The organism is Paenibacillus sp. PL91, assembly GCF_012935325.2.
GTDB lineage: Bacteria > Bacillota > Bacilli > Paenibacillales > Paenibacillaceae > Pristimantibacillus.
Map to the genome: position 1 here is coordinate 1 of NZ_JABBYG020000009.1, position 57,671 is coordinate 57,671.

Annotated in this window: 48 protein-coding genes and 1 pseudogene; 38 read left to right on the top strand and 11 right to left on the bottom strand. The window is 49.9% G+C overall.

The genetic code is table 11. The annotated features are described in order from the left end of the window. Positions 1-525: hypothetical protein (locus HI950_RS20175; RefSeq protein WP_187768134.1), on the top strand; the 525-nt coding region annotated here is incomplete at its 5' end. Here HI950_RS20175 and HI950_RS20180 read toward each other — a convergent pair. Continuing rightward, positions 479-1,357, bottom strand: coding sequence for an AraC family transcriptional regulator (locus tag HI950_RS20180; RefSeq protein ID WP_169086606.1), 879 nt, complete (start codon positions 1,355-1,357; stop codon positions 479-481). The genes HI950_RS20175 and HI950_RS20180 overlap by 47 nt on opposite strands. 118 nt (positions 1,358-1,475) lie before the next feature. Here HI950_RS20180 and HI950_RS20185 point away from each other — a divergent pair, with 118 nt between their 5' ends. The 10 genes from HI950_RS20185 (at position 1,476) to HI950_RS20230 (ending at position 17,824) form a co-directional block, all read left to right on the top strand. Beyond that, positions 1,476-3,362, top strand: a complete 1,887-nt coding sequence (locus HI950_RS20185; protein ID WP_169086604.1) for an ADP-ribosylglycohydrolase family protein — start codon at positions 1,476-1,478, stop codon at positions 3,360-3,362. 3 nt (positions 3,363-3,365) lie between these two features. Continuing rightward, positions 3,366-4,202 (top strand): amidohydrolase family protein, encoded by an 837-nt coding sequence (locus tag HI950_RS20190; RefSeq protein ID WP_169086602.1) that lies wholly within the window; start codon positions 3,366-3,368, stop codon positions 4,200-4,202. 277 nt (positions 4,203-4,479) lie between these two features. Then, positions 4,480-6,288: a cache domain-containing sensor histidine kinase gene (locus HI950_RS20195; protein WP_169086600.1), complete on the top strand. Its 1,809-nt coding sequence runs from the start codon at positions 4,480-4,482 to the stop codon at positions 6,286-6,288. Then, on the top strand, positions 6,263-7,684 hold the full coding sequence (locus HI950_RS20200) for a response regulator transcription factor (protein WP_169086598.1): 1,422 nt from the start codon (positions 6,263-6,265) through the stop codon (positions 7,682-7,684). Before HI950_RS20195 ends, HI950_RS20200 begins: the two co-directional genes overlap by 26 nt. 183 nt (positions 7,685-7,867) lie before the next feature. Then, positions 7,868-8,776: an ABC transporter permease gene (locus tag HI950_RS20205; protein WP_169086596.1), complete on the top strand. Its 909-nt coding sequence runs from the start codon at positions 7,868-7,870 to the stop codon at positions 8,774-8,776. Beyond that, positions 8,776-9,699, top strand: a complete 924-nt coding sequence (locus tag HI950_RS20210) for a carbohydrate ABC transporter permease (RefSeq protein ID WP_169086594.1) — start codon at positions 8,776-8,778, stop codon at positions 9,697-9,699. Before HI950_RS20205 ends, HI950_RS20210 begins: the two co-directional genes overlap by 1 nt. A 52-nt stretch (positions 9,700-9,751) precedes the next feature. Beyond that, positions 9,752-11,392 carry a type 2 periplasmic-binding domain-containing protein gene (locus HI950_RS20215; protein WP_169086592.1) on the top strand — a complete coding sequence of 547 codons (1,641 nt, stop codon included), beginning with the start codon at positions 9,752-9,754 and terminating at the stop codon, positions 11,390-11,392. A gap of 88 nt (positions 11,393-11,480) precedes the next feature. Then, the gene (locus tag HI950_RS20220) at positions 11,481-13,175 is read left to right on the top strand and encodes an alpha-1,3-galactosidase-related protein (RefSeq protein ID WP_169086590.1); all 1,695 of its coding nucleotides are present in this window, start codon (positions 11,481-11,483) and stop codon (positions 13,173-13,175) included. 50 nt (positions 13,176-13,225) lie between these two features. Beyond that, a complete protein-coding gene (locus HI950_RS20225; RefSeq protein WP_169086588.1) occupies positions 13,226-15,601 on the top strand; it encodes a glycoside hydrolase family 95 protein in 2,376 nt (791 codons plus the stop codon). A gap of 108 nt (positions 15,602-15,709) precedes the next feature. Further along, positions 15,710-17,824 (top strand): DUF5054 domain-containing protein, encoded by a 2,115-nt coding sequence (locus tag HI950_RS20230; protein WP_169086586.1) that lies wholly within the window; start codon positions 15,710-15,712, stop codon positions 17,822-17,824. Between the two features lie 178 nt (positions 17,825-18,002). Here HI950_RS20230 and HI950_RS20235 read toward each other — a convergent pair whose 3' ends face one another. Continuing rightward, positions 18,003-18,671, bottom strand: a complete 669-nt coding sequence (locus HI950_RS20235; protein WP_169086584.1) for a hypothetical protein — start codon at positions 18,669-18,671, stop codon at positions 18,003-18,005. Positions 18,672-18,825: 154 nt separating this feature from the next. Between HI950_RS20235 and iolD the strand changes: the two genes are divergently transcribed. From iolD to HI950_RS20280, 9 genes are all read left to right on the top strand, one after another. After that, positions 18,826-20,691: a 3D-(3,5/4)-trihydroxycyclohexane-1,2-dione acylhydrolase (decyclizing) gene (gene iolD / locus HI950_RS20240; RefSeq protein WP_169086582.1), complete on the top strand. Its 1,866-nt coding sequence runs from the start codon at positions 18,826-18,828 to the stop codon at positions 20,689-20,691. Positions 20,692-20,703: 12 nt separating this feature from the next. Beyond that, on the top strand, positions 20,704-21,615 hold the full coding sequence (iolE, locus tag HI950_RS20245; RefSeq protein ID WP_169086579.1) for a myo-inosose-2 dehydratase: 912 nt from the start codon (positions 20,704-20,706) through the stop codon (positions 21,613-21,615). 1 nt (position 21,616) lies between these two features. Continuing rightward, positions 21,617-22,627 (top strand): 5-dehydro-2-deoxygluconokinase, encoded by a 1,011-nt coding sequence (iolC, locus tag HI950_RS20250; RefSeq protein WP_169086577.1) that lies wholly within the window; start codon positions 21,617-21,619, stop codon positions 22,625-22,627. A gap of 54 nt (positions 22,628-22,681) precedes the next feature. Beyond that, positions 22,682-24,127, top strand: a complete 1,446-nt coding sequence (locus HI950_RS20255) for a CoA-acylating methylmalonate-semialdehyde dehydrogenase (protein WP_169086575.1) — start codon at positions 22,682-22,684, stop codon at positions 24,125-24,127. Between the two features lie 30 nt (positions 24,128-24,157). Further along, a complete protein-coding gene (fba, locus tag HI950_RS20260; protein ID WP_169086573.1) occupies positions 24,158-25,036 on the top strand; it encodes a class II fructose-1,6-bisphosphate aldolase in 879 nt (292 codons plus the stop codon). Beyond that, positions 25,033-26,064, top strand: coding sequence for an inositol 2-dehydrogenase (gene iolG / locus HI950_RS20265; protein WP_169086571.1), 1,032 nt, complete (start codon positions 25,033-25,035; stop codon positions 26,062-26,064). The genes fba and iolG overlap by 4 nt, the downstream gene beginning before the upstream one ends. Before the next feature lie 10 nt (positions 26,065-26,074). Next, the gene (iolB, locus tag HI950_RS20270) at positions 26,075-26,890 is read left to right on the top strand and encodes a 5-deoxy-glucuronate isomerase (protein WP_169086659.1); all 816 of its coding nucleotides are present in this window, start codon (positions 26,075-26,077) and stop codon (positions 26,888-26,890) included. 109 nt (positions 26,891-26,999) lie between these two features. Beyond that, complete coding sequence (locus tag HI950_RS20275) at positions 27,000-28,010, top strand: LacI family DNA-binding transcriptional regulator (RefSeq protein WP_169086569.1); 1,011 nt, start codon at positions 27,000-27,002, stop codon at positions 28,008-28,010. A 22-nt stretch (positions 28,011-28,032) separates the two neighbouring features. After that, complete coding sequence (locus HI950_RS20280; protein WP_169086567.1) at positions 28,033-28,560, top strand: HAD family hydrolase; 528 nt, start codon at positions 28,033-28,035, stop codon at positions 28,558-28,560. A gap of 111 nt (positions 28,561-28,671) precedes the next feature. On the opposite strand, the gene HI950_RS20285 is transcribed toward HI950_RS20280, so the two are convergent. Beyond that, on the bottom strand, positions 28,672-30,105 hold the full coding sequence (locus tag HI950_RS20285; protein WP_169086565.1) for a hypothetical protein: 1,434 nt from the start codon (positions 30,103-30,105) through the stop codon (positions 28,672-28,674). Between the two features lie 151 nt (positions 30,106-30,256). Between HI950_RS20285 and HI950_RS20290 the strand changes: the two genes are divergently transcribed. The 8 genes from HI950_RS20290 to HI950_RS20325 all read left to right on the top strand — a co-directional run bounded on the left by HI950_RS20290 (position 30,257) and on the right by HI950_RS20325 (position 40,364). Further along, positions 30,257-30,400, top strand: coding sequence for an RAxF-45 family protein (locus HI950_RS20290; protein WP_169086563.1), 144 nt, complete (start codon positions 30,257-30,259; stop codon positions 30,398-30,400). Positions 30,401-30,502: 102 nt separating this feature from the next. Further along, positions 30,503-32,425: a ribosomal protection-like ABC-F family protein gene (gene abc-f / locus HI950_RS20295; protein WP_169086561.1), complete on the top strand. Its 1,923-nt coding sequence runs from the start codon at positions 30,503-30,505 to the stop codon at positions 32,423-32,425. 106 nt (positions 32,426-32,531) lie between these two features. Continuing rightward, positions 32,532-33,551: an HD-GYP domain-containing protein gene (locus HI950_RS20300; protein WP_169086559.1), complete on the top strand. Its 1,020-nt coding sequence runs from the start codon at positions 32,532-32,534 to the stop codon at positions 33,549-33,551. 173 nt (positions 33,552-33,724) lie between these two features. Then, positions 33,725-35,527 (top strand): sensor histidine kinase, encoded by a 1,803-nt coding sequence (locus tag HI950_RS20305; RefSeq protein WP_169086557.1) that lies wholly within the window; start codon positions 33,725-33,727, stop codon positions 35,525-35,527. Between the two features lie 32 nt (positions 35,528-35,559). Continuing rightward, complete coding sequence (locus HI950_RS20310) at positions 35,560-36,897, top strand: response regulator (RefSeq protein WP_169086555.1); 1,338 nt, start codon at positions 35,560-35,562, stop codon at positions 36,895-36,897. A 105-nt stretch (positions 36,898-37,002) separates the two neighbouring features. Continuing rightward, the gene (locus tag HI950_RS20315) at positions 37,003-37,923 is read left to right on the top strand and encodes a carbohydrate ABC transporter permease (protein WP_169086553.1); all 921 of its coding nucleotides are present in this window, start codon (positions 37,003-37,005) and stop codon (positions 37,921-37,923) included. After that, positions 37,923-38,795, top strand: a complete 873-nt coding sequence (locus HI950_RS20320) for a carbohydrate ABC transporter permease (RefSeq protein WP_169086657.1) — start codon at positions 37,923-37,925, stop codon at positions 38,793-38,795. The genes HI950_RS20315 and HI950_RS20320 overlap by 1 nt, the downstream gene beginning before the upstream one ends. A 111-nt stretch (positions 38,796-38,906) precedes the next feature. Next, positions 38,907-40,364, top strand: coding sequence for an ABC transporter substrate-binding protein (locus HI950_RS20325; RefSeq protein ID WP_169086551.1), 1,458 nt, complete (start codon positions 38,907-38,909; stop codon positions 40,362-40,364). Between the two features lie 54 nt (positions 40,365-40,418). On the opposite strand, the gene HI950_RS35970 is transcribed toward HI950_RS20325, so the two are convergent. Together HI950_RS35970 and HI950_RS36785 are read right to left on the bottom strand one after the other, a co-directional pair. Further along, positions 40,419-40,619: a YiaA/YiaB family inner membrane protein gene (locus HI950_RS35970; RefSeq protein WP_223285410.1), complete on the bottom strand. Its 201-nt coding sequence runs from the start codon at positions 40,617-40,619 to the stop codon at positions 40,419-40,421. Between the two features lie 84 nt (positions 40,620-40,703). Beyond that, a pseudogene (locus tag HI950_RS36785) lies at positions 40,704-40,919 on the bottom strand (YiaA/YiaB family inner membrane protein); the annotation flags it as partial. Positions 40,920-41,322: 403 nt separating this feature from the next. On the opposite strand from HI950_RS36785, the gene HI950_RS20335 reads away from it, so the two are divergent. After that, entirely contained in the window at positions 41,323-42,366 is a 1,044-nt protein-coding gene (locus tag HI950_RS20335; RefSeq protein WP_169086549.1) for an NAD(P)/FAD-dependent oxidoreductase, read from the top strand. 681 nt (positions 42,367-43,047) lie between these two features. Here the strand turns inward: HI950_RS20335 and HI950_RS20340 are convergent. Beyond that, positions 43,048-43,263 (bottom strand): hypothetical protein, encoded by a 216-nt coding sequence (locus HI950_RS20340; RefSeq protein WP_169086547.1) that lies wholly within the window; start codon positions 43,261-43,263, stop codon positions 43,048-43,050. A gap of 139 nt (positions 43,264-43,402) precedes the next feature. Here HI950_RS20340 and HI950_RS20345 point away from each other — a divergent pair, with 139 nt between their 5' ends. The 4 genes from HI950_RS20345 (at position 43,403) to yunB (ending at position 48,554) form a co-directional block, all read left to right on the top strand. Beyond that, the gene (locus tag HI950_RS20345; protein WP_169086545.1) at positions 43,403-44,878 is read left to right on the top strand and encodes a sensor histidine kinase; all 1,476 of its coding nucleotides are present in this window, start codon (positions 43,403-43,405) and stop codon (positions 44,876-44,878) included. Beyond that, complete coding sequence (locus HI950_RS20350) at positions 44,875-45,567, top strand: response regulator transcription factor (protein ID WP_169086543.1); 693 nt, start codon at positions 44,875-44,877, stop codon at positions 45,565-45,567. The genes HI950_RS20345 and HI950_RS20350 overlap by 4 nt, the downstream gene beginning before the upstream one ends. Before the next feature lie 136 nt (positions 45,568-45,703). Continuing rightward, positions 45,704-47,221: an S-layer homology domain-containing protein gene (locus HI950_RS20355; protein WP_169086541.1), complete on the top strand. Its 1,518-nt coding sequence runs from the start codon at positions 45,704-45,706 to the stop codon at positions 47,219-47,221. Between the two features lie 169 nt (positions 47,222-47,390). Then, positions 47,391-48,554 (top strand): sporulation protein YunB, encoded by a 1,164-nt coding sequence (gene yunB / locus HI950_RS20360; RefSeq protein ID WP_223285404.1) that lies wholly within the window; start codon positions 47,391-47,393, stop codon positions 48,552-48,554. A gap of 79 nt (positions 48,555-48,633) precedes the next feature. Here the strand turns inward: yunB and HI950_RS20365 are convergent, their stop codons facing one another. Continuing rightward, complete coding sequence (locus tag HI950_RS20365; protein ID WP_223285405.1) at positions 48,634-49,689, bottom strand: M23 family metallopeptidase; 1,056 nt, start codon at positions 49,687-49,689, stop codon at positions 48,634-48,636. A gap of 306 nt (positions 49,690-49,995) precedes the next feature. On the opposite strand from HI950_RS20365, the gene lipA reads away from it, so the two are divergent. Both lipA and HI950_RS20375 read left to right on the top strand, forming a co-directional pair. After that, positions 49,996-50,940, top strand: coding sequence for a lipoyl synthase (gene lipA, locus HI950_RS20370; protein ID WP_169086539.1), 945 nt, complete (start codon positions 49,996-49,998; stop codon positions 50,938-50,940). A 26-nt stretch (positions 50,941-50,966) separates the two neighbouring features. After that, entirely contained in the window at positions 50,967-51,704 is a 738-nt protein-coding gene (locus HI950_RS20375; RefSeq protein ID WP_169086537.1) for a YutD family protein, read from the top strand. A gap of 59 nt (positions 51,705-51,763) precedes the next feature. On the opposite strand, the gene HI950_RS20380 is transcribed toward HI950_RS20375, so the two are convergent. Then, positions 51,764-52,561, bottom strand: coding sequence for an NAD kinase (locus HI950_RS20380; protein ID WP_169086535.1), 798 nt, complete (start codon positions 52,559-52,561; stop codon positions 51,764-51,766). Positions 52,562-52,660: 99 nt separating this feature from the next. Then, complete coding sequence (gene ylbJ / locus HI950_RS20385; RefSeq protein ID WP_169086533.1) at positions 52,661-53,737, bottom strand: sporulation integral membrane protein YlbJ; 1,077 nt, start codon at positions 53,735-53,737, stop codon at positions 52,661-52,663. A 431-nt stretch (positions 53,738-54,168) separates the two neighbouring features. Between ylbJ and HI950_RS20390 the strand changes: the two genes are divergently transcribed. Next, positions 54,169-54,558, top strand: coding sequence for a globin domain-containing protein (locus tag HI950_RS20390; RefSeq protein WP_169086531.1), 390 nt, complete (start codon positions 54,169-54,171; stop codon positions 54,556-54,558). Positions 54,559-54,564: 6 nt separating this feature from the next. Continuing rightward, a complete protein-coding gene (locus HI950_RS20395; RefSeq protein ID WP_169086529.1) occupies positions 54,565-55,305 on the top strand; it encodes a DUF2225 domain-containing protein in 741 nt (246 codons plus the stop codon). Here HI950_RS20395 and HI950_RS20400 read toward each other — a convergent pair. Together HI950_RS20400 and HI950_RS20405 are read right to left on the bottom strand one after the other, a co-directional pair. Next, positions 55,302-55,544 (bottom strand): hypothetical protein, encoded by a 243-nt coding sequence (locus HI950_RS20400; RefSeq protein WP_169086527.1) that lies wholly within the window; start codon positions 55,542-55,544, stop codon positions 55,302-55,304. The genes HI950_RS20395 and HI950_RS20400 overlap by 4 nt on opposite strands. Then, entirely contained in the window at positions 55,541-55,711 is a 171-nt protein-coding gene (locus HI950_RS20405; RefSeq protein WP_169086525.1) for a YycC family protein, read from the bottom strand. The genes HI950_RS20400 and HI950_RS20405 overlap by 4 nt, the downstream gene beginning before the upstream one ends. 111 nt (positions 55,712-55,822) lie before the next feature. Between HI950_RS20405 and HI950_RS20410 the strand changes: the two genes are divergently transcribed. Further along, the gene (locus tag HI950_RS20410; protein ID WP_169086523.1) at positions 55,823-57,607 is read left to right on the top strand and encodes a M3 family oligoendopeptidase; all 1,785 of its coding nucleotides are present in this window, start codon (positions 55,823-55,825) and stop codon (positions 57,605-57,607) included. Positions 57,608-57,671: the final 64 nt, after the last annotated feature.

Genomic DNA, 57,671 nt, shown 5'->3' on the forward strand with positions numbered 1-57,671 from the left:
ACGGTACAGCTGAAGGACAGCTCGGGGAACCCGCTCGACGGAGGAACGGTGAAATATTACGCCGGAGGGTGGAAGGACCTGGGGACTACGGTTGACGGAACGGCAAGCAAGGAGTTATTGCCTGGCAACTATACTTATAGCATGTCTTACTTAGGCACTTATCAGGAGAAAACGCAGAACACGGGTTTGCCTGAGAAGGTTGTATTCCAGACGGTGAACACGACGGTACAGCTGAAGGACAGCTCGGGGAACCCGCTCGACGGAGGAACGGTGAAATATTACGCCGGAGGGTGGAAGGATCTGGGGACTACGGTTGACGGAACGGCAAGCAAGGAATTATTGCCTGGCAACTATACCTTTAGCATGTCTTATTTGGGTACCTATCAGGAGAAGACGCAGAACACGGGTTTGAATACAACGATTGTATTTCAGCTTTTGGGAGGTTGTTTCTGTCGGCGTGACACTTCTACCCCATCGGTTACTTATTCCGATAATGCTGAGGTGCGATGCCTGCGATCTTTTTAAACATCCTGCTGAAGTAAAAAGGATCTGGATATCCGACTTCATTGGCAATTTCCTGAACACTTTTAGCTGTATTGTTCAGCAGGTGTTTGGCACGTTGGGTTCTAAGCTGGTGGATGTAGTTGTGGATGTTCGTTCCAGTATATCTTTTAAACACTTGACAAAGATATTCGTATTTTCGATCCAGCATCCGCTCTAGCGTTTCTTTGGAAATATCCGTTTCATAAAAGTTGTTCAAATGGTTGACTAGCTCGCGAAATGTGAGGTAAGAAGTGGGGAAAGCCGTGTCTAAATGACTTTTCTTCAAAAAATCATTCGCCATAAGCCGGAGTATTTCGCCAAGTAATAGGGTGGCATGAAATCGAAAATAGCCCTTCGGTTGATTCATTGTCATCACTAGCTTTTCAAATAAGCCGAGAAGTTTATACCGCTCTAAGGAATGAAACTGACGTGGCACGACGAGCAAATCCTCATGATGAATTTCCGTGGTTCTAAGCTCCGTCCGTTCGGCATGGACAATATTAAGCTCGGATGCCCTGTCCAGCACGAATTCACTGAGGCAGGGATCACAGGAAAATTGCACCCAAAAAAATTGGCCCTGTCGTTCATGGGAATTCCATCCGGAATGTGACTCCCAAGGCATCATAAGCAGTGACTCGCCAGCTTGCAAGGTCATACGCGTTTCGTCAGTCTGCAAATGTACCGTTCCGTCGGCAATGACGATTAGCTCGTAATATGGATTGTGATGCTGGCCCGAGAAATGGAGGTTATTCGCATCGAAAAGGCCCGCCCATTTGACGTCCAGCGTGGATAATCGAGAAAGAGAGTAGTACATGGCATGACTTCCTCCGATGTTTTTTCTTTTGAAAACAAAACGATGTACATGGCACTGTAAAGGAGCCGCTCCTATACTAAAATCAACACCATTATATCAAACAAAGGAGGTTTTCACATTGAATACAACTATTTTGAATGAACAAGATTACTATCGCATCGTATACGGGGGCTGGCTGGGGAAAAATATCGGGGGAACGCTTGGGGCACCAGTCGAAGGTAAAAAAGAGCTGCTTGAACTAACCTTCTATCCGGAGCTTCCGGACGGTCCGCTTGAGAACGATGACTTGGATCTGCAATTGGTATGGCTGCATGCCTTGGAGCAGTATGGTCCGGGATTGACCGCCCGCGAGCTTGGGCAAGAATGGCTGGAGCATATCTTTTTCCCGTTTGATGAATATGGTTATGCCTTGACGAATTTGCGAAGAGGCCTTATTCCGCCGGTTGCAGGTTGGTTCAATAATCCATTCAATAACTGTATGGGCTCGCCTATCCGTTCCGAAATTTGGGCAATGGTGGCACCTGGAACACCGGAAACTGCGGCTCGCTATGCGTATCAGGATGCGATTGTAGATCATGCTGGAGGAGAAGGGGTATATGGTGAAATGTTTTTTGCCGCTTTGGAAAGCGCCATTTTCTTTGAGAAAGACCGAAATCGGTTGATCGAGATTGGAATGAACTATATTCCTGAGGATTGCCGCACCGCCAAAGCTCTGAAAGACTTGCTCCGTTGGCATCAGGAAGGGAAGAGCTGGACCGAAACGCGCAGGCTCATTCTGGAGCACCATGGTAGTGACAACTTCACTGATGCTCCGCAAAATATTGCATTTACGATCCTCGGATGGTTGTATGGTGAAGATTTTGAAGACGCTATATTGAAAGCCGTCAACTGTGGTTACGATACGGATTGTACCGCAGCAACACTGGGTGCGATACTAGGAATGCTGCTTGGACCGGAAGGCTTGCCTGACAAATGGGTGAAGCCGGTTGGTGACCGAATCGTTGTCAGTCCTCCAATCAAAGGATTCCCTGCACCTAAGAATTTGGACGAGTTGACCCGCCGCACCATCCGTATGGGCAAACAGATTCTTGCCGCTTGGGATACGGGGATTTTGGTGCATCCCGACCTTCCTACTTCCTGGAACCGATTGGTGACTGCAGGAGAAGGGAATGAAACGATAAGGGAGCTCTGGGAGAGAAAGATAACGTCCAATCTGTACTTGCTGCCGCAGGGAACGCAAAGCTGCCAGGACGCCAAGTTATTAATCGACTTCGGACCTGATGGCCCAGCCATCGGAGCGGGGCAAAGGAAGGCACTGCAGTTCACGCTGACGAACTGTTCACTTACCCCAATCTATGGAAACATCGGATTGGAGCTGCCTTTAGGATGGGAGGGGCCGAAATCACTTGAGATCAGCCTGCAGCCAGAAGAATCCTTCCAGTGGGACACGGAAATTGTGGCTGGAGCGGTTTCAAACGCATCCCATGAGCTTGTTTTTCGCTGGACGCGAAGTCATGACCACGCGGTATGGGCCGCTCAGAAAGTGCCTTTTTCATTGGTCACCTCGTCCAGATGGATCGTATGGGGACCAGTAGGCGTTGGAACGGAAATTTATGTCCCTGGGAATCGAGTGGAATGGGAGAAGGCTCTTGGGTTAGATTCTGTTGGTTTGGCGGCAGACGGTTGGCACCGGGCGCAAACGACACTCACCAACCCGATTGAACGAAAGATTCGACTCATTGCCGCTTCTAATAGTCCCGTTACGCTGAAGTTGAACGGACAGATTGTGATTGAGTGCAAAGAAACGTTGGAATTCATGCCAGCGTATCATCGTGCGCCTGATCAACAATGGGTAGAGTTAACTTTAGCAGCCGGAAACCATTTGCTGGAAGTGGAAGCTTTCAGAGATGGCATCCCTCTGGAGGTGTATATCTTGCCGGTTGCACTTAGCAACACAACCTCACCCGGTCCTAACTATTATTATACGGATATTCTCTTGGGGTGAAATATGAGAATCGATGCGCATCAGCATTATTGGAATATAGCTCGTGGAGACTACGGTTGGCTGACTCCGGAGCAGGGAATTTTATATGCGGACTATTTGCCGGAGCAGCTGCATGAAGCATTGGCAAGTTACGGCTTCGAACGTACGATTCTAATACAAGCAGCGCCCACGTTTGAGGAAACGGAATTCATGCTATCCTTATATGAAAAGTATGACAGCATTGCCGGGGTGGTCGGCTGGCTGGATCTGGATTCGCCGGAGTTTGGAGAGCAATATGCCAAATTCCGCAAGCATGAAGGCTTTGTTGGGTTTCGACCGATGCTGCAGGATTTACATGACCAATGGATCCTTCAGACGCAGGTCATGAAAAATTTGGAGATGGTAGTCCGGGATGAATTTCCGATTGACTTACAGCTTAGGCCACGCCATCTTCCTTATATATTGGAGGTATTGCGCGTCTTTCCAGCCCTCAGGGCGGTGATCGACCATGCTGCCAAGCCTTTTATCTCAGAGAAATCCTTAGACCCTTGGAAGATGCAAATGACCGAAATAGCTGCCTATCCTAACGTTATGTGCAAGCTGTCCGGTCTGGTCACTGAAGCGAACCAACAAACTTGGGGCTGGGAGGACTTGGCCCCTTATGTGCACCATGTCGTCGAAGTGTTTGAACCAGATCGGATCATGTTCGGGAGCGATTGGCCAGTTTGTTTAACGACCTGCAGTTACAGAGAGGTTTATGACGCTTTGTTGAAGGCTCTCCCCTCTTACTTGACCCAGCACGATCGTGACGCCATCTTTGGATGCAATGCAAAACGATTTTATGATTTGCATTGCACTTAGTAAAAAAACGAGCTGACCTCATAATGAGACAACCAAATGGCAGAAAAACCCTTGATTTATAAAGGTTTTTCTGTCTTTTTGTTTTTATATCTAATTTAGCCGCATTGAAGGTAATGCAAAATAGAGATCAATTGCTCCTTCGCTGGTTTAGGCGCTCAAATTCCATATACTCATGTCCATAGGACGGTAATATGGCAGACTACGCTTCTTGACTTGCTTTTGATTCAGCTTGATAATAAGCGGTATGTTTACACTACTTCCTTGAGGATGGGTTCCAATGGCGTTTCTTAGAAGATTATCCATTCGATCGCAGCTGCTGATTTTAGCCGTCTCGACCGTACTTGTCATTCTGGTTATCGTGTATCATACCTATTCGACGATGTCCGCGATGGTCACCCGCAACCATGAGGAATATGTGCAGCAGACGGTGTCGGAGATTAAGAAGAACGTTACGTCGAACAAGGACGTGCTCTTTCGACTTATGCAAACGATTTCTTACAATGCGGACGTACAAAGCTATCTCATTGAGCAGAACGCAATTACCCGTTTTGAAATGTTCAAAAAGCTCAATGTGATGATTTCCAGTCAACGGGAGCTGAAGGATGGCATTTTGGATATCGTCATTTCCGGCGACAACGGATTTTCGGTCGATATTAACGGGGGAAGTCCTTACGGCGAGGAGCTGAAACGTATGCTTCCCGGAAAGGTAAACGCTTACTATGCCGGCATGCAGCAATTCGGAACGCTTTACGGCTCTGCGACGGGGCTCGTTTTCGCGACAACCATATCTTATGCGCAGCAAGGCGAATCCTTTAATAAAAAGCTGGGAACGCTGTTTTTCATCGTGGATCCGAAGGCTTTAGTCGGAGAGAAGGATTACAACTCCAAGCAAACGAATACACAGATTTATTTGTTGGACCGCACCAATAAGATCATCACGAGCAATGCGTCGTCCGAGACAGGTGCTCAAGGACCTAAGCTTGAGAGGGAAGGAGCGGAAGGCGGCAATCAAAATGTTATCTGGCAAGGGAAAAAATATGTTTCCCAAACGACCCGCATTCCCGATATGGACGCCAGCATCGTCAGTGTCGCTCCCAAAGATGAGCTGCTGCGGGACTTGCTTGTCCTGCGGAGGCAGGAGCTGATCATTCTGGCCGTCGGTTTATTGCTCTTAGCGATCCCGTTCACGGTTATCATGAACAATATTTTAAGGCCGTTGAAAAAGATGATATTTTTCATGACCTCGGTGAGCCGAGAAGACAATTTGAAATTCAGCAAGCGCATCTCGCTGAAAGGCTATATGGAAATTAGCACGATGGCAGATGAATTCAATAGCATGCTGGATGAGATCGAAAGATTATCCCAAAAGCTGCTGGAGACGAATACGCGGCTTTACGGCACCGAGCTCGAGAAGCAGAAGTCGGAGCTGGCTTTTTTGCGAAGCCAGATCAACCCGCATTTCCTTTACAATACGCTTGAGGTAATTACCGGCATAGCCGCAGTAGAAGGACAAGATAAAATCAAAAAAATGACGCGGTCGCTGTCCAGTATTTTCCGCTATAGCGTCAAAGGCGCGGAGGCTATCGAACTCGGACAGGAAATTGAAATGATTAAATCCTACATTCAGATCCAACAGGTCCGGTTTGCCGACCGCTTCACCGTCCACTATAGCTTCACTGATGAAGCACTGCGGCATATCGTTCCGAAAATGATTTTGCAGCCGTTAGTGGAAAACGCCGTATATCACGGCATCGAAACGACGCTGAGGCCATGCCGTTTGGAGATTGCAGGCTTCATTGACGGAAGCGGAGCACTAATGGTGGACGTCAGAGATGACGGGGTCGGCATCGACGCCGAGCGGCTGGAAGAAATCAGGCTCATGCTTAGCGAGCAGCGCTCCGGCTTCGACGATCCCGAGGGCTGGCAAAGCATCGGTCTTGTCAATGTCAACAATCGCATCCGCTTGATGTTTGGCGAGGAATACGGGATGCTGATCGACAGCACTGACGGAAAAGGAACACATATCCGGTTGAGGATTGGACAACGGAGGGAATACACAAATGTACAAAGTATTGATCGTGGATGATGAAAGCTGGGTAATAGAAAGCTTGAAGGACTTGGTCAGCTGGGGGCAATACGGCTTCGAAGTCGTCGGTCAGGCCGCGAGCGGCAGTGAAGCGCTGGATGCGATTCGCGAGCTGAATCCCGATGTGGTGTTCACCGACATTCGGATGCCTGAGATGAATGGACTGGAGCTGATCCGCCTTGGAAAAACGATGGGATTGGCTATACGATTCGTCGTCGTGAGCGGCTATGCGGAGTTTGCTTACGCCCAGAAGGCGCTGTCCTACGGCGCTGCCGCCTATTGCTTGAAGCCCTTCGATGAAATCGAAATAGGGGGCGTACTCGTAAAGCTTAAGGAAACGCTGGAAAGCACTCGTCCGATCCGGGAGGATATGATGCAGCTTCTTCTTGACGATTCGGGAGGACGCAATCAGGAGAAGCTGCTCGGCATGCTGGAGGATCAAGGCATTCTGAATTGGATCGAGCAGGGAATCGTTCCAGTCGTAGCAATCGGCCTGTCCGAGCTGCACCTGCCCGCCGGACGTGTCATCAAGCTCATTACTGGCACCTCGAAAACAGCTTATCTCATGAGCGAAGAGCAAGCGAAGGGGCTGCTCAGCAAAGAAGCGGAAAATAATACTGAAGATATACTCGGAATTGGATTTGGAAAGCTGCTAACGGATTGGAGGGAAATTAGGAGCGCGATTGAAGAAGCGGACCTTGCAGCCTATCAATGCTTCATTGTGGGCAAGCCGGGCGTGTACACGCTTCCGATCACGAGAGATACGGAGTTGAAAGGCTTGCTGGCGGAAATTCATACGGCGATCGGGAGCAAAGACAGCGAGATCGTCCTGCGCAATCTGGACCGGATCGACGGTTTGTTCAGAGAAGGTGCATTGACGATCCGGCACGCATTCGAGGTCTATAACCTGACGATCTCGTTTTTATTCGATTTGGGAAGGAAAGAGACGATTCTCTACAGCTACGAGCAGCTTGTGCGCTTGTTTGTGAACGTTAATGAGATGATTGCGGAGCTAAAATCGCTAGCATCCCAATATGTGCTGCAAATGTCGGCACAAGCGCCTGAATCTAAAAATCAGACCTTTAAGCCGATTTTGCAGTATGTCACTGAAAACTTTAGGCGCGATCTATCCTTACAGGACCTTGCCAATCAGTTCTTTATGAATCCAAGCTATATTAGCCAGCTGTTCAAAAAAGAGGTGGGAGAGACGTTCACCGCCTATGTTGCTAGGCTGCGTGTCGAACAAGCCTGCGAGCTGCTGGAGCGCGGCAGCGGTACGGTTTCGGACATTGCGGAGAAAATCGGGTATCGCGATTATTTCTATTTTACGCGCTTATTCAAGAAGCTGACGGGTCAGACGCCGACGCAGTACCGTGAAACGCATTCCCGCGATTGAAGCCATGCATTTATTTTAGATGTTTATGGACTTATTTTAGAAAATCTCCTTTGGAGGTTTTCTTTTTTTTTGTTAGCGCTTTATTTTCTATGAATTTCAATAAATTCTGTGTATACAAGAGCGGGCAAATGGAGCGGATAATAAAGCCTATCAAGAGAAGTTAACGCTCACAGGAGGGGAATTATGAGAACTGCGCTAGGGAAGGAAATTTACAAAAGCAAATATTTATACATTCTACTCCTTCCAACGTTGCTCTATTTCGTTATTTTTCAGTATTTGCCGATGTATGGTGTTCTGCTTGCCTTTAAGGAGTACCACATTCGCGACGGCATACTGAACAGTCCATGGAACGGTTTGCAAAACTTTCAAGAGGTCATCGGACAGAGCGATTTTTGGAGGGCCTTCTGGAACACGATCATCATCAGCGTAGGCCGAATCGCGCTGGAGTTCCCGGCGGCGATCATTTTGGCCCTGCTGATCAACGAGGTATCGAGGCAAAAGCTTAAGAAACTGTATCAAACGGTATATACGTTTCCCCATTTTATTTCATGGGTAATTGTAAGCGGCATCATGTTTAACTTTCTTAGCAATGACGGGGTGCTTAACCAAATTTTCGCCTCTCTAGGCTATGAGAAAATGTCATTTCTAACGAATCCGGAATTGTTCAGACCGATTATATTTCTTTCGAACATATGGAAAGAAGTAGGGTGGAGCGCCATTATTTATTTGGCGGCGATTGCTGGCATTAACCCGGAGCTTTATGAAGCCGCTCGCGTCGATGGAGCCAACCGGTTCCAGCAGCTTCGGGCCATTACGTGGCCGTCTATTCGCGGTACGGCGGGAATCCTGCTCATTTTGGCGGTCGGAAGCACGATGAACGGCGGCTTTGAGCAAATTTTCAACCTATATAATGCGGCTGTTTACAGTACAGGCGATATTATCGACACGTATGTGTACCGCTCAACCTTTGCGGATGGAAGCAGCTTTGGCGTATCGACGGCAGTCGGCCTGTTTAAAGCGGTTCTGAACTTCGCTTTGCTGTACGCCGCGAACTTCTTCGTCAAAAAATTAGGGGAGGATGGGCTCGTTTAATGGACATGATCAAACAAACAAAGATGGAACCGCTGACGCCCTCCGTCAAACAAAAGAAGAAATTCAATATCGCGGATTTGATTATTCATTTGATTCTTATTTCTCTAACGGTATGCACAATCTTTCCTTTCTACAACGTGCTGCTAATGTCGTTCAGCAACTCGGTGGCGATTTCCAAGCAAGTCGTGTACTTGATTCCGACCACTTTCGATATATCGGCTTACAGCTATATTTTCAACGAACCGCGATTTTTGAAGGCGTTTCTCGTTACGCTGTTTGTCACGGTCGTCGGAACAAGCGTGAATCTGATCGTGACGCTAACCGGCTCCTATGCGCTTTCCAGAGGCAGCTTTCCTGGCCGCAAAATCGTGATGTCGGGTATCATTTTCACGATGTTTTTCAATGGCGGACTCATTCCTTTTTACCTGACGATGAAAAATCTGCACTTGATTAACAATTTGCTCGTCATGGTGCTTCCTGTTGCGGTCAACACGTTCTATTTGATCATATGTATCTCCTTTTTCCGCACGCTGCCGGCCGGGCTCGAAGAGTCGGCCAAAATCGACGGCGCCAACGATATTCAGATTTTGTACAAAATCGTACTTCCCATTTCTATGCCGATGGTCGCGACCATTACGCTGTTTTATGCGGTAGATAGATGGAATGAATGGTGGCACGGGGTGCTGTTCATGACCGATATCAACCTGCTTCCGCTGCAAGCGCTGCTACGGGAATTGTTGACCAATTACCAGCAGGTACTATCCAGTATTTCGACAAATATTATCGTTCAAAATACGGGGCTCCATCCTGAAATGCTCAAAATGGCCGTGCTGGTCGTGAGCGTACTGCCGATCGTGTGTTTGTACCCTTTCATACAAAAATATTTTGCGAAAGGCGTTATGATCGGCTCCATAAAAGGATAATAGAAGCAACGCCGCTTTTATTATAGAATAACCACATAAGGGGACATGAGAAATGAAAAGAATGAAGCTTTTCGCATCAATCGGTATATCGGCAGTTCTCATTGCTACCATGCTTTCCGGCTGCGGAAGCGACAATTCAAGCGGTAATGCGACCAATGCTCCTGCTGCGGAAGGAAGTTCAGACAACCCGTATGCAGAGCATATGGATATCTCGCTTTCCTGGTGGGGCGTTGGCGTTGGCTTCCAGCCTCATGACGAAGTGATGCAGAAGATTGAGAAAGATTTCAACGTAACGCTGAAAGCGGTTGATATTGGCTGGGACAATTACAAAGAGAAATCCCAAGTATGGGCCGCTGCCGGACAATTGCCTGACATTATTACTCACAGCATTACAAGCGATACGCCAGCGGTATACAATGAGTGGGTTAATCAAGGGCTGATTCATGCGCTTCCGGACGATATGAGCAGCTACCCGAACCTGAAAAAAGTGTTTGAAATCGATGGGGTAGAGGGCATCAGACGGGACGGCAAGCTGTACGCGATTCCTCGCATGACGTTCCCAACCGACGACATGTGGGCGGTATGGGCCGTTGATGGCGCGGTATTCGTCCGCAAAGACTGGATGGAGAAGCTCGGCGTCTCCGATCCGGAAAACTTCGATCAGTTCAAGGAAATGTTGAAAGCGTTTGTTTCACAGGATCCGGATGGCAACAAGAAGGACGATACGACCGGAATCGTGATGAATACGTTTGGCTATTTCAAAAACGTATTTGCGGCAACCTTCCCTGAATTCGGCAACAAAGGCTGGCTGAAGGAAGACGGCAAGTGGATTCCGTTCTACGCTTCGTCGAAAATGGACGAGGTGCTGCGCCAAGCCCGCGCACTTTACGAGGAAAAAGGATTGGATCCGGACTTTGCCGTCGCCAAAGCCGGTGAAAGCAATCAAAAGTTCTACCAGAACAAAGCTGGCGCGTTGGCCTTTACGACGAACAGCATCTACGGTGCATCTGGCGTGAAAGCCGAGTGGGAGAAAAACAATCCGGGCGAGAAATTTTTCGACCATGTTAAAATTATGCATCCTTGGGCAGACGCTAACGGCGTGAAATACCGCAATGTCAACAGTGCATGGTGGTCGGAGAGTATGATCAATGCCGATGTCGACGACAAAAAGCTTGACCGCATTTTGCGGATTTACGATTGGCTCCTCTCCCCTGAAGGCAAGGAACTGTTCGACTACGGCATCGAAGGCAAAGACTTTACGAAAGACAGCGCAGGCAAAGTTACGATTACCCGTCCAAAGGACGGCGACCAATTCATCGACCTGAAAAAGTATTACCCTTCGATGGATATCATTTCCCAGCTTGCCGCATGGCGTAACGCTGCGGTTCTTGAAGATAATGAAGCGAACAGAGCCGCATTCGGAGACGAGTCGGTCCAATTCGTTCAAGATGAGCTGAAATGGATGAAGGACAATACGGAGCCGATTCCGACTGCGTTCGAAATCGCAACGATGAGCACGCCAGCCAAGGATAAATTGTCGGCAATCAAATTCGACGATGACTTCACGCGCGTCATTTTGAGCAATGACGATCCGGTCAAAATGTGGAAAGAGGTATTGAAAGGCTATGACAGCAAAGGACTTCAGCAGGCGATTGACGAAGTAACAGCTGAAATGGCGAAATTCAATAAGTAGGAAATCAGTTAAAACCGTATAACGGATGCTCCGCCAGCTATTGGGCGGAGCTTTCCGTATATCGTGGGGAGAGGGGAAGATCGGTCTTATGCCAGCAGCGAAGGAAGATGGGGTAAAAACATTATTATTCAGCTCGTTCGGTGGAGCTCCCGATTCGGGAGAGGACGCTACCCCGGCGATGCAAAGGGCGATTCACGCGGCCTCCGAAGCAAGAGGTCCTGCAAAGCTCGTCGTGACGCCGGGACGTTATGATTTTTATGCTGATTCGGCTACGCGAGCGGTGTATGCCATTACGAATACGGCGAGCGAGACGGAAAACCCGAATCCGGTAAAAACGATCGCGATTTTTTTGAAGGGCTTAGCCGATTTCACGCTTGAAGGCGGCGATGCGCTGTTTGTCTTTCACGGCAAGATGACCTTGCTTGCGATCGATGCCTGCGAGCGGATCGAAATTCGCAATTTGCGCACCGATTTTGCATGGCCGACCGTTACAGAAATGACGATTGAGAAAATAGGAAACGGCTGCATGGATATCGTTGTCCACGCCGACTCCCGTTATGAAATTCGCGGGGAGAAGCTCTTCTGGGTCGGCGAAGGCTGGAGCTTTCACGAAGGCCCGATGCAGGCTTGCGACACCTTACGCAACACGACTTGGCGCATTGACAATGTGATGGAGCAAGCATTGCGCGCCGAAGAGCTGCAGCCTGGAAAGATCAGGCTTCATTACTCCCAAGTTCCCGATTTGGCCGAAGGGCTGGTTCTGCAAGCAAGAGACGGGATTCGCGATCAGGTTGGCGCGTTTATTTATCAAAGCCGGGATATCCGTCTGGAGCGCGTTGCCATGCATTTCATGCATGGGCTTGGGATTGTGGGCCAATTCAGCGAAAATATATCGTTACAGGAAATGAATCTATCGCCGCGCAAGGAAACGGGACGGACAGCTGCCGCCTTTGCGGATTTCGTCCATTTGTCAGGCTGCAAAGGGAAGATCTCAGTCACGAAAAGCCATTTCGCAGGGGCGCATGACGATGCGATTAACGTTCATGGCACCTACTTGCAATTGGCAGGAATTCCTTCCACCCATGAAGCGCTAGTCCGATTTATGCACCCGCAAACCTTCGGTTTTAGAGCGTTCCATCCGGGGGACGATATCCATTTTGTCCGGTCGCAGGCACTCGCTTCCTACAGCAGTAACCGGGTAAAGGAAGCGAAGCTGATCACCCCCCGCGAGATGCTGCTGACGCTCGAAGAGCCGGTACCGGCAAACGCCCAGCTGGGCGACGTTGTCGAAAATATGACCTGGACGCCGGAAGTTGAAATTACGGACAATTATTTTGCCAGAATTCCGACAAGAGGCGTGCTAGTCACATCGCCCCGGCATGCTGTCATTAAGCGGAACGTATTCGAGAGGATGCGGATGAGCGCGGTGCTTGTATCCGGTGACGCCGTATCCTGGTATGAATCCGGCGCGGTGAAGGATTTGACCATTCAGGGCAACCGATTCGTGGAATGCGGCAACGCGGAGCTGCCTGTCATTTCGATCTTGCCGGAAAACGAGGAGATCGATTTGGAGGCTCCCGTTCATTTTGGCATACAAATTGTCGATAACAGCTTTGATATGGGTGAAGCCCGGGTGATGGAGGCCAAGAGCACGCGTGCGCTTGCATTCAAAAACAACACGGTTGCATCCGTAGGAGAAACGCTCCGTTTGGAGGACGCCATTCGCCTTACGGCATGCAGCGAAGCAGATGTCACGGATAACCGGTTCGTATTCCGCGACTAAGCCCGGATTGACGCCAGCATTTACAAATATGATAAAACAGAGGTGTAGGGATGAAGATGCAATTTAACAAGCCGTCCGCCGTATGGACGGAAGCGCTTCCGCTAGGTAACGGCCGTATCGGCGCGATGCAATTTGGAGGAGTTGAACGAGAACGTTTTGGGCTAAACGAAGACACGTTATGGTCGGGGATGCCCAGAGACACAAATAATGCAAAAGCATTGGAAGCGCTGCCGCGGGTAAGGGGTCTCGTAAGAGAAGGTCGCTATGCGGAGGCTGACGCAGTAAGCAAGGAAATGATGGGTTCGTATACGCAGTCCTATTTGCCGTTTGGCGAGCTGCTTTTGCGTTTCGGTCACGGTGACCTGGCAAAGGATTACTCCCGCTCGCTGGATTTGGAAACCGCGGTGTCGAGCGTCCGATACCGGATCGGTGAAGTGAATTACGTCAGGGAATCTTTTGTTTCGCATCCGGATCAGACGCTGATCATCCGGCTTGAAGCGAGTGTTCCGGGCATGCTTGAGGTTCACGCTCGCCTAGACAGCACGCTGCGCCATCATGTGGCGGCGGAAGGAAATCGCTTTGTGCTGCACGGCATGGCGCCGGAGCATGTATCGCCCAACTATTACGAGGTCAACAAACCGATCGTGTACGGCGGCGAAAAAACGTCAGAGGCGATGCGTTTCGCAGGATATATTCATGCCGAGACGGAGGGCGGAAACATCCGTACGGATGCCTCAGGCATCCATATTGCGGGGGCTGACCGCATTACGTTATATTTTAGTGCCGCTACGAGCTTTAATGGTCAGGACAAGCTGCCCTTTAGCCAAGGCAAAGACGCGGCTGCGACGGCGAAATGCTATCTGGAGAGCGCGCTCACCAAAAGCTACGCAGATGCGCGAGCTTCCCACATTCTCGATTACAAAACGCTGTTTGACCGGGTCAAGCTCCGGCTTGGCGATTCGGAAGCTCCCGAAAATATGCCGATCGACGAGAGGCTTGCGGTGTATGGCGCCAGCGACCCGGCGTTAATCGCGTTATTATTCCAGTACGGCCGTTATTTGCTGATCGCCAGCTCGCGTCCCGGAACGCTTCCGGCGAACCTGCAAGGAATTTGGAACGCCGCAACCCGGGCGCCATGGAGCAGCAACTGGACGCTTAACATTAATGCGCAAATGAATTATTGGCCTGCAGAAACGGCCAATTTGGCTGAATGCCACGAACCGCTGCTTGATTTCATCGGCCAGCTCGCGGTTACCGGCAAACGGACAGCTAAAACCCATTACGGCGCGCGCGGATGGGTCGCGCATCACAATACGGATATTTGGGGTCACACCGCGCCGGCAGGCGGTTGGGGCGAAGGCGATGCGGTTTGGGTTATGTGGCCGATGGGCGGTATTTGGCTCGCTCAGCATCTCTGGGAGCACTTTTCTTTTGGCAGAGATCTTGTTTATTTGCGGAAACAAGCTTATCCTACGATGAAGGAAGCTGCTTTGTTCTGCATAGATTTTCTAGAGGATGACGGCCAAGGGCGACTCGTTACCAACCCGTCCACCTCGCCGGAGCATAAGCTTCGCTATGGCGATAAGCTGGCCGGAATCAGCATGGCTTCCACGATGGATATGTCTCTGATTTGGGACTTGTTCACGAATTGTATCGAAGCCGCCGAATGGCTTGGCGAGGACGCTGCGTTCGCTGCGGAGCTGCAGCAGATGAAAGACAAGCTGTACCCGCTGCAAATCGGCAGCCACGGCCAGCTTCAGGAGTGGTTTGAGGATTTCGAGGATGAGCATACCTATCACCGTCATGCTTCCCACCTATTTGGCGTGTATCCGGGCAGACAAATTACGGAGCGCAGCATGCCCGAGCATTTTGCTGCGGCAAAACGCTCGCTGGAGAGACGGGGAGACGAAGGCACAGGCTGGAGCTTAGGCTGGAAAATCGGCTTCTGGGCACGTTTCCGCAATGGCAACCGTTCCCTGCAGCTGCTGTCTAATTTAATGCGGCTTGTACGGGAAGAATCGGAAAATTACGAAAAGGGCGGACTGTATCCCAACCTTTTTGACGCGCATCCGCCATTTCAAATCGATGGCAATTTTGCGGTAACGGCCGGCATATCCGAAATGCTGCTGCAATCGCACCAGTCTTTCATGGAGCTGCTTCCGGCGCTTCCGGACGTTTGGCAAGAAGGCAAGATCGAGGGATTGCGCGCTAGGGGCGGCTTTGAGGTTCATATTCGCTGGCGGGACGGCAAGCTGGAAGAAGCAGAAATCAAATCGCTGCTCGGCGAGGAATGCGCCTTGGCATCCGCAGCTTCACTCTCCGTTTCACAGGACGGCTCCGAGATCAAAGGAGAGCTGTCGGTGGACGGCGTATTACGGTTCTCGACGAAGGCTGGGCAAACGTATAAGATCCGCGCATCCCGGTAGCCAGGCGTCAGGCGAGGAGGATCGCAAACGTTTATTAAACCGGTTTAATGACGGTTATTGGCGTTTCGCTGGGCAAGACATCAGGATTGTTGGAGGTAGACAAAGAGCATGGCAAAAATCAAAAAAGTACATGTTATTTTTAAAACGCATCTGGATATCGGTTTCACGCATTTGGCGGAGCATGTCATTAAGCAGTACGTGGAAGAGTACATTCCGAAAGCCATCGAGCTGTCGGAGAAGCTGGAAGCGGAAGGCGGAAGCGAACGGTTTGTATGGACCACGGGATCGTGGCTGATACATCATTATCTAGAAGCGGCTTCCCCGGGCGGAAAACAACGGATGGAGAACGCGATCGCCAAGGGACATATCGCATGGCATGGATTGCCTTTTACGACGCATACCGAGCTTATGGACCCCGAGCTTCTGAAATTCGGGATTTCGCTAAGCCAAGAGCTGGACGAGCGCTTCGGAAAAAAGACGATCGCCGCGAAAATGACCGACGTGCCAGGGCATACGCTTGGCTTGGTTACTTATATGCAGCAAGCCGGCTTACGCTATCTGCACCTAGGCGTCAATCCGGCTTCGAAGCGCCCTGACGTGCCTCGGCTGTTCCGATGGCAGGCGGATGACGGCTCGGAAATCATCGTCAACTATGCGGGTACGTATGGGGAAGCGCTGGAGCTGGACGAAATGGACGACGTGCTCGTGTTCGCGCATACGGGAGACAACTGCGGTCCGCCAAGCACGGAAGAAATTCGCGATCAGTTCGACCAGTTCCGTAAAGCGTATCCTGGAGCGGAAGTCGTCGCTTCGACGATGGACGCATTTGCCGAAAGGTTGCTTGCGGTAAGCGGCAGCTTGCCGGTCGTTCGCGAAGAGCTGGGCGATACTTGGATTCACGGAGTTGGTACGGATCCGCTCAAGCTTGCGCGGTACCGGGAGATGCTTCGCCTGCGGAAGAAATGGCTGGCGCAGGGCCGGATGAAGGAATCCGACCCGGATTACAAAGAGATGAGCAAGGCGCTGATGCTTGTGGCCGAGCATACGTGGGGGCTGGATGTGAAAAAATGGCTTCCCGATTTCCGAAACTACTCGAAAACGGATTTCAATGAAGCACGGATCATAGACGTCGTGGACCTTGAAGACATGCCTGCGAAATTCGGTTATATCGGCGCATTTGCCATGGACGAATTCGACCGCCATTCCAGCGATCTGTTCGCTGCGGAGCAGAGCGTCCGGTCCTATTCGATGATCGAGAGCTCCTGGAAGGAGCAGCGGCAGTATGTGGATCAGGCCGTCTCGTATTTGGAGAAGGACAAGCAGGAGGAAGCGCTTCGCGCTCTGGAACAATTGACTCCGGCGAAAACGGACGTATCAGGCTCGGAGCCGCGGAGCATTCGCCAAACGTATCGCAGCGGCGGCTATGAGCTGGCGTTCGGGGAGAACGGAGCGTTGATCCGTTTAATTGACGGCAACGGCAAGGAGTGGGTCGACGAGAATCATCCGTTTGGCGCTTACGCGTACGAAAATTTCGGTACGGATGATTACGGACGTTATTTCCGCACTTATATGCAAAATTTACCGGTAACGCATCCGTGGGCGGATGCAGACTTCAGCAAGCCTGGCTTTGAATTCGTAAGGCCGCTTCCACGCAACCAGTTTTTCCAACCGCAAGTGACCGATTTGCAATGGATCGGCGGCGAATCAGTCGAACGATACGTGCTGCGTCTCCGGATGCCGGATGAGGCCTATGAACTGTATGGCGCGCCAAAAGAACTGGAGCTTGAATATGCGTTCCATAAGACAGGAGAAATCGACGTTTGTTTGCAGTGGTTCGGCAAAGACGCCAACCGTCTGCCTGAGGCGAGCTGGTTCGGCTGCGCGCTGAAGGTGGACAACCCGAATCTATGGACGATGGATAAGCTCGGACATGCGATTTCGCCTTTGCGGGTCGTCAAGGACGGCAACCGCAACCTGCATGCCTTGAATAACGGCGTTGCCTATGAAGGCACGGACGGGTCGGCAACGATTTCGCCGCTTGACTCCGCGCTTGTCGCACCGGGCCAAAAAAGACTGCTGCAGTTCGACAATTCCTTTGTTTCCCTGGATACGGGATGGCATTTCAATCTGCATAACAATATTTGGGGAACCAACTTTCCGATGTGGTACGGGGATGATGCGAAATTCCGCTTCCAGCTCCGATTGGCATCGAATCTCAAATAAGAAGTAAGCTGGCAGCAACTTAAAGCCTGGGACTTCTATCAAGGTTACAAATAGTAGGGCTATAATCTTTAAATTGGCATAAAAATACACCCCCTAGAATGCTATAGGAATAACCATGTGGTTATCCATTGCCTATTCTAGGGGGTGTATCCATTTATCCGAGGGTCTTTAGGGAGGGTTAAAGCCCGGCGAGCAAAGCTTTCATCCGAATCGGAATTTCCTTGGCAAGTTCTGTCCACGGCACGAAGGCGTCCGAAGCCCATTTGTAGGGAATGTAATCAAAGGTAGGCTGGAAGCTAAATTCACGCAAATGAATTTCGGCGCGTCGGTCGATGTCTTCGCCCGTTTTGAATTGGCCGCTGAACATGGCCGGCTCCAGCACGCCATCAACGCCAGCTTCCGATTGGCAGCAGCTTTCGACATTCGGCAGCAAGCGAAAAAAGTGCTGAATCGGAATCATCGCATGCTTGCCGGGCTGAACGAACAGCTTAACACGGTTGTCGGCTGACAAATTGCTGCGATCTGGAAGCAAGCTGAGGAAATACCGGCCATGGAAGCTGGCTTCGCAGGAAGCGATTTCGCCTTCATGGTCAATGTACACCCAAACATGCTCCAAATCGTAAATATGCTGAATGTCGTAATCCCAATAGATCGCATATTCAATGACTGTATGGATGCGTGAGGTATCGAACTGGATGATGCGATCGAACGAGGGGGACGGCGCCGGTGCTTCGAATACGGTAACGCCCACTCGTATCGGCTTGAACGGCTCCAGACGATCCATGTACAAAATCGGTGAAGCTCGAAGCACAGTGTCCCAATGCGGCTGACGCTCGAAAATAGCCATGTTACAAAACTCCTCCTTAAATTATGATTGATTTGCGCTGCGCATATATGTAATATATAGATTAAGCGCTTTACCTATAATTATAATATGACATATGGTTGTTTTGAAAGCGTTAATATAATAAGCGCTTAACTCAGTAGTCGAGGAGGATACTATGAGCACAATCCGGTTAACAATGGCACAGGCCTTATTGAAATTTCTCGATCAGCAGTACATTTCCATTGACGGTGCAGAAACGAAGTTCGTAGCTGGAGTAATGGGTATTTTCGGCCACGGCAACGTGACGGGCATCGGCGAGGCGCTAGAGCGGAGCCCGGGCAACCTGGTTTTCGTGCAAGGCAAAAACGAACAAGGAATGGCGCATGCGGCGACCGCTTATGCCAAGCAATTGAACCGCACAAGCATTTACGCTTGTACGACTTCGATCGGTCCTGGCGCATTGAATATGGTAACCGCAGCCGGAACGGCGACGGTTAACCGCATCCCGCTGCTTCTCCTCCCGGGAGACAACTTTGCATCTAGACAGCCCGATCCGGTGCTGCAGCAATTGGAAGCCGGACATGACTATACGATTGCGGCTACCGACTGCTTCAAGCCGGTGAGCAAATATTGGGATCGCATCGTGCGTCCTGAGCAATTGATGAGCGCAGCCCTTCAAGCGATGCGGGTGTTGACGGATCCGGCGGATACCGGAACGGTGACGCTTGCTTTGCCGCAGGATGTGCAGGCGGAAGCTTACGATTATCCGGCAGCCTTCTTTGAGAAGCGGGTTCATGTCGTGGATCGCCAGCAGCCTTCGACTGACGCGGTAAAACGAGCGGTTGAGCTCGTTGCCTCGAAGCGGAAACCGCTTATCGTAGCGGGTGGTGGCGTACAGTATTCCTTCGCGACGGAGGCGCTTGCCGCATTTGCCGAAAAATTCGGCATTCCAGTCGCTGAGACGCAAGCGGGCAAAGGCTCCATGCCTTGGAACCATCCGTTAAACGTCGGAGGCATAGGCGTAACCGGCGGATTGGCTGCAAACAAGCTGGCTAAAGAAGCGGATCTGATCATTGGCGTTGGGACGCGATATTCCGACTTTACGACATCCTCCAAGTCGGCCTTTCCTCATCAGGACGTCCAATTTCTGAATATTAACATCAACCGCATGGATGCGGCAAAGCTGGAAGGCACGGCACTTTCGGGGGATGCGAAGGAAGCGATCCGCATGCTGGCCGAAGGGCTGTCGGAAGCTGGTTATGCATCCTCCTACAAAGATGGCGAGATTGCTGCTGTCAATGCGGAATGGAATGCTGAAATTGACCGGCTGTATACGCTGGAGCGGGAAGATGGCTTTGCCCAAACGCAGGCGCTTGGCGTCATCAATGAAACGATTGATGAAGATGCTGTAATCGTCTGCGCAGCAGGCAGCCTGCCGGGCGATCTTCAACGGTTGTGGCGGGTTGGCTCGCCGGGCGGCTACCACATGGAGTACGGATTCTCCTGCATGGGCTATGAGGTGAGCGGCGCGTTTGGCGCTGCGCTAGCTGAGCCCGAACGGGAGGTTTACGCCCTTGTAGGAGATGGAAGCTATTTGATGCTTCACTCCGAGCTGGTGACAAGCTTGCAGGAAGGAAGAAAGCTGACGGTATTGTTGTTCGATAACCACGGCTACCAATGCATTCATAACCTGCAGCGCGGCCATGGCAGCGATGGCTTCGGCAATGAATTCCGCTACCGCGAGCGAGAGTCTGGCCGTTATACGGGCCAACCATTGCCAATCGACTTTGCGGCTCATGCCCGCAGCTTGGGCCTTGCTTCGTACAAAGCGTCCAATGCAGAGGAGCTTCGCCAAGCGTTGAAGCAAGCGAAGGCGGAAACGCGCACGACGCTAATCGAAATTCCCGTTCTGGCCGGCACGAATACGGACGGCTATGAATCGTGGTGGAACGTTGGCGTTCCAGCCGTATCGGAGAGTGCAAAGGTCGTTGCGGCGCATAACGAAATGAACAAAAAGCTGGCACAGGCAAAAGCCTACTAGGAGGGATTATAGATGGCGCTGTTTCCATTTCAATTAGGAATTCATCCGATCAATTGGGTCGGCGAGGACGTTAAGGAGCATGGCGAGCATACGACTTACGAGCAAATTATGGACGACATTCAAGCGCTCGGCTTAACCGGCACGGAGATGGGAAGAAAGTTTCCGACCGATATCGAGCTGCTTAAGCAGGAGCTTTCGAAACGGAATATCCAGCTCGTCTCCCAATGGAAATCGGTGCTGTTCTCCGATCCCGCCTACCGGGAATCGGAGCTGGAGGCTTTCCGCAAGCATGCCGAGTTTTTGCAGCAGATGGGAAGCAAGGTTATCAGTACCTGCGAGGTTGGAGGATCGCTGCATTTCGATCCCCGCCGCACGCCGAACGAGACCGAAGTAATCCGTCTGGACGAAGCGGGCTGGGCGAGCCTGGCCGAGGGCTTGAATGCCGCAGGTAAAATCGCGCTGGAATATGGGCTAAAGCTGACGTATCACCATCATGGCGGAACGGCGGTCGAGAGCCCGGAGGAAATCGACAAGCTGATGGCATTGACCGATCCGAATGCCGTGTTCCTGCTATTTGATTCAGGCCACGCTTTGTACGGCGGGGCGGATCCAGCAGAGCTGCTTCGCAAGCATTATGACCGGGTCGCGTATATCCATCTGAAGGATGTGCGCGTAAATCGGCTTGAGGAAGCGAAATCGTCTGGCGTCGATTTTGTCACTTGCATCCGCAACGGCGTGTTTACCGTTCCGGGAGACGGGAATATCGATTTTGGACCAATCTTGAAGGAGCTTCTCGACCGGAAATACGACGGCTGGGCGCTGCTGGAGGGCGAGCAGGATCCGGGCGAGCATCCGGCACGCGAGTATGCGGCGAGAGCAATAGAGTACCTTAGCTCCTTAATAGGCAAGAAGGAGAGTGAGTAAGTTGTCTACCATTTCTTTCCCTTCAGATAGGAAATTTGATTTTACGGCGATTGGCCGTCTATGTATCGATCTCAATGCCAACGAGATCAACCGTCCGATGGAGCAGACGATGACGTTTACGAAATATGTAGGCGGTTCACCAGCGAATATCGCGATCGGAATGAGCCGGCTGGGCAACAAAACGGCGTTCATTGGCAAAATCGCGGACGATCAGATGGGCAGATTTATCCGAAGCTACCTCGACAATGAGGGGATCGACACTAGCAATGTCGTGACAGACAAGACTGGGGCCGTTACGGGCCTCGCTTTTACCGAGATTAAAAGCCCATCGGAGTGCAGCATCCTCATGTACCGAGACAATGTAGCCGATTTGCTGCTGAATCCGCTGGAAGTGAACGAGTCGCTCATCGCGGACAGCAAAGCACTGCTCGTCTCCGGTACGGCGCTGGCGGCAAGTCCTTCACGAGAGGCCGTGCTTCTGGCTTTGGATTATGCCCGCAAGCATGGTACCACCGTTATTTTTGATATTGATTTCCGGCCTTATTCATGGACTTCTCCCGAAGAAACAGCCGTATATTATAACCTTGCTGCAGAAAAAAGCGACATTATCATTGGCACGCGCGAAGAGTTTGACAGCATGGAGCGCTTCGAGCAAAACGTGGAACATAGCGACCGCTTCACTGCATCCAAATGGTTCAACCATTTCGCGAAAATCGTCATCATCAAGCATGGCAAAGAAGGCTCGATCGCCTATACGACGGACGGCTTGGAGCATCGGGCGAAATCGTACCCGGCCAAAGTCATCAAAACGTTCGGGGCAGGCGATTCCTACGCGGCTGGCTTTATTTACGGAATCATGTCGGGATTGACGCTTGAGAAGAGCATGGAGTTCGGAAGCGCGGCGGCATGCATCGTTATCTCCAGCCATAGCTGCTCGGATGCGATGCCAACGGTAGAGCAGGTCAAGGATTACATCGAACGCTGCAATCGCGGTGAAATTACCGCAAGCTAGGTTTCCGGGCTCATTGCCTTGCAGGCTTACAACTTGAAGAAACGAGGGAATAACATGACGACAACACTTAAAAACTGGATTGGCGGACAATGGGTCGAGGCTTCTGGCGAGAAGTACGACCATGTATATAATCCTGCAACCGAGGAAATTTTGGCGCAAGTTCCGCTCTCTTCCGAAGCAGATGTGGACGCGGCCGTTCAAACGGCAAGAAAAGCATTCGAAACCTGGAGCAAGACGCCAGTTCCAAAACGTGCCCGCGTATTGTTTAAATACCAGCAGCTTCTCGTTGACCATTGGGAGGAGCTAGCACGCCTCATTACGACAGAGAATGGCAAAAGCTACGCCGAAGCGTACGGTGAAGTGCTTCGCGGCATCGAATGCGTCGAATTTGCATCTGGCGCTCCTACGCTCATGATGGGCAAGCAGCTGCCTGATATCGCATCGAATTTGGAGTCCGGCATGTACCGCTACCCGATCGGCGTCGTTGGAGGCATCTCGCCATTCAACTTCCCGATGATGGTTCCTTGCTGGATGTTCCCGCTTGCGATTGCATGCGGCAACACCTTCGTCCTGAAGCCATCGGAGCGTACGCCGCTGCTGGCTAACCGCCTTGCTGAGCTGTTCCACGAAGCGGGATTGCCTGCGGGCGTGCTCAATGTCGTCCACGGTGCGCATGATGTAGTCAACGGCATTCTGAAGCATCCGAACGTACAGGCGATTTCCTTCGTCGGCTCGCAGCCGGTTGCTGAATATGTATACAAAACGGGCACTTCCTACGGCAAACGGGTTCAAGCGCTTGCCGGCGCCAAAAACCATTCCATCGTCATGCCAGACGCGGATCTTAACCTCACGGTTAAAGAAATCGTCAGCGCGGCATTTGGCTCGGCGGGCGAGCGCTGCATGGCTTGTGCCGTCGTCATCGCTGTCGGCGATGTCGGCGATGAGCTGGTACGGCGATTGTCCGAAGCGGCAGACAACATTACGATCGGCAACGGACTGGAAGAAGGAACGTTCCTGGGTCCTGTTATTCGCAAGCCGCATAAGGAAAGAACGATCGGCTATATCGAGTCCGGCGAGACCGAAGGCGGCTTGCTCGTGCGTGACGGCCGCAAAGACGCTGCCGCCCAATCCGCTGGCTATTTCGTAGGGCCGACGATTTTTGACCAGGTTAGCTGCGAGATGAAAATTTGGAAAGATGAGATATTCGCTCCTGTCCTCTCCGTCATGAGAGCAGACACGCTGGAAGAGGCGATTGCCATTGCAAACCGTTCAGACTTCGCCAACGGTGCCTGCCTCTTCACAAGCAACGGCAGCAGCGTAAGGCAGTTCCGCGAGACGATTGATGCAGGCATGCTTGGCGTGAACCTTGGCGTACCGGCACCTATGGCATTCTTCCCGTTCTCAGGCTGGAAAAAATCGTTCTACGGCGACCTTCATGCCAACGGCACGGACGGCGTTGAGTTCTACACCCGCAAAAAAATGGTAACGGCTCGCTGGTAATTGCGGCATAAGCTTGGAGGCTGATCCGAAATGACTTTAGTATCGATGACTGACATGCTTCGCACGGCGAATGCGGGCGGCTATGCTGTCGGACAATTCAATTTGAACAACCTTGAATTCACGCAGGCGATTCTGACCGCTGCCGAGGAGGAGGCTTCTCCGGTTATCCTCGGTGTGAGCGAGGCTTACATTCCCTATATGGGAGGATTGCCTTATATCTACGGCATGGTGAACACGCTGATCGATCATTACGGAATTACGGTACCGGTAGCCTTACATTTGGACCATGGCTCCTCTTACGAGGTATGCATCCGGGCGCTTAAAGCGGGCTTTACCTCCGTCATGATCGACGCTTCACATCATTCGCTGGAGACGAACATCGAAACGACGCTAAGGGTGACAGATGCCGCCCACGTACTTGGCGCATCCGTCGAAGCGGAGCTGGGGAGAATCGGCGGACGCGAAGACGATCTGGAAGTGCTGGAGGCAGAGGCTTCTTATGCGGAATCAGCGGATTGCGTGCGCATGGTGAAGGAGACGGGAATCGATTGCCTGGCTCCCGCACTCGGTTCCGTTCACGGCCCATACCGCGGCCAGCCTAAGCTGGGCCTGGACCGGATGAAGGAAATCCATAAGCTTACAGGAGTGCCGCTCGTGCTTCACGGTGGCAGCGGCATCCCCGAAGCGGAAATCCGGGAGGCTATCTCCTCAGGAACGGCCAAAATTAATGTCAATACCGATAATCAAGCCGTCTTTACGCAGACGATCCGTGACTATTTGCAAAACCATCCGGAAACCTACGATCCAAGACATTATTTGAATCCAGCGCGCGAAGCGATCAAGGCTGCCGTCCGCGACAAAATGCGGCTGTTCGGCAGCTCGGGACAAAAGAAAGGCGGACGAGTATGAAAAAAATTAAAATTGGCATCATCGGTGCAGGCAGAATCGGCAAAATCCATGCCGACAATTTAAGAAGACATCCGCAAGCGGAAATCGTTGCGATCAGCGATCTGTTTGCCGGTCCAGAACTGACAGAGTGGGCGCTGGAAAGAGGCATTCCTATCGTGACGAAGGACAGCGAAGAGCTGCTGGCGAATCCGGACATAGACGCCGTTTTCATTTGCTCATCCACGGACACGCATGTGCCGCTCATTAAGCGTGCAGCGCAGCAGGGCAAGCACATTTTTTGCGAAAAGCCGGTTAGCATGGATATTCGGCAGACGGAGGAAGCGCTGGAGGAGGTTCGCAAGGCCGGCGTTCAGCTGCAAGTAGGCTTCAATCGCCGCTTCGATCATAATTTCAAGCGGATCCGCGAGCATGTACAGGCTGGAGCGATCGGCGAAACGCATCTGATCAAAATTACCTCCCGCGATCCTGCACCACCGCCGGAAGCCTACATTAAAGTATCGGGCGGCATCTTCATGGATATGATGATCCATGATTTCGACATGGCTCGTTTCCTCTCAGGCAGCGAGGTAGAAGAAGTGTACGCACAAGGCAGCGTGCTTATCGATCCGGTATTCGGCAAGCACGGCGACGTCGATACGGCTGTCGTAACGCTCCGCTTCGCAAACGGTGCGCTTGGCGTTATCGATTGCAGCCGCAAAGCGGTATACGGCTATGACCAACGCGCCGAAATATTCGGCTCGAAGGGCTCCGTAGCGGCTACGAACGATCATCCTAATACGGCCGTGCTCAGCACGGAAGAAGGCATTATTAGCGAAAAGCCGCTTCATTTCTTCCTGGAGCGCTACAATATGGCTTATATCGAAGAAACCGAGCAGTTTATCAATGTATTGCTGCAAGGGGGCGACGTTTCAGTCAGTGGAGCGGATGCCTGCCAAGCAGAGAGAATTGCGCTAGCCGCGAAGCTTTCGCTGCGCGACAACCGCAGCGTCAAGCTCTCGGAGCTTGTGGAATTGAAAGAGAGGGTGTGATCGCATGAGCATGAGCAAACTGATCGTAAGCCCGGAGCGTCAAGCTTCTGGACTTACTCCCGTGCTTTCGATTACTCCGGAATCGGCTGGCTGGAGCTATGTCGGTTTCGAAGTTTACCAATTGAATCCGGGAGAAAAGTTAAGCCGCGCAACCGGGGAGAACGAAGTATGCCTAGTGCTGCTCGGCGGACTGGCCAACGTGACGACGGGGAAATCCTCCTGGACGAATATCGGTCAACGAATGAGCGTCTTCGAGCAGACGCCGCCTTATTCCGTGTACGTTCCGAACGACGACCAGTATGAGCTGGAGGCGCTTACGAAAGTAGAGCTGGCCGTATGCGAAGCGCCCGGCAAAGGCAACCATCCCGCGCGCCTAATCGCACCGGGAGATGTTGGCGTCGAGGTTCGGGGAACGGGAACGACGCAGCGGTTCATTCACAATATTTTGCCCGAGCAGGAGCCTGCCGACAGCCTGCTAGTAGTTGAAGTGTTTACGCCGGAAGGACATTGGTCCAGCTATCCGCCGCACAAGCATGATCGCGACGCGCTTCCCGAGGAGTCTCTGCTGGAGGAAACCTACTATTACCATGTGAAGCCTGAGCAAGGCTTCGCCATCCAACGCGTCTATACGAATGACCGCTCGCTGGATGAAACTTTGGCGGTCAAAGACGGCGAAGCGGTGCTTGTTCCGCAAGGGTATCATCCTGTTTCGGCGCCTCCGGGCTACCAAGTCTATTATCTTAATGTAATGGCGGGTCCGAACCGCATCTGGAAGTTCCATAACGACCCTGACCATGCATGGATCGCAACAAGACAGCAGCCGTAATCTCCGTAACGTTTGCAAATCGTTTGCAAATCGAGCGGATAAATCGGATAATATCCGGGTAAGGAGGCTTATTGCCTGTCCTTAACATCCGACAATAATGAGGTTGGGCATGAAAGCGACCACGATTTATGATGTTGCCAAGGAGGCGGGCGTCTCCATCGCGACCGTCTCCAATGCGATAAACGGCAAAGGAAAAGTAAGCAACAAAAAGCGCGATGAAATTTTCAAGGTAATGGAGCGGCTCCAGTACCAGCCGAGCGTGATCGCTTCGGCATTGATGGGCAAGAGAACGTACACAATAGGGCTGCTCATCCCAGATGTATCCAACCCCTTTTTCTCCGAGATTGCCCGCTCTGTAGAGGATTTGGCGCATTCCGAAGGGTATAGCGTCATCGTCTGCAGTACGGACAACAAGGATGACCGGGTAGAGAAATATATTCGGCTGCTGGAGCAAAAAAGCGTAGACGGCATTTTGATCGGGACCGGCGTGGAAAACGCAGATATTTTAACGCAGCTGGCGGAGAAATCGCTGCCTATCGTCATGATCGCAAGGGAAGCCGTTGCGATGCCGGTTCATAGCGTGCTGACAGACGACTTCAAGGGCGGGGCGCTTGCCGCCGAGCATTTGCTTGGCAGAGGTCATCGCCAAACTGCGGTGTTGTCTGAAAATTTCAAGGTAACCAGCAGCCTCGAGCGGGTCCGTGGGTTTAGATTCGCGCTGTTTGAGGCTGGAATTTCCCTTGACGATGCCAGCATTATCTCGTGCGATTCCAGCATAAGAGATGGCAAACGGGCGGCAGCGGCACTCATCCGCGGGGAAAATCGTCCGTCAGCGATATTTTGCTGCAACGATTTGCTTGCAATCGGCGCATTGCAGGCAGCTAAGGAAGCAGGAGTAAAGGTACCGGAGCAGCTGTCGATTATCGGCTTTGACGATACCATTCTGTCTACCGTGACGAATCCGGCGCTTACAACAATCGCCCAGCCGATGGACCAAATGGTCAAGCTGGCATTCGACTTGCTGATTCGCAGCGTGGAGAATAAGGATGAAATCAAGCAAAGGATCGTCATGCAGCCGGAGCTGATCGTCAGGGAATCTACAAGCGCGCCGGCTAATTAATATGGGAAGGCTGTTTGACAAAATGGAGAAAAAATTAATCGTATTTCTGGACAGCGGCGACACGATAATCGATGAATCAACCGAAGTAAGGGACGATGAAGGAATCGTCCTGCACGCAGAGCTGATTCCGGGCGCTGACGTCATGGTCAAAACGTTGTTCGACAAAGGGTATACGCTTGCGCTGGTTGCTGATGGCGACGCGCAATCGTTCAAGAACGTATTCAAGCAGCACGGGCTTTACGATTATTTTGCAACGATGATCTATTCCGAAACCGTGAAAGCAAGCAAGCCGAGTCCGCGTATGTTCAAGGCTGCTGTAGGCGCTTTGGATCTGTCCGAGGCGGATATCCCGCGCATCGTCATGATCGGCAACAATTTGAGCCGCGATATGAAGGGCGCCAATGCGCTGGGCATGACGAGCATTTTCCAAAGCTGGACGACGCGCTACCCGCATACGCCAGCAGATGAGTCGGAGCGTCCGACCTATACGGTGCGAGAACCGCTTGAGCTGGTAGAGCTGATAGATCGGCTTAACGACGAGATCTCATAATAGGTGCTGCATATGCTTTCGGTCTTATACCTAAAAATTGAAGAGAAGCCCTTCAGACTGCCTGAAGGGCTTTTCTCATGCCTGGACTGAACAAGGAGTCTTTCTCCAAAGCTAGCGGCGTTTCTTCCGCAGCTCCTTCATCAGATGAATAATCGTACTGGCTCCGAGCCAAATAGCAATCATTATACCGGACAGTGTCATGGCTAAGGCAATATATTCAAATATCGAATACCCCAGCAGCTTACGCCAATCGATGTCGCCCTTCAAATCCTCGATAACCTGATTCATTCCGAAAATCCCGCTCACTACCGAATAAACCGTCAAAATCAACAGCAAATAATTGTTTCGCTTGGAAGTGAAATTTTCTTGATATTTGTACAAATCGGCTAGCGTTTGCTTCACATCGGTGTACAGCTCTCCATTGCCGAATCGGTTGCGAAGCTGAATGAAAATCTCCTTGCCTTGCGATTGGGAGACGACCTCATTAAAATAATATTTGGCCGAAAAGGTCGTAATCGATCGGATCAGTTCCTCAATTCTATCCTGATTTTGATCAAGGCGTACGCGCGAATAGAGATTCGATAGCTTTAGGAGCACGATTTTATGGAACAGATTAATAAGCAGGGCATAGTAATATTCGCCGTACATATGATTGGCTAGCTGTGTTGTAATGTTTGCATCCTCATTCGTTATGCAGACAAACGATGTCTCGTTCGTCATATAATAAGTGTTTGGACCCCAGCGGTCGAAAATATGATGATCGACATACCTTTCAATGTAGTCGCTATTCGTTGAACTGATATACGGCTGATTGTTTCGATCGACACCATCGATTTGGGAAGCGCGATATAGATCGACCGGCGTAATTTCGAGCTTATCTTGCAAAGCAAGCAGCCCTTGCACGTACATTCGTTCATCCACGAAAAAAGGATGCTTAGCAAAATATGTTTCCCCAAGCTCTTCTGAGTCCAAGAAGGGAATCATTCCTGGGACGAGAACATTCAGCATAAAATCCTCGACGTCATCGAATTGTTGTTCATCTAAAATCCATCGAGCCTCTTCGTCTTGGATGTTCCTATTTTGGAGCACCCGGAATCGTTTCGCGAATTCCAATGCATCTGTAAATGTTAATTCACGGCAGGGCAATTCGATTCGAACAGTAATAAAACCTAAGTCGAAGGGACATAAAAAGACATCGGTCGATTGAACGATGAACGGCATGTCCCGCGGATGGGATTTCAAGAAACAATTATGCTCCATCGATTTGGAAAAACGGTGCAGACCATCTTGATTCGCCGTATGCGGGAATAACATGTTATTGGTAAAAGATAAATAATACCGCTCTAGATTGAGATGGGACACCCGGCAGCGCTTGCCGTAATAGGCGTTCTCCTGTTCCATGTCCTTCAAGGAAAACCGGGTGAAGCCATCCGACTGAAGCTGCATTTGCAGCTTTTCTTGGCAGTTCTTGTTTAACGAGAAAGGAAAAATAAAATGAAATAGAGCAGCATCAAGCTGTTTTTCCTCTATGATAGGCTCTAACATCGCTTGCTCCACCTCTTTTAGATAATCAATGTAAGACAATATAAACGGTTATTCCGTTTTTCAAACGGGGAAAATGATTGAAAAAATGATTTGCGAAAGAACCACTAAATATGGTATTTTTAAGGAACGAATAACAAGGGAGGTGAAGTAGGTGAATCACGAAATGGTCAATAACCGTATTAGCCGGCTGCCGATTGCTATGGCTGGCATCGTTCATGCTTTTTCCGCGAACGGGAGAGGTCTGTCCAAATTTGCTAATACGATTAAACCATTCGCGAGAAGACGCCTACTTTAACCACAACGGATAGCTGTACCATCCGAAGGGTCGCAGGCTTGTTGCTGCGGCTCTTTTTTTGTGCATGAAAAATTGGGTCTTCATCATTAGGAGGCTCTTAAGATGATTATCGTTAATATAAATGAGATAAAAAAATACCATGCAGCAAATTTAGTGTTTGACGGGCTTACACTTCAGATCCATGAGGGGGAGAGGGTCGGATTAATCGGACGCAACGGCAGCGGCAAATCAACCTTGCTCCGCTTGATTTCTGGACATGAGCAGGTTGATGAAGGCATGCTGACGGTGCAGAAGGATTTGCAAATCGGTTATTTGCCGCAAATTCCTGAGGCATTTCATGAACGGACCGTTTATGAGGTTTTAGCTTATGGCTTCCAGCCTTTGATGGCATGCAAAAAGCAAATGGCTGACATGGAGCAGCAAATGTCGAGTCCCGAAGTGCTCGCAAATCCGGCTGCGATGGAGCGATTGCTGAAAACGTACTCGGCTGCGCAGGAGAGGTTCGAGAGAGACGGCGGATACGAGATGGATACAACGATTGAACAAGTGGCAACAGGCTTGTTTATTGACCGTGCTAGCTATACGCGAAGCTTTAGCAGTCTTTCCGGCGGCGAGAAGACCCGGGTTTCTCTGGCGTCGCAATTAATTATTCGTCCAGCCTTGCTGCTGCTGGACGAACCAACCAATCATTTGGATTTGCGAGGCATGGAGTGGCTGGAGCAGTTTCTCCGGCAATATGAAGGCGCGTGCGTCATCGTATCTCATGATCGCTACTTCCTCGATGCCGTCAGCTCCAAAATCATTGAGCTGGAAGACGGCACGGCGCAGACGTTTCTTACCAACTACACCGGGTATGTGAAGGAGAAGGAGGAGCGACTGCTGCAGCAATTTGCCAAGTTTCAAGAGCAGCAGAAGCAAATCAAAAAAATGAAAGAAACGATTAAGCAGCTGGAGGAATGGGGGCGCGTCGGCGGCAACGAGAAGTTTTTCAAGCGCGCAGCCTCGATTCGCAAAGCATTGGAGAAGCTGGAGATGGTGAAGAGGCCGGTTCTTGAGCAGAAAACGGCTGATTTCGAGCTTCAGTCGCTTGACCGCTCCGGACGTAGGGTTGTCGCTTTCGAGGGTGTGACCAAACGCTTCGGTGAGCGAGTCATTCTGGATGATGCAGAGGGAAGCTTGTTATATGGCGAGAAGGTAGTGCTGGTAGGCGACAACGGCTCTGGCAAAACGACCCTGTTCAAGCTGCTGCTGGGGGACCTTCAACCGGATGGCGGTGAGCTAGTCCATGGGGCTCGCGTAAACATCGGCTATTTGGGACAGGAGGAGAAGGCAGCGGATAACAAACAAAGTGTTCTCGATTTCTTTCGAACGGAAGGAAGCTTGGAGGAAGGCGAAGCAAGAAATATATTAGCGAGCTATTTGTTTTATGGCGCAGATGTTTTCAAGCCGATCCAAGCCTTGTCTGGCGGAGAATGGTCGCGATTGCGCCTCGCGCTGCTTATACGCAAGAAGCCGAATTTACTGCTGCTCGATGAGCCGACGAATCATCTGGATGTCAGCTCCCGTGAAGCTTTGGAGGAAGCCTTGGAGCAATTTGCCGGAACGGTGCTGGCGATCTCGCATGACCGTTATTTCATTAATCGGCTTGCTAAGCGGGTTTGGGAGCTGAAACAAGGGACGATTGCCGAGTATATAGGCAATTATGATGACTTTAAGATGAGGCAGCAGGGTAGAACAAATGAGGGTTCAACTATTCGCTCAGAAGAAAAAATAACGCGAGAGATGAAGCGATTAAAGGAGCAGCCAGCACGTAAGCCAAACACTAGCGAGGCTATGAGCCTGCAGCAGCTTGAAAGCGAAATGGCAGAGCTCGAAGCAGGGCTGGCTGCATTGGGCAAGGAGATGGAGATGCACGCTGCAAATGGCGATCCATCTCAGCTGGAAGCCTTGTGGAGTATGCAGGAGCAGCAGCAATTGCAGCTGGATCGACTTCTGGAAATATGGATGAATATGTCTGAGGGATAGAGGATTGTTTCTAGTATTTCTATCAATTTTTCAGCGAGTAGATCATTTCCTGATTCAGATATGGTAAACTAAATGTTGGAAATGCCAAGTCTGAAGGAGTGGAACGATGGAGCAATTGATCGGGAAGAAAGTGCAGCATGATATCTTGAACGCATATGGCGTTACAATTGTACCGGCCAATTCTTTTATTTCTCGCGAGTCACTGCAAATTATAATGAACCATCGGATAGATTTAAATGCTATTGTTCTGGCATCTGAGCAGAAGCCCTCTAATCCAAAAAAGAGCATTCAAATCGGAGAGCTCGTGCAGCAGACGGTTAGTGTATCGAAGGAGCTGTTCGAGTCGATTTTAGTGTCCCGCAAGGTGCCTTTGATGGAGATTCGCAATCAGGTTCTGCCTGCTATTGTTCAGCTTTCCAAAAACCAAGATATTTTTGAATTGTTTGAAGCGGTGAAGGCGAAGGATGATTACATCTACGAGCATAATGTGGGAGTAGGGGTTATATCGACGCTCATAGGCAGATGGATGAATCTAGAGGAGTCGGAGCTGATGATTTTGTCCTTGGCGGCGACGCTTCATGATGTAGGCAAAGTAAAGCTTCCGATCGAGGTTCTGAATAAACCGGGCAAGCTGAACGAGGTTGAATTTCAATTAGTCAAGAAGCATACCATTTTTGGCTACGAGCTGCTCAAGGAAACGACTGGCATAAGCCTGCGGATCGCACGCGTTGCGCTGCAGCATCATGAGCGTGAGGATGGGAAGGGCTATCCGCTTGGAATCAAGAAAGAAAATATAGATTTATTCAGCTCGATTGTAGCGGTTGCCGATATTTTTCACGCGATGTCCTCGAAGCGGCCTTATCATGAGCCGTTGTCGTTCCATGAAATCGTCAGCCAGATGAGCGATGGAAAATTTGGGGTATTAAACCCGCAAATCATTTCGGTGTTTATTGAAAATATGATGAAGCGGTTAGTAGGGAAGCAAGTGCTGCTGACGGATGGACGCGAGGGTGAGGTCGTTTACATCAATCCGCACAATATCGAGACGCCTTTAATTAAGCTGGCGGATTATTTCCTCGATTTAAGCCAAGAGCGTAACATTCATATCAAATCCATCATTGCTTAAAATAAACGAGTCTAAGCGCTGCTAACCAACATTTGTTGATTAGCAGCCTTTTTTATGGATAGGTATGTGTATTTCTACGATTCGCCTTATTGAGCCCTCAGAAACGGATAGAAATAGCCACACAGAATGTCTGTTTTTTTGCTATAGTACAATTATTAGCCGGAGGTGCCAGCATGCGAACGCGTCTTAGCAATCCAATGACAAAGTTGAACATAAAGCAGCAGTTGATTCTTTTGTTTCTCATGATGGTGAGTCCCATTTTTCTGCTTCATTGGTATGGGAACATGAAGGCGGAGCATCTGCTCAAAAATCATGTGACGAGCGCATATGTCGAGCTGAGCAAGCAAAATTATACCGTGATCAAGCGTGATATGGACACCATCAGCAAAATCACGACAACGATTATTCAAAATCCGCTTACGCAGCAGCTTATTCCGCTGGAGAACGATACCGTCATTGAGCGGGTACGCAAATACGATAAGGTCGACAAGCTGCTTGCGGCTAACTCAATCCCCCTTAACGGCGGGGAAGCGGTGTACTATTCACTCTATATTTATGATCCGAATGATTATTATTTTTTCGCGCCAAAGCGTCAGCTGATGCAGACTGGCGTTTACTTTTTTGCTGATCATGATAAGCCGGAATGGTTCGATCACGCCGTCAGCTTAAAGAGCAAGGGCTATATGGAAATTATTGATTCGAACGTAGGGCTCTCCAGAATTAGTACACTCGCCTATATTCGGGCTGTAAATAACGTCACTTATGGAAACGGTATCATTGGCGTGCTGGTTGCTACCAAAATGGATATGAAAATTGCAGAATCGCTAAGATCGGTCTCACTGCCCGATGGCAAAATCATGTTCACAGACTGGGAGAACAGAGTCCTCGCCGCCACGGATTCGAAGCTGATGGGTTCGACTTTGGAGCTGCCGCCCGAGATGTCCATTGCAGATGAGATGGAGGCGGAGGGCACCTTTGACATCATGACCGCTGATTACATCTATGTGGTCAACTACAACCGCATCATGAACCATAAGCTGGTATATCAAATTCCGGTCAGCTCGTTGTTAAAGCAGCAGAGCGAGCTCAAGCATGTCATCCAGCTGATATCGATCGCTTATATTCTGTTCGGCTGCATCGTCATGGTATATTTCTGGCGCTCGCTCATGACGCCGCTGCAGAAGCTGGCGCAGTTTGTACATACCTATGAGCCGGGCAAGCTGGTGCCGGAGACGCCGGGCAAAGGGCGAAACGACGAGGTTGGCGTGCTTTTTGCCGCTTTGTATGACATGGCCCGCAGGCTCAATGTGCTTATCCACTATAAGTATCATATGGATATCAAGCAGAAGGAATCACAGCTTCAGCTGCTTTATCAGCAAATTAATCCACATTTACTCTACAATACGCTCGAAAGCATTTATTGGAAAAGCTCGCTCGAAGGAAATACGGAATCGGCGGAAATGATCAAGGATTTATCGAAGCTGATGAAAATCGGCCTAAGCAGGGGGAGAGAGCTGATTCCGCTCGAAGAGGAGCTGGAGCATGCGTCCGCCTATGTGAGCCTGCAGCAGAAGCGCTACAAGTATGAGTTTCAAGTCACCTGGAGCATATCCGATGCGGCACGTGAGATTTTGATTCCGAAAATATCGCTGCAGCCGCTTATTGAGAATGCGATCATCCATGGCGTTAAGTTTATGGGCGAGGATGGCGAGATCCATATCTCTGCCGTCGTTGAAGGAGAGCGGGTCACGGTCAAGGTAGAGGACAACGGCCATAAGGAAGTGGACTATTTGGCGATTGAGCGGCTGCTGAATGGCGATAAGCCGGATCATACTTTAGGCTATGGCATTCGGAATATCCAGCAGCGGATTCAGCTCCATTTTGGCAATATGTACGGGATGAGCTACAGACGCGGGGAACAGGGCGGAACGTCCGTATGGATCATTTTGCCGGCAAGCCACGATGAATCAAAGTGAATGGAACAAAAAGCAAAATGGGAGGCAGCTGCATGTACAATATATTGATTGTGGATGACGAACCGTTGATTTGCGAGGGGCTATGCAGCCTGCTGTCTGCTTCAGGCATCAATTTAGCGAATGTGTATATGGCGCACAGCGGCTATGAAGCACTCGATTATTTGCGAATCGAAGAGATTGACCTGCTAATTACGGATATTCAAATGGGCTCCATGAACGGCATTGAACTGATGCATCAAGCCAAATTGCTGAAGCCTTGGGTGCAGACGATCATTATTTCTGCTTATGAAACGTTCCAGTATGCGCAAATGGCGATTCGTCTTGGGGCGAAAGATTATATGATCAAGCCGCTTAATAATGAGCAATTTCTAGATTCGGTTCGAAACGTGCTGCTCAAAATGGATAAGCCTGCGGCATCCGAGGATAGGTATTTATCCAAGCTGCAGGAGCATTTTCATATGGAAGAGCCGCTGCCGCAGCGGACCGAGCTGTTTAATCGGCTGCTGTCCGGCTCGCAAGAAAGCCCGGGAGAGCTGGCGAAAATGCTCTATGAGCGATATGCGGTCAAGCTGCACGGGCCTTATTTTGCAGTCATTAAGCTGCGCTTGAATTTATCCTTTAAGGATCATCAGATTCCAGCGAGAGATGCGCTGCTGCTGCAATACGCCGCTCTAAACATTGCGAACGAGCTGCTCGATAAGGAGTGGAACCATGCTTCCTTCTATTCGCCGAATCAGGAAATTAGCGTACTCATTCAATGGGATGAGAGCGAGTTCGGTGAGTCAAGCGTAAACAAAATCAATCAATTGGATATGATCGGGCGCAGTCTCTACTACAACATCCACAAATATTTAGGGCTGCACTGTGTAATCGGCATTAGTCAAATCGTGAGGGGCATTGAATTTGTAGGGATGCTAGACGAGCAGGCGCGCAAGGCAATTATGTGGAACCGGGAGCATCGGGACCATTACGTGTTTTATTACGGCGATTTTAATTGGAGCTCGTACACGCAGGAACCGACGGCAGAGGAGCTAAGCGAACAAAACAGCTTAATCGTCGAGAAGTCCAAGGCTTACATCGATCGCAATTTTGCGCAGAAGGGACTTACGCTGCATGAGGTTGCCCAGAAAAATCATGTCAGTCCGAACTACTTAAGCTATTTGTTCAAGAAGGATACGGGCTATAACCTATGGGAATACGTGATTAAGCTTCGGATGGAGGAGAGCAGGAAGCTCATTTTGCACACCGATTTGCGCAGGTATGAAATTTCTGAGCGTGTCGGATATGAATCGCCGGAGCATTTCAGCAAAATTTTCAAAAAATATTATGGCATGAGCCCGAGCGAGCTCAAGAAGGATGACAAGAAATAAGATGAAGTAAAAATAGCTATCATTGCCTTAGATATGCACATTACCAGCCAGCCCCATTGCTTCTAAAATGGTTTAGAGCGATAGAAAAGAAAAGAGGGAGACCTGATGAACCAACCAGTTGCAGTAGGCAAGCCGCTCGATACCCAGGTACAGAGGAAGGCTGGCAGGTGGAAAAAGCATATTTCAGGCTATTTGTTTTTGTTGCCGGCAGCGATCATTTTTATTTTGTTTTTGTGGGTGCCGATAACGAAAGGGATTATTTACAGCTTCTACACGATCGATTTTGTAAAAGGAAATGAATTTGTCGGATTTGATAATTACAAGACGATATTTAATGATCCGGACGTATGGATTGGCATAAAAAACACGCTATATTACATGTTTTTATGTATGGTTATCGGCTTCTGGGTTCCAATTCTGTTCGCCATTGCGATATCCGAGCTGCGCCGCTTCCAAGGCTTCGTGCGTGTCGCTGCCTATTTGCCGAACGTTGTTCCGGCTGTCGTCCTGTATGGCTTGTGGAGATGGTTTTATGATCCGGTAGGTCCGATCAATGGGCTGCTGACGCAGATGGGCTCCGATCAAATCGCCTTCTTGACGAATAAAAGCTGGTCGATGATCTCGCTCGTCATTATGGAAACCTGGCAGCAGTTCGGGTCAGGCATGCTCATTTATTTGGCCGCTGTGCTGAGCATTCCGCGGGATTGGTATGAAGCGGCAGAAATTGACGGAGCGGGCATCTTCCGCCGCGTTTGGCATATTACGCTTCCGTCGATTCGCGGCTTGATTTTACTGCTGTTCTTACTGCAGCTGATCGCGACGACGCAAGGGTTTCAATCGCAGCTTGCTCTGCTCGACGGCGGCCCGAACAAAGCAACGCTTACGTACTCGCTGCTTATCGTTAAATATGCATTCACGCGGCTCGATTATGGGGTTGCCTCGGCGCTTGGCGTGCTTATGTTCGTTGTCCTTGGTGGGTTGGCGCTCTTGCAATTTAGGCTGAACAACAAGGAGGCGGGCAAGTGATGAAGAGCTTAGACAGAGGAATCTTATCCAGTTATGACCATCGTAAGCATACAAACAAGCTTGGTTTTCTGCTTGTCATTATTGTGATTGCCGGTATGGTCGCTTCCATGCTTTACCCTGTCGCAACCGCATTGTTTAATGGCTTAAAGACAAATACGGAGGTCAACTCGTTCCCGCCGCGCTTCTTGCCTTCGGAGTGGCATTTTGACAATTACAATGCAGGCTGGAATTTTATGAACCTGCCGCTTTTTTTGAAAAATACGCTTATGATTTTTGGCGGCAATATGATCATGACGATAATTGTGCTTGGATTAGCTTCCTATAGTTTATCTAAGCTCAATGTACCCTTCCAACGGGGGATTTACTTCTTCTTTATGATTACGCTGTTCATACCGCCTAGCACGTATATCATACCGAACTTCCTGAACCTTAAGGACCTGGGATTGCTGAATACGTATGCCGCATTCTGGCTGCCGGCAAGCGCGAGCGCTTTTTATTTGCTGCTGCTTAAAAATTTCTTCGATGGCATTCATCAGGAAATGATAGAAGCAGCGCGAATCGATGGGGCATCGGACTGGAAATGCTTCATCCTCATCGCAGTGCCGCTGTCGATTCCCATTTTCTCGACGCTGGCGATATTCGTTTTCTCGACCGCATGGAATGATTGGTTTTGGCCTTCACTCGTTATGCACAGCGATGATAAATATCCGCTTGCGACGGCGGTATATAAATACGTCATTAGCGCGCAAAGGCTGAATACAAATATTCGCTTCGCTATACTCACCATGGTGATGCTTCCGCCGATCGTTGTGTTTCTAGCTTTCCAAAAATTCATTATGCGCGGGCTTCAGCTCGGCGGGGTGAAAGGATAAGCAGTTCGTAAACCTGCACATGATCGGAATAAGAATACACCTCGCCCAAATGAAAACGCCTCCTTTATGATGGGGATGTAGCGAAAATACGAAAAGAGAAGGGGAATATCCATGCTAAAGAAAAATGTAGCCATCGTGATTTGTATGGTTATGCTATGCTCCATACTGGCTGCTTGCAGCGGAGGCAGCAACGCGAAGAATGAGCCGAAGGAATCCGATAAACCGACTAATGCTGCAACTAATAATGCGGGAAGCGCGGAAACGGAGCCTCCTAAGGAAGATATTAAAGACAAAAAAATTACGATTAGCATTTATTATCCATTGCCGGACCAAGTTGAAAACCGCAAGCTGGAAGACGATAAAATTAAACGTTTTAACGAGGTATACCCGAATGTCGAAATCGTGAAGAGCGACTGGCATTACAACCCAAGCGAAATTGGGATCAAAATGGCGGCAAATGAAGCTCCTACGTTCTTCAATACTTGGGCGACAGAAGCGAAGTTTCTGCAGGAGCGCGGGTGGGTAGCCGATATTACAGAGCTATGGGACGCTTACCCATTCAAGGATCAAATCAATCCGGTGCTCCAAAGCCAGTTCATCATTGATGGAAAGGTTTATGGCGTTTCTCAAAAAGCATACGTTACGACAACTGTCGTAAACAAAAAAATGCTCGATGAGAAGGGCGTAGCGGTTCCATCGTATGACTGGACATGGGACGATATGTATAACACAGCCAAGGCGGTTGCCGATCCGAAGAAAGGCATCGCGGGCATCGCGCCGATGGGCAAAGGCACGGAAGCGGGCTGGAACTGGACCAACTTCCTGTTTGAAGCAGGCGGCGAAATTCAAAGCGTTGCCGACGGCAAAGTGACGGCGGCCTTTAACTCTGCGGCTGGACTAAAGGCGCTCGAATTCTACAACAAGCTTAGGTGGGAAGCGAATGCGATTCCGCAGGACTGGGCCCTTGGATGGGGCGATGCAGTCGGAGCGTTCGGGCAAAGCCGTACGGCTATGGTTATTGCCGGAGCAGAAGGCGTTCTTGAGCAAGCGCTTAACCAAGGTGGCTTGAAGCCTGAGGATGTTCTGACTTTCCCAATGCCAGCAGCGGAGAAGGGCGGCAAGCATACGGGCGTGCTCGGCGGCGACTACCTGGTTATCAACCCGAATGCCACGAAGGATGAGCAGGAAATGGCATTCCGTTACATCACATTCGATTACTTCACGGACAAAGGACTGGAGTCGCTTGAAGCTGATATCCAAAAACGCCAAGCGGAGGGCAAATTCTTTATTCCGCCGCAAATGAACTACTACAGCCCTACATCCGATTACGGCCAAAAAGCGCAGGCGATTTTTGACAAATACGATAACGTATACAAATACAATCCGGAATCCAATTCTTTGCTAGACGGCAAGCCGGAAGCGCAATACAATACGCAGGATTATTACGGCGAAGTAACGAACATTTTGCAGGAGGTTTTCTCCAACAAAGGAAGCGATCTTCAAGGGTTGCTCGATAACTCGGCTAAGGTCGTGCAAGAGAAGTTTTTTGATTCCATTAAAGTAGAATAGAACAGCGGTAAGCCTCCCTCTTTGTTCAAGAAGGGAGGCTTTTTTCGTTTTCTTTTAGCTCTCGAAATCCTCAGAAGCACTGGTGTGCAAGCCGTCTTCCTCGTTGTCTCTGATGGTCTTCTGCAAAACAAGGCATGCCACGATCAGGAAAGCGCCGGCAATCGCATAGTAGCCTTTGACGTAAAGCGGCTCCTCAAGCACGTAAATCCCGATATATTGAGCAAGAATGGCGAGAATAAAGCCTGCCCAAGCCATGAAAGTGAAGGCTGAAGTGTTACGGTTTCTGTAACCAGGGTTATATTCCTTGAGAAATTTATCCTCATCGTTGTCGCGCGCTACCTTTTGCAGAAGGAAGGAAGTGATGATTAAGAGAATGCCGGTTACGGCGTAATAGCCTTGTACGGACATCGGCTGCTTGAGCGTATAAATGCCGACGAACTCGAAGCCGCATGCGATGAGAAAGGCTGCCCATGCCATAAACGTGTAGGTTGGGGTGTTGCGGCGGCGATAAAAGTTTGCGGGCTTGCGAACATGCATCGTTTCCATTTTTTCCATTTGAAATTGCCTCCCGAATCGAGTTGTTGTTGATGTCTTTAGTTTACAGCATATTCCTGTAACCAAAAGTACCAACTTCTCATAGTACCAGGTGCTAGTGGATATTAAAGTGCTGGATATTCGTCATCATAAAATGAAGCTTGGCGAGAATGTCCATGCCTATCGGTTGCCAGCAAGCGGATTTTTATATGTATGCCGAGGCAGCGCCAAGGTGCGCTTGGAGCAGAATAAAATAGGACAGAACGCCAGAAAAATTCCGTACTTTTGTGAAATGTTGGATATATGTTATAAAATGATCACTTTTGTCCATTGTCATCATTAGGCATTGTGCCTTACAATTGATCAGATGATATTGATAATCAATATCAAATAAACGATGATAATGAACGTTTGGAGGCAAACGATGAACGAACAATTGGAACTATTTGATGTTACGATTATTGGCGGAGGTCCCGGCGGTTTATATACGACTTTCTATAGCGGCATGCGCGATTTAAAGACAAAGCTGATTGAAGCGCAGGATCAGCTTGGCGGGCGAATGCTTTCATATCCAGAGAAGATCATATGGGATGTCGGCGGAGTAACGCCAATTCGCTGCGAGAAGTTAACTGAACAATTAATCCAGCAAGCTAAAACGTTTGATCCAACGATCATACTCGGACAACAAATAACCGAATACGAGCGGCAGGCGGATGGAACCTTAATTTTAACGGCAGCGAGCGGTGAACGTCATCATACAAGAACGGTGATCATGGCAATCGGATATGGAATCAAAAAGCTAGCGAAGCTCGAGATCGAAGGTGCTGACCGCTACGAGGTGACAAACCTTTATTATACGGTGCAGGAGCTGGAGAAATTCCGCGGGAAACGGGTTCTGATTTCCGGCGGAGGGGATTCAGCGGTGGACTGGGCAAACGAGCTGGAGTCCATTGCTGCAAGCGTGACGGTCGTGCACCGGCGCGACAGCTTCGGGGGACATGAGCGAAATGTGTCCAAGATGAAGCAATCCTCGGTCAATGTGATGACGCCTTATCAGGTGCTCGGGCTACATAGCAGCAATGGCGAAAGCATTGAGCAGGTAACGATTGCGCATGTGGACACAGCAGAAGAAAGCATGAAGCTTGAGGTTGATGCGGTCATCGTGAACCATGGCATGAAGAGTGATTTTGGACCTATCCGTGACTGGGGCATCGATATGGGAGTATGGAACGCGAATGTAGGCGAGAGGATGGCGACCAACATTCCCGGCATCTTCGGCGCAGGCGATTTCGTGAGCTACGGCAGCAAGGTTGGACTGATCGCGGGGACGTTCACCGACGGCGTATTGGCGCTTAACAGCGCAAAGCTGTACATGGACCCGGAAGCGCCGGAGATGGCTTATGTCTCCTCTCATAATGAGCGGTTCAAGGAGAAAAATCGGGAGCTTGGCGTGTTAGAGGAAGAGTAGGTGATCGTTAAGTAAACGGGATTGCTGGAATGTAGAAATGGTAAGGATTGCATTAATTGTAGGGAATATTTTATGTGCATCGTATGTCCCGTTTAAGCAGCATAATAATGATCACGCTCCTAATATGGCATTATAACCGGGGCTATGATAGCAGTTATCGTAGTGCTAATAGGGATGAATGGAAGAGATTTATTAAAAAGGGTACTGAAAAAGTTGGACTTTTTCAGTATCCTTTCGTATGGGGATAGCAAGCTTAGCAGATTGTGCGGGATATAGGTAAGTAAAGGGATGGTTGCTTTGAAAAAACACTCACCGGTAAATGAGCTGGAGTTTTTCCTGTTAGTTTCTGATTAACGTGAAAAGCTCCCGTTAATTCTAGTGATTTTGGACGAAAAATAGGATTAGAAGGAATTCCTCCTGTTAATTTTCTATTTTCCTCCTCGTTTCGATGAAAGTGGTCTAATTAACGGGAGATTTTCCAGCTAATTGTTCAATCTGCCCACTCACCGAAAAATGAGATGGAGCTTTTCCTGTTAGTTTTACTCGTCGTTTGTCATACTCAACTGAAAAGTCGGAGAGCACTGATTTTGGAGGTGAAGGTGAACACCAATCATGAACGCAAAACGGCGTCAACCTGTCACGCAAATGCGAGCAGGACGACACCGTTTTTTTGGCTGTGGCTTAGCGCTTTTGGAGTAAAAAAAACTCGCATTCCTTACGGCTATGATAGGCAATATCACTAACTCCTGACTGGGTCACGATGGTGCTATCGTCAAACCGTATGACCAGCGAGCTGGAATCGATGAGCTGATTGTCCTGAAAAACGCGAATGCGCTGCTGCAGCTCGATTACCTCTTCAAAATCCTGATCGGTGCTCAGACGTCGATTTATGGCCATAGGTATACTCCTCGATACGTAAAATGATTTCTTCTAGTCTATCCCATGTGTAATTGAGTTGCAAAGCCCTCTTTGTTCGTTCGGCCATACCTATGTTACATTGTAGTCACGAGAGACGAACTGTTAGAGGGAGAGAATTATGTCTATACGCGTCCGGCTATTGCTGTCCTACACCTGTATTTTAATCGTTACGATCCTATTATTTCTTGCTGCTGCGCTGTTATTTGTGGTGGCGATAACGGGCGATGTGCGAAGCGTAAAGGACTTTTACAACATTCATTACTCCGTTAATCCATTGTCCGAGCAGGAGGAGACGATCTTCCTTGATCTAAAGTATTTGGCGAAAAATGAACCAAATTCGCTGCTCGATAAGAAGCTTCTTGATGAATACAATTATAAGCTTCGTGCTGTGCAAGCGGAGCTGTTCATACGGAAAGAGGACAAGCAGGTCTACTCCTCCTTGTCAGTCAAGCAGCCTCAGCTCATATCGTTTCTGCCGGACTATGAGATGGAAAATAATGCAATCCGCAGCACGCTGCAAATTGGGGATCATTTTTACGGATACGCCAAATTTGATTTTTATTTTCCCGATAAAACGAAGGGCAGCATGTTTGTCATTCGGGAACGCAGCCCGTTCGCCGAGGTTGTCCGCACGCTTCTGCCGATCATCCTTGGCGTGCTGTTTATCGTGCTGCTGCTGATGAATATGCTGCTTTATTACCTATTGACGCGCAGCATCATTAAGCCGCTTGATTTGCTTCGGAAGTCGACGGAGCGAATCAAAGAAGGCAATTTGGAATTCGAGCTCCGTGCGGAAGGCAATGATGAAATAACCCGTTTGAGCGAAGCGTTCGAGGATATGCGAATCAAGCTGAAGCAATCCGTCGAGAAGCAGCTGCAATACGAGCAAAATCGCAAGGAGCTTATCGCGAATATTACGCATGATTTGAAAACGCCGATTACCTCGATAAAAGCGAGTATCGAAGGCATTCGGGACGGCGTTCCGAATACGAAGCTGAAGATGGATCGGTACGTGAATACGATTTTGACGAAGGCCGATGACATGGATCAGCTGATCGATGAGCTGTTTCTTTACTCGAAGCTTGATTTGAAGCAGCTGCCGTTCACGTTCGAAGCGATCAGCATCGGCCATTTCATAGAGGATTATGCCGAGGATTTGTTTTATGACTTGCAGGATATCGGAATTGAATTGAAATGGAGCGTTGATCATACGTCTCCTTCCGTTGTGCTTGCCGACCGGGACAAGCTGAAGCGCGTTCTGACTAATATTATGGATAATGGCGTGAAATATATGGTGTCTGAGCCCAAAAGAATCGGCATTGCGCTGCGAGTGGAAAATGAGTTCGTTCGGTTATCGATTCAAGACAATGGGCCAGGCATATCGGAGGAAGCGATACCGTTTATATTTGAACGGTTTTTCCGGGAAGATCTGTCCCGAAGCAGGCAATCCGGCGGAAGCGGCCTCGGGCTTGCGATTGCAAAGCAAATTATCGAAGGGCATAGCGGCACGATTCATGCCGAAAGCAAGCTTGGCGCAGGAACCACGATTATTATCAGGCTGCCGTTCGTAAAGGACACTGGAGGACTAACATGACGAAAATTCTCATTATCGAAGATGAAGCATCCATAGCCGAGGTGGAGAAGGATTACTTTGAGCTCCATGGCTTTGCAGCGGATATATGTTTGACAGGAACGGAGGGTCTGCGCGCCGCGATGAACGGTCAATATGAATTGATCGTTCTCGATTTGCAGCTGCCGGGTATGGATGGGTATGAGCTGTGCCGCCAAATACGGGCGGAGAAGGAGGTTCCGATTCTTATCGTATCCGCGAAGAAGGAAGAAATCGATAAAATTCGCGGACTTAGCCTCGGTGCAGATGATTATATTACGAAGCCGTTCAGCCCAAGCGAGCTGGTTGCACGCGCGAAGGCGCATTTGCAGCGTTACCAGCGCTTAATGGGCAAGCGGGAGGCTAAAGCTTCGGATAAAATTCGGATACGCGGCTTGCTGATCGATTCCTCCGCACGCAGGGTTTACGTGAACGATCAAGAGGTGCAGTTTACGACGAAGGAATTCGATTTGCTCACCTTTCTTGCGCAAAATCCCAATCATGTTTTCAGCAAGCAAGAGCTGTTCGAGCAGCTATGGGGAATGGATTCGCTTGGCGAAATTGCGACGGTAACCGTTCATATACGCAGGCTGAGAGAAAAGGTCGAAGCGGACCCGTCTAATCCGCAATATATAGAAACGATATGGGGAGCTGGCTATCGTCTGACCGTTTAAGCGTACAAATCCCATTGTTTCAGAAAAGTTTCGCTGCTGTTTATCTTTTGTTAATGTTTTGTTTGCTTACGGTTTATTATTGTCCCTTATGATGAGGCTAAGTTAATCAACTAGCACTCATGAGGAGGAAACAATAATGAATTTTGTTTCGAATAAAATGGCAGCCATCGTATTGGCGGCAGCAATTGGAGCATCAGCAGCAGCGGCTGGACCGGTTAACGTATTTGCAAGCAGCAGTGTACAAGCTAAGGCTGCGGCTGGCTTTCAGGATATGAACGATGCCGGGGCATCGTTAGCGGCTATTCAAGAGCTCGTTAAGCAGGGCGTAATGAGTGGTTACGGGAACGGCTTCCTTATGCCAAATGCATCGGTAACGCGCGCTGAGCTTGCGAAGCTCGTCGTTACAGCCCTTAAACTTCCAATAAACGCTGCGCAGCCGGCAGGTATAACAGACTTGGCTGCAAGCAAATGGTACTACGACTATTTAGCTACTTTAGTTAACATGGGCGTCATGCAGGCCGATGGCGGGAAGTTGAAGCCAAACGCGCCGGTAACGGAGACTGAGCTGGCGAATGTCATCTCCAAAGCGCTTGGGCGCGATGCAGCTTCTGTGAAGCACTGGGCGCAAAGCGTCAATGCCAAGCCGGAAGCTATCACCCGCGGCGAGCTGGCACAGCTGATTGTCACTTCGCAAAAGGCGAAGCCGTCGGCCGATGCCAAGGTCGTGCAAGTGAAATCATTGAATACGATCACGCTGGAGGTTACCTTCTCGCAGCCGTTAACAGCTGAGGATGCTTCGCTCGACCAAGCGCAAAAAAACTTCAGCTTCAACGGCGGACTTTCGCTGCTGAACGTGCCGCAGCTCAAAACTGGCTCGATCTCGACTTATATTGTACCGACCACGCCTCAGAAGGCAGGAACAGCGTACGAGCTGACCTATAAAGGCGAAGCAGCGGCAACGGTTGCCGGAAGCGGAGAAAAAATCGAAATGAGCAGCGTCGGTCAAGTTTCATTCGATACGTTCGAGGTCGTTTCGGAGCTCTCTAAAGGAATTACGGATTACGGCAATGTCATTTCTGCCTATTCGGCAGGGCGGGCAGCTACCGCCTTCATTCTTGATGAAAACAACAGCTACAACGGCAAAACTTATGAAATTATTTCCTCCATGCGATCCAAGCAAGTGACAATTACGCCAGAAGGCGGCGAGCCGATGGTAGCGACTTATGTCTTGTTCACGCAAGCGACGGATGGACGTCAAGCACCGAAATTCCGTTTGCCTGCTGGTGAAGTCCTTAAGCCAGGCGTTAAATATACGGTAACCTCGGAATGGGGTAATATCGCAAGCAGCAGCTTTGTCGCGAAGGAGATGGCTCCGCTTGAGATGGAGTCGGCCAAGGCGCTGAATGAAACCTCGCTTGAGCTGACGCTTAAAGCCGATCCGAAGGATGAGCTGTTTGCAGTACGCAGCATCGAATTGACTGCAGCGGACGGAAGCAAGCTTACGGCTACCTACAAGCTGACATCGCGCAAAGGGGCAACAGCAATCTTTGACCTAGCAAACGGCAGCAAGCTAGCAGCTGGCATGACGTATAAAATAACCGCGGTTTCTCCTTGGGCAGTTGGAGACGATATTACGGTAACGCTGGCAAAATAAATGAGTTGGAAGAAGGGGATAAGCCGCATCGGCTTATCCCCTTCTTCTTGTTGAGGATCAGCAACCTCTCTCGATTTGCTGATCCTTGCACGGTCGTCTTCTTTTTTGTCCAAGTATGGCATAAGTATGGGTAATGGAAGCGGGCATGCAGATGCGGGAGGGGATCGGATTGGCGAAGTGGGGAAGGAGAGGCTGGCGGTTCAGGCCATTCGGAGGAAGCCGAATGCAGCTCTGGTCAGGCCGTCCATTCTCTAAAGTAAGAACGGTTAGCTGGAGAAGCCGCGGCAGCTCAGCCCCATCACGTTCCACGCCGAAGAAATGGGGATCGGGATCGGGAGCAAGCGTCTCAGCTATGAAGTGGGGAACAAGGCCAAGCTCCGGCGGCGGTAAATGGGGGGCTAGGCGCCCAGCGCTAAAATTTGGCAGCGGTGTACGAAGCAAGAGCAGCAGCTCCGGCGGCAATTGGGGCACAAGTCCTGCTAAACCAAGGATAAGACGCCGTACAATCGTTATTATTACTCTTCTTGTAATGATGGTTTTTTCTATTCAGTCCTTCGTATATATTGAACGAAATTTGCGTCCGCCGCTCATGAACATCGCTAAAATACGAGTCAAGCAGGTAGCGACGCAGGCGATTAACAAAGCGATAACGGAGCAGGTTGCGAACCGGTCGGAAACCGATAAGCTGATTGATTGGAAAATGAACAGCAACGGCAAAATTTCGGGCTTCATGCTGAATTATGCCGAGCATATGAGCATTACCTCGCAGACGATCAACACCGTTCAACAGACCTTAAACGATATGAAGGATATCCCTGAGCATATTCCGATCGGGCATGCGCTGAACAGCGCGATTATATCGTCTTACGGACCGAGAGTGCCGGTCAAATTCGAGCCGGTAGGCGCCGTCAAGGTTGATCTAAGCACGCGTCAGAAGGACGCCGGCATCAATATGATTTTAGTGGAGGTCTATATTCGGATTATTGCAGAGGTTACGATTATTATTCCCTTTGATACCGAGCCGGAAATCGTAGAAACCGATATCCCGATTTCGTATCTGCTCGTGGTTGGCGATGTGCCGATGTACTATTATGACAATACCGGCAAGCCAGTCGGCGAATCGGCTGCGCAAGCGCCAAATATTTCCGTACCGCTTGGCCAAGGTTCAGGAAGCGGCGTCACGACGAGTCCACAAAATAATGGCAGCGACGAAGCCTCTAATGAAGGAGGGGCTGATGCGGGGGCATCTACAGAAGCGCCGACAGAGGAATCAAGCACCTCAAATGCGCATAATAATGCGTCAACCAATGCCGGCGAAGCCTCCGCCGAATAGCCATAGCAATAAAAACGACTTTATTGTCCTCTGAATAAGAAGACGATAAAGTCGTTTTTTTGTAAAATCGTTTGCTTGTTTATTTGCCGGCCCGAATTCGTTTGCGCTCTGCTTGCTCCCACCGGCGCAGCATGGGATACGGGTCAAACGACCACTCAATAAGACCTCGGTCGCTATATACGCCATAATGCAGGTGCGGGGGGAATTTGCCCGACGTACCCGGCTTGCCATACCCGGAGCTGCCAACCCAGCCTACGACCTGACCGGGCTTGACGACATCGCCGATGTTGACCGTTTTATCATAGCCGGATAGATGGGCGTAATAATGGTAAAAGTTGTTCAGATCGCGAATGCCGATGCGCCAGCCTCCGTAAGGATTCCAGCCCTTTACTTCAACGATGCCGTAGCAGGTGCTTCGAACAGGCAGTCCGTGGCTAGCGAAAATATCGGTGCCCTCATGCGTTCTCCTGCCGCCCCAGCTTCGCCCGGTCCCCCAGGTGCTGTTGTAGGCATAGTTAGTGCCTACCGGCACGGGAAAGGCGTGCTCGAACAGGTCAAGCCGACCGAATGCAGCATAAATGCGGGCAAATTGCTGAATGCGCTGAACGGATCGATTATTTTGGTAATATTCCCAAAGTCCGATTGCAAAGTCATCCTCAGTCGTTCCATAAGCTGCAACACGGCTTACGAGCGAGTAAAGCAGATCTACGTCGCTCGTTCGTTCCGCGTGCCCATTGCCGTCGCCATCTCGCCCAATACCGTTAAAGAAGCGAATGGAGGCAGGAGAGCTGTCATCTGTATTCGGATTAAGCGGACCTACCCACCGCTCCTGGTCAATAAATACGCCTACAGTGCTGCCAAGCATCGGACGAGCTTTGGGACGTACCTTAGACATGGACCGTTCGTATTGATCGATTGCCGCAATCCAGTTCCATGGAATTTCAGTAAACAGGCTTAATTTTTCGTACAAGCCTCTCCTTGCCGGAAGAGGATCGGGCTCGGCCGCTGCTGCTTGCTCATTTGCCGCCTCGGTCTGCCGTTTAACAGCAGATGATGCTTTTGCCTGGCCGCCGGGGAAGACAATGAGCAGGGAAGCAGCGGTTATGGCTGCGACAATAGAAATAGTCAGTTTCAAACGTCTCACCCTTCCAAAAGCATGACGGATATGACGTTATGTTTTGCAAAACATTGGTTTTTATTCGTTCTGTGTGTTTTAGACGTTGAATGGTCAGTTTTGAGTGATTAACGCAACGTTTCTTTTTTATTCATGATTCTTTTAGCTGCTTCATTCGGATTTTATTGTTACATGTGGTTACGAGGAAAATGATAATGTGATCGAAAGGAAACGAAAACCCGAGAAAGTGCTATTTTTATTCGAAACATGTTATAATAACCCCATGAGTTTACGATTTATAAATGAACGTGAAAGCAGGTAAACCCCATGAAACAACGAGAAACACTTCCAAAGCCGGATTGGCTACGTATAAAATTAGCGACAGACGGCAACTTTGCCGAAATTAAAAATATGATGCGCTCCAAGACGTTACATACCGTTTGCGAGGAAGCGCGTTGTCCAAACATCTATGAGTGCTGGGCTAATCGCACGGCTACCTTTATGATTTTGGGCGATATTTGTACGCGTGCGTGCCGGTTCTGCGCGGTTAAGACAGGAATGCCGACAGAGCTTGATTTGGACGAACCGGAACGCGTTGCGGAAGCTGCCGAGCAAATGGGCCTGCAGCACTGCGTAGTTACCTCGGTAGCGCGCGATGATCTTAAGGATGGCGGAGCTTCTATATTTGCCGCAACGGTACACGCTATTCGCAAACGGATGCCGTTTTGCCGTGTCGAGGTGCTTATTCCCGATTTCCTAGGCAATAAAGATGCGCTGCAAATTGTCATGGATGCTAATCCGGACATACTGAATCATAACGTAGAAACGGTGGAGAGACTTTCGGATCGCGTTCGCGCAAAAGCGAAATACAGCCGTACGATGGAGCTTCTTAAGCGTGCCAAAGAAATGAAACCGAAAATTCCAACCAAATCGAGCATCATGCTTGGCGTGGGCGAGGAATGGGATGAAATTTTGCAAACGATGGATGATCTTCGCGCCAACGATGTGAATATATTGACATTAGGTCAATATTTGCAGCCGACGCCTAATCATTTGCCGATCGTACGTTATGTCCACCCAGATGAATTCGCAAAATTAAAAGAAGAAGGGCTGAAGCGCGGATTTAGACACGTAGAATCCGCACCGCTAGTACGCAGCTCTTACCATGCGCATGAGCAGACCGATTCGGCACACGCAGCGATTGCTGCAGATACCGTAGAAACGGGATTGAACCGGGAGCTTTCCTCCGGTGCTTGCTCGAGCAGCATGTAACTGACGCTCAAGATGAGGTGGAGAACATGGCATTAATTCATATCGGCGGAAAATCTTACGAAATTGTTCAAGAGAATCGAAACGGCTGGAATCCTGAAGCTTTTCGTGATCGATACAGCGAAGTGCTAGAGCGTTACGATTTTATCGTTGGAGACTGGGGCTATAGCCAGCTTAGATTGAAGGGCTTTTTCCGCGATAATCACCAGAAGGCGACGAAGGAGAGCAATCTCTCCGGGATGCCGGATTACATCAACGAATATTGCAATTTTGGCTGCGCTTATTTTATTCTCGAAAAAACGCAAAGCACGAAGCGTGAGCCAGACGATTATGATTTGGACGCTGACGATCAACGGCCTCGTATCGAAGCTGCGGACCTTCTTGCAGCAGCGGCTGGTTTAGTAGAGGTTTCCGAGGGCATGGATGCAGATGATGATGAGGTTGCGAGCGCGAAGGAAGCCATTTCAGCACCATCGCATGAGAGACCTAATCGGAATCACGCCCACAACCGAGAAAATCGCCATAGAAGCTCCAACCGCAGCAACAACGAAAATAAGGGCGGCAGCGACAGCTCAAATGCTGGTGAAGTCCGAAACGGCGTTGAACAGCAAGTCGGCGGGAAGCGTGAACAACAACAGCAGCGCAAGGGCGGCTTTAAGGGCAACGACAATCGCGGAAAGAAACCGTTCCGGCTTGCAGCCAGCGAAACCGCTGCCGCATCCGCCGAAGCGAATAAGCCAAACAAAAAAGACACGGAGCGCCTGTAATTGGCGCTGGCGTGTCTTTTTTTTGGGGGGAGTGGCGTGCAAGGACGTCAACGAGTTTGTTACCGCACGTCGTAGCCAAGGAATGCCTCGCGAACCCGATTCCAGAATGGGAAGGGACGATACCGGGCGAAGCTCACCTTACGGCTCGATACGCTGCAGCGGATCGAGCGAATATCGCTGCGCATGATGCTGATATGGTCGATAGCCAGCTGAAGCCGCTGCTCTTTTTTGGAAATGATATCGCAATGATGATGCTGCGGCAGCAATACTGAAGAGCCAAGCGTGCGGTATACGCGATTGTTAATCGATGCGATTTCCGCGATTTGCAGCGATTCAATGGAAGGATGGACGATGGCGCCACCCAAGCTTTTGTTATATGCAGTGCTTCCCGAAGGAGTAGAGATAACGATACCGTCACCGCGGAACATTTCGAACATCTCGTCATTAATGTTGATTTGCGCAACCAGCGTTCCGTCGACACCTTTGAGCGTAAATTCATTTAAAGATAAGTAATGACGGGATTCTGTCGGCGTCTCAAGCTCAATCTCAGCGAGCGGGTATCTCACTATTCTTGGCGTCTCCTCAGCCATCATAGCGACAAGCTCATCTAGCTCGTCTGCCTGCCAATCGGCGTAGAAGCCAAGATGGCCGGTATGAACGCCGACAAAAGCAACATTCGTAATTTGATCGACATATTTATGAAAGGCCTGCAGCAGCGTTCCGTCTCCGCCAATAGAAATGACGATTTCTGGTGCTTCATCATTTCGAGTGAAGCCGCGTTCCGCAGCTAAGGTATGAAATTTCTCCGCTAACGATTTGGATAAAGCATCGCCTCGATCAATAACCGCATACTTCAAAGGTAAATCTCCTTCCGATCTCCATAGTACTTAAGATGATAAAGGAAATTGCCTTTAAATTCAATGAGTCGCGGCGCTGTCGTAAAGGATTGTGGCGAATTAAGGGCCAATCCAGCCCCACAGCAAGTAAACGAGGGCCATTGCAATAAAACCATGCAGCAGCCTGGCGAGCAGTAAGGGACGGTAACGCAAATCCGTTCTGCTCAGCAGGCTGGCGATTTGAGCATGCACCGATATGCCGCCCCATGACAGCACCCAGGCAGCAATCGCGGCTTGGTGCATAAGACCGGTGCCTGCTGTACCGGCTGCGCGGGCGCCCAGCGTTACCTCGAACAAGCCGTATATGACTGCATCTGCCAGCGGCTTGGGCAGACCGATTGCGTGAAATAAATAACGGAGCGCTTCAGCCATGGCTTCCACGATACCGGCATGCGTAAGCATCTCCATTACGACGGAAAAAAAGACGACTAGACCGCCAACGACAATCATTAGCCGAAGCGCCGATTGGACGGAATCTTGAAGCAGCCTACCGAGTCCGCGCCCGTCCAGCAAGCGGGCTTCATGCATCGCTTTAAGTGCCTCGGCTATTCGCGAAGGCCGGCGTTTTCCAGCTCCACCAGCGATATCGATGTTTTTTTCAGCAGAGGACGGCAGCGCATGACGGTCGTGGTAGCGCATAAGGAGGCCGATAATCAATCCTCCGCCATAGTGGGCTGCGGCTAATAAAGGCGCTAATGCTACATTTTGGAAAAAGCCGATCGATACCGCTCCGATTAGGAAAATAGGATCAGATGTCGTAGTAAACGCGACCAGCCGCTCACCCTCCGCGCGATTGACAAGCCTTTGCTCCCATAGCTGAGCGGTCAGCCTTGCCCCTACCGGGTAGCCGGAAATATAGCCCATTGTTACTACGAAGCCGCCGATGCCGGGAAGCCGAAACAAAGGCCTCATTAACGGATCAAGCAGTTTGCCGAAGAAGTGCACGATGCCAATGCCGAGCAGCAGCTCCGAGATGACGAAGAAAGGAAACAATGCCGGAAAAAGCACCTGCCACCAGATAGAGAGTCCGCGCAAGGAGGAATGCAGCGTTTCCGTAGGAAAGACGGTCATTAGAAGCACGATAAGAAGAGCGCCAAAGGCGGTAATGGATAACGGATGGACGAACGAGCGCAGCAATAAGGCCGCCTCCTCCTATAGTTAAAATGGCATATGATGATGCAAATTTATGATATTGTACAAACCCCTCCTACACGTATATGCCTCAATGTGGACATCCATCACTTGACCGAAATTAAAAATAAATGACAATGACAAAGAAAACGCTTCCAAAAAGCTGGATTCCTCATTTTTTTATGGTACAATAGAATTACCTTTGAATGGTTGGAGTGATGGGTATGAGTATAATCGCTGGCATCTTGGTATGTGCTTTCGTCTATGTCATTCGAGAATCTCTTACAGCACCTGGGGAAGAAGACTATGAGAGTTAATGGGCAGTAGTTCTAAATGACAAGGTCCGCATGAATGCGATGCGGGCTTTTTTTTGTTTCCTGCGAAATATTTTATATGATATAATACTAAATACCTACAAAATGGAGGTGGTTTTGACGATGAATAGGAATATAAGCCTTTATGAAGCACTAGGCGGGGCTGAGACTTTAAGACTAATTGTTGAATCTTTCTATCCAAAGGTACAAGCTCATCCATTAATTGGTCCATTGTTCCCACAAGACATTGATCCCGTCATAGAGAAGCAATATTTATTTTTGACCCAGTTCTTTGGAGGCCCTTCGCTATACTCCGACGAGTATGGACATCCGATGATGCGAGCTAGACATTTGCCCTTCCCGATTACGCCTGAGCGTGCAAACGCATGGCTTGACTGCATGCGCGAAGCACTGAAAGAGATTGGAATTGATGAAGAGCTTCAAATAATCGTTATCGAAAGACTATCCGGACCAGCACATCATTTTGTCAACACATCTGAAGAGGAGACGTGATCGTTTATGGAACCACTATACCAATCAAAAATCGAATGCATCTGCTGTGAAAATACATTTATGACATCGCGGGTCAGACCTAGCTTCAAAAGAGCGTCGAAGACGGATACTGATTTTTGCGGTTATTATAAATCGGAGGTGAATCCTGATTTTTATGTCGTCAGGGTTTGTCCAAATTGCGGCTTTGCATCGACTGAGAACGGTATGGGCCGGTTAAACGATCAACAAAAAAAGCAATATCAAGATAAAATCGGGTTGCGCTGGCAAAAGCAAGAGTATGGCGGCGAGCGCGGCGCAAATATGGCGATGGCAAGCTACAAGCTAGCGCTTCTCTCTGCGCAAGCGATAGGCGAGAAGGACCGTGTTATTGCCGGAATTTTGCATCACATTGCTTGGCTGTACCGGTATGAAGCGAATCAAAATGATGAAAAAAGATTTCTCCGTTTTGCCTTGCAGGCATACATACGAGTTTATGAGGCTGAGGGCGTTTCGCTTAACAACGCAAAGCTGATGTATTTGATTGGAGAGCTGAATCGTCGTATTGGAGAGTTGAACGAGGCTATACGGTGGTTCTCTCGTGTTGTGAATGACAAGAAAATCGTCGATGCCGCAATGATTCGCGCTTGCCGCGAGCAATGGCAGCTTATCCGCGAGGAAACGGAAGCCGGACGCAAGAATGCACCCGGCGACACATCTCTCATCGATAGTATGGCTATGCCTGAGCAAACGATCTCTACTTCGGCTTAGCGTTTTTTTTGGCGAAGGACACGGTCCGTCAGCAGGTAATCCCGGTCCGCGTCAACAAGAGTCACTTTATTGTGGCAGCACGGAAATACGAGCAACCGTTTCATGCCGTCTTGAATATCCTGAAGCTCAGCTGGCTTTACGGGGAGCAGCACATTTTCCGCTTGGCAGAAGGGACAGTTTGATACGTAAAGATCACCCATTAGAATGTCATAAGGCCATGCTTTTTCGAAAGGAATCATGATTTCTGATCGCTATCGGGTGCCGCAGGCGTGTCGCTCTTAGCGAGCTCGGCCAGCTTCTGCAGCAAAATGTGACGAGGCATATGCATCAAATGCTCGATCGGCACGCCAAGCTGCTCAGAAAGCTTGATCGCTGTATCGGCCGAAATTTGCAACGGTTTAGACATGGTGTAATTCCTCCAATCTGGATATAATTAAGTTATACACCGCCGAGAAGGTTTGCGCAAATAAAACGCGGCCGCTTCTTGGCTTTTTTATGGAGGAGAGGATGGAAGCAGATGAATAAGGGATATCCGCAAAGCTGGGATTTAGACGTTTTATATGAGGGAGGCTCAAGCTCGGCTGCTTTCCTGCAGGAGCTAAAGGGCATTGAAGAGGATATTGCAAAGCTGGATGCTGCGTTGTCAACAGATGAGGGCACGGCTGTTTCAGACATCGCGGCGATGACGGAGCTGCTGCAAAGCGTTTTAATCCGGCTCAGGCAGTCGGAGTCATTTGTTTCCTGTTTACTCGCTCAAAACATCCGAGACTCATCAGCCAGCGCGCGAAATGATAATGTGAAAACGTTAGCTGCGAAGTTTCTTGGCGTGCTGACTCGCTTCGATAACAGACTGCGCGGCTTTGATGACAACGAATGGTCCGCAATGCTTGCGAACGAGCTGCTAGCCGAGGTCGCTTTTAACCTAAACGAACGCCGGGAGCTTGCGAAGAAGAAGATGGCTCCGGAGCTTGAGGCATTAGTCGAAGATTTGGCTGTAGACGGTTATCACGGCTGGGGCGACTATTATAATGTCATCGTGTCGCGAGCGAAATTTACCGATATCGGCAAGGACGGCGAGAAGCATATTTTATCCGCTGGTCAAATGCATAACCGTCTATCCGATGGAGATCGCGAGGTTCGCCAAGCGGCATTCGCAGAATGGGAGCGCGAGTGGTCGGAGCAGGCCGACTTATGCGCCGAGACGCTAAATCGGATTTCCGGATTTCGCTTGAAGCTGTATGAGAAACGCGGCTGGGAATCTGTGCTGCAGGATCCTTTGCAAATGAATCGGATGAGCGAGGCAACGCTGCAAGCGATGTGGGATGCGATTCAAGAGGGCAAGCAGGTGCTTGTAACCTATCTACAGCGAAAAGCAAAGCTGCTTGGCATCGACAAGCTTGACTGGCATGATGTGGAGGCGCCGATCGGCTCTGCGACGAAGACGATTCCATACGACGAGGCAGCTGCTTTTATTGTAGAACAATTCCGAACGTTTAGTCCTGAGCTGGCTGACTTCTCGGAGCTTGCGTTCCGCGAGGGCTGGATCGAAGCGGAGGATCGTCCCGGTAAGCGCCCTGGCGGCTTTTGTACGTCGTTTCCGAAGAGCGGACAAACCCGTATTTTCATGACTTTTTCGGGCACAGCCTCCAACGTCTCTACGCTGGCGCATGAGCTTGGGCATGCTTATCACCAGCATGTAATGAACGACTTGCCTGCCTTGTCGCAGGAGTATGCGATGAATGTGGCAGAGACGGCATCTACATTTGCAGAGCTAATCGTATCCGACCGCGCGTTTCAAGCAGCGGTTGAACACGAGGAGAAGCTTGGGCTGCTTGAGGACAAAATTCAGCGCTCAGTCGCTTTCTTTATGAATATTCATGCTCGTTTCTTATTCGAAACACGGTTCTATGCTCGCCGCAAGGAAGGTTTGGTGAGTGTAGAGGAGCTTAACACGTTGATGGAAGAGGCCCAGCGAGAAGCTTATTGCGATTTGCTCGACGAGGTTCATCCTCATTTTTGGGCATCCAAGCTGCATTTCTACTTTACGGACGTCCCTTTCTATAACTTCCCTTATACATTCGGCTATTTGTTCAGTGCAGGCATATATGCAAAAGCATTGAAGGAAGGCCCGGAGTTCAAAAATCAGTATGTTGCCTTGCTGCGAGATACCGGCCGGATGAGCGTCGAGCAGCTTGCGCAGGAGCATCTTGGCGTGAATGTGGAGAAAATCGATTTCTGGCGCGATGCGGTTGCTTTGACTGCAGTTGACGTGGAGCAGTTTATCGCCATGACTAACGAATAATGTAAAGTAATAAGTAGAGCAGTCAGAACCGTTTTTGTGGCTCGCTCAGCAAGGAATCGTTTAT

Excerpts from the sequence above, each read along its gene's own strand:
- HI950_RS20410 (WP_169086523.1), top strand. The coding sequence starts at position 55,823 with ATGAATAAGGGATATCCGCAAAGCTGGGATTTAGACGTTTTATATGAG.
- HI950_RS20280 (WP_169086567.1), top strand. The coding sequence starts at position 28,033 with ATGGAGAAAAAATTAATCGTATTTCTGGACAGCGGCGACACGATAATC.
- HI950_RS20395 (WP_169086529.1), top strand. The coding sequence starts at position 54,565 with ATGGAACCACTATACCAATCAAAAATCGAATGCATCTGCTGTGAAAAT.
- HI950_RS20390 (WP_169086531.1), top strand. The coding sequence starts at position 54,169 with ATGAATAGGAATATAAGCCTTTATGAAGCACTAGGCGGGGCTGAGACT.
- HI950_RS20220 (WP_169086590.1), top strand. The coding sequence starts at position 11,481 with ATGCCAGCAGCGAAGGAAGATGGGGTAAAAACATTATTATTCAGCTCG.
- HI950_RS20230 (WP_169086586.1), top strand. The coding sequence starts at position 15,710 with ATGGCAAAAATCAAAAAAGTACATGTTATTTTTAAAACGCATCTGGAT.
- HI950_RS20195 (WP_169086600.1), top strand. The coding sequence starts at position 4,480 with ATGGCGTTTCTTAGAAGATTATCCATTCGATCGCAGCTGCTGATTTTA.
- HI950_RS20315 (WP_169086553.1), top strand. The coding sequence starts at position 37,003 with ATGAACCAACCAGTTGCAGTAGGCAAGCCGCTCGATACCCAGGTACAG.
- HI950_RS20205 (WP_169086596.1), top strand. The coding sequence starts at position 7,868 with ATGAGAACTGCGCTAGGGAAGGAAATTTACAAAAGCAAATATTTATAC.
- abc-f (WP_169086561.1), top strand. The coding sequence starts at position 30,503 with ATGATTATCGTTAATATAAATGAGATAAAAAAATACCATGCAGCAAAT.
- HI950_RS20310 (WP_169086555.1), top strand. The coding sequence starts at position 35,560 with ATGTACAATATATTGATTGTGGATGACGAACCGTTGATTTGCGAGGGG.
- HI950_RS20190 (WP_169086602.1), top strand. The coding sequence starts at position 3,366 with ATGAGAATCGATGCGCATCAGCATTATTGGAATATAGCTCGTGGAGAC.
- HI950_RS20355 (WP_169086541.1), top strand. The coding sequence starts at position 45,704 with ATGAATTTTGTTTCGAATAAAATGGCAGCCATCGTATTGGCGGCAGCA.
- HI950_RS20305 (WP_169086557.1), top strand. The coding sequence starts at position 33,725 with ATGCGAACGCGTCTTAGCAATCCAATGACAAAGTTGAACATAAAGCAG.
- HI950_RS20320 (WP_169086657.1), top strand. The coding sequence starts at position 37,923 with ATGAAGAGCTTAGACAGAGGAATCTTATCCAGTTATGACCATCGTAAG.
- HI950_RS20215 (WP_169086592.1), top strand. The coding sequence starts at position 9,752 with ATGAAAAGAATGAAGCTTTTCGCATCAATCGGTATATCGGCAGTTCTC.
- HI950_RS20255 (WP_169086575.1), top strand. The coding sequence starts at position 22,682 with ATGACGACAACACTTAAAAACTGGATTGGCGGACAATGGGTCGAGGCT.
- iolG (WP_169086571.1), top strand. The coding sequence starts at position 25,033 with ATGAAAAAAATTAAAATTGGCATCATCGGTGCAGGCAGAATCGGCAAA.
- HI950_RS20285 (WP_169086565.1), bottom strand. The coding sequence starts at position 30,105 with ATGTTAGAGCCTATCATAGAGGAAAAACAGCTTGATGCTGCTCTATTT.
- HI950_RS20300 (WP_169086559.1), top strand. The coding sequence starts at position 32,532 with ATGGAGCAATTGATCGGGAAGAAAGTGCAGCATGATATCTTGAACGCA.
- iolD (WP_169086582.1), top strand. The coding sequence starts at position 18,826 with ATGAGCACAATCCGGTTAACAATGGCACAGGCCTTATTGAAATTTCTC.
- HI950_RS20275 (WP_169086569.1), top strand. The coding sequence starts at position 27,000 with ATGAAAGCGACCACGATTTATGATGTTGCCAAGGAGGCGGGCGTCTCC.
- HI950_RS20200 (WP_169086598.1), top strand. The coding sequence starts at position 6,263 with ATGTACAAAGTATTGATCGTGGATGATGAAAGCTGGGTAATAGAAAGC.
- HI950_RS20375 (WP_169086537.1), top strand. The coding sequence starts at position 50,967 with ATGGCATTAATTCATATCGGCGGAAAATCTTACGAAATTGTTCAAGAG.
- HI950_RS20340 (WP_169086547.1), bottom strand. The coding sequence starts at position 43,263 with ATGGCCATAAATCGACGTCTGAGCACCGATCAGGATTTTGAAGAGGTA.
- HI950_RS20400 (WP_169086527.1), bottom strand. The coding sequence starts at position 55,544 with ATGATTCCTTTCGAAAAAGCATGGCCTTATGACATTCTAATGGGTGAT.
- HI950_RS20180 (WP_169086606.1), bottom strand. The coding sequence starts at position 1,357 with ATGTACTACTCTCTTTCTCGATTATCCACGCTGGACGTCAAATGGGCG.
- fba (WP_169086573.1), top strand. The coding sequence starts at position 24,158 with ATGACTTTAGTATCGATGACTGACATGCTTCGCACGGCGAATGCGGGC.
- HI950_RS20235 (WP_169086584.1), bottom strand. The coding sequence starts at position 18,671 with ATGGCTATTTTCGAGCGTCAGCCGCATTGGGACACTGTGCTTCGAGCT.
- HI950_RS20405 (WP_169086525.1), bottom strand. The coding sequence starts at position 55,711 with ATGTCTAAACCGTTGCAAATTTCGGCCGATACAGCGATCAAGCTTTCT.
- HI950_RS20335 (WP_169086549.1), top strand. The coding sequence starts at position 41,323 with ATGAACGAACAATTGGAACTATTTGATGTTACGATTATTGGCGGAGGT.
- HI950_RS20210 (WP_169086594.1), top strand. The coding sequence starts at position 8,776 with ATGGACATGATCAAACAAACAAAGATGGAACCGCTGACGCCCTCCGTC.
- HI950_RS20325 (WP_169086551.1), top strand. The coding sequence starts at position 38,907 with ATGCTAAAGAAAAATGTAGCCATCGTGATTTGTATGGTTATGCTATGC.
- iolB (WP_169086659.1), top strand. The coding sequence starts at position 26,075 with ATGAGCAAACTGATCGTAAGCCCGGAGCGTCAAGCTTCTGGACTTACT.
- HI950_RS20345 (WP_169086545.1), top strand. The coding sequence starts at position 43,403 with ATGTCTATACGCGTCCGGCTATTGCTGTCCTACACCTGTATTTTAATC.
- HI950_RS35970 (WP_223285410.1), bottom strand. The coding sequence starts at position 40,619 with ATGGCTTGGGCAGGCTTTATTCTCGCCATTCTTGCTCAATATATCGGG.
- HI950_RS20225 (WP_169086588.1), top strand. The coding sequence starts at position 13,226 with ATGAAGATGCAATTTAACAAGCCGTCCGCCGTATGGACGGAAGCGCTT.
- HI950_RS20350 (WP_169086543.1), top strand. The coding sequence starts at position 44,875 with ATGACGAAAATTCTCATTATCGAAGATGAAGCATCCATAGCCGAGGTG.
- iolE (WP_169086579.1), top strand. The coding sequence starts at position 20,704 with ATGGCGCTGTTTCCATTTCAATTAGGAATTCATCCGATCAATTGGGTC.
- lipA (WP_169086539.1), top strand. The coding sequence starts at position 49,996 with ATGAAACAACGAGAAACACTTCCAAAGCCGGATTGGCTACGTATAAAA.